This window comes from Rhizobium jaguaris (genome assembly GCF_003627755.1).
Classification (GTDB): Bacteria; Pseudomonadota; Alphaproteobacteria; order Rhizobiales; family Rhizobiaceae; genus Rhizobium; species Rhizobium jaguaris.
In genome coordinates, this window is sequence record NZ_CP032694.1 from 2,211,565 (window position 1) to 2,268,242 (window position 56,678).

General features: G+C 60.4%; 56 protein-coding genes, 1 tRNA gene, 2 pseudogenes and 1 riboswitch (2 of these 60 only partly in view). Of the genes and pseudogenes, 27 read left to right on the forward strand and 32 right to left on the reverse strand.

Going from position 1 to position 56,678, the window contains the following annotated elements:
- Positions 1–578, reverse strand: partial view of a magnesium transporter gene (mgtE, locus tag CCGE525_RS10840; protein WP_120706366.1) — the 5' portion only. 841 nt of this gene lie to the left of the window's left edge; 578 of the gene's 1,419 nt are visible here — the first part of the coding sequence; the start codon lies at positions 576–578; the stop codon falls past the left edge of the window.
- A 197-nt stretch (positions 579–775) separates the two neighbouring features.
- Here mgtE and CCGE525_RS10845 point away from each other — a divergent pair, with 197 nt between their 5' ends.
- Positions 776–1,270, forward strand: coding sequence for a peptide deformylase (locus CCGE525_RS10845; RefSeq protein WP_120704251.1), 495 nt, complete (start codon positions 776–778; stop codon positions 1,268–1,270).
- A 69-nt stretch (positions 1,271–1,339) separates the two neighbouring features.
- Here CCGE525_RS10845 and CCGE525_RS10850 read toward each other — a convergent pair whose 3' ends face one another.
- Both CCGE525_RS10850 and CCGE525_RS10855 read right to left on the reverse strand, forming a co-directional pair.
- Positions 1,340–1,873 (reverse strand): hypothetical protein, encoded by a 534-nt coding sequence (locus tag CCGE525_RS10850; RefSeq protein WP_120704252.1) that lies wholly within the window; start codon positions 1,871–1,873, stop codon positions 1,340–1,342.
- Positions 1,874–2,105: 232 nt separating this feature from the next.
- A tRNA-Leu gene (locus tag CCGE525_RS10855) sits at positions 2,106–2,190 on the reverse strand.
- A 235-nt stretch (positions 2,191–2,425) separates the two neighbouring features.
- Here CCGE525_RS10855 and lipB point away from each other — a divergent pair.
- Entirely contained in the window at positions 2,426–3,151 is a 726-nt protein-coding gene (gene lipB, locus CCGE525_RS10860; RefSeq protein WP_205587449.1) for a lipoyl(octanoyl) transferase LipB, read from the forward strand.
- Between the two features lie 3 nt (positions 3,152–3,154).
- Here the strand turns inward: lipB and CCGE525_RS10865 are convergent, their stop codons facing one another.
- On the reverse strand, positions 3,155–3,577 hold the full coding sequence (locus CCGE525_RS10865) for a helix-turn-helix domain-containing protein (RefSeq protein WP_120706367.1): 423 nt from the start codon (positions 3,575–3,577) through the stop codon (positions 3,155–3,157).
- A gap of 223 nt (positions 3,578–3,800) precedes the next feature.
- On the opposite strand from CCGE525_RS10865, the gene CCGE525_RS10870 reads away from it, so the two are divergent.
- The 7 genes from CCGE525_RS10870 to sugE all read left to right on the forward strand — a co-directional run bounded on the left by CCGE525_RS10870 (position 3,801) and on the right by sugE (position 10,600).
- Positions 3,801–4,736 carry a DMT family transporter gene (locus tag CCGE525_RS10870; RefSeq protein WP_120704254.1) on the forward strand — a complete coding sequence of 312 codons (936 nt, stop codon included), beginning with the start codon at positions 3,801–3,803 and terminating at the stop codon, positions 4,734–4,736.
- 80 nt (positions 4,737–4,816) lie between these two features.
- Positions 4,817–6,826, forward strand: a complete 2,010-nt coding sequence (locus CCGE525_RS10875) for an acetyl-CoA carboxylase biotin carboxylase subunit (RefSeq protein ID WP_120704255.1) — start codon at positions 4,817–4,819, stop codon at positions 6,824–6,826.
- A 102-nt stretch (positions 6,827–6,928) separates the two neighbouring features.
- Entirely contained in the window at positions 6,929–8,056 is a 1,128-nt protein-coding gene (locus tag CCGE525_RS10880; RefSeq protein ID WP_120704256.1) for an S-(hydroxymethyl)glutathione dehydrogenase/class III alcohol dehydrogenase, read from the forward strand.
- A 117-nt stretch (positions 8,057–8,173) separates the two neighbouring features.
- Positions 8,174–8,749, forward strand: coding sequence for an S-(hydroxymethyl)glutathione synthase (gfa, locus tag CCGE525_RS10885; protein ID WP_120706368.1), 576 nt, complete (start codon positions 8,174–8,176; stop codon positions 8,747–8,749).
- An 89-nt stretch (positions 8,750–8,838) separates the two neighbouring features.
- Complete coding sequence (locus CCGE525_RS10890; RefSeq protein ID WP_120704257.1) at positions 8,839–9,303, forward strand: YaiI/YqxD family protein; 465 nt, start codon at positions 8,839–8,841, stop codon at positions 9,301–9,303.
- Positions 9,300–10,133, forward strand: a complete 834-nt coding sequence (fghA, locus tag CCGE525_RS10895; protein ID WP_120704258.1) for an S-formylglutathione hydrolase — start codon at positions 9,300–9,302, stop codon at positions 10,131–10,133. The genes CCGE525_RS10890 and fghA overlap by 4 nt, the downstream gene beginning before the upstream one ends.
- A 152-nt stretch (positions 10,134–10,285) precedes the next feature.
- Positions 10,286–10,600: a quaternary ammonium compound efflux SMR transporter SugE gene (gene sugE / locus CCGE525_RS10900; protein WP_120704259.1), complete on the forward strand. Its 315-nt coding sequence runs from the start codon at positions 10,286–10,288 to the stop codon at positions 10,598–10,600.
- A gap of 14 nt (positions 10,601–10,614) precedes the next feature.
- Here the strand turns inward: sugE and CCGE525_RS10905 are convergent, their stop codons facing one another.
- From CCGE525_RS10905 to CCGE525_RS10940, 8 genes and pseudogenes are all read right to left on the reverse strand, one after another.
- Positions 10,615–10,998, reverse strand: a complete 384-nt coding sequence (locus tag CCGE525_RS10905; RefSeq protein ID WP_120704260.1) for a DoxX family protein — start codon at positions 10,996–10,998, stop codon at positions 10,615–10,617.
- Positions 10,999–11,139: 141 nt separating this feature from the next.
- On the reverse strand, positions 11,140–11,532 hold the full coding sequence (locus CCGE525_RS10910) for a DoxX family protein (protein ID WP_120704261.1): 393 nt from the start codon (positions 11,530–11,532) through the stop codon (positions 11,140–11,142).
- A gap of 120 nt (positions 11,533–11,652) precedes the next feature.
- Positions 11,653–13,185, reverse strand: a complete 1,533-nt coding sequence (locus CCGE525_RS10915; protein WP_120704262.1) for an acyl-CoA carboxylase subunit beta — start codon at positions 13,183–13,185, stop codon at positions 11,653–11,655.
- 62 nt (positions 13,186–13,247) lie between these two features.
- Entirely contained in the window at positions 13,248–13,724 is a 477-nt protein-coding gene (locus CCGE525_RS10920) for a hypothetical protein (protein WP_120704263.1), read from the reverse strand.
- A 69-nt stretch (positions 13,725–13,793) separates the two neighbouring features.
- A complete protein-coding gene (locus tag CCGE525_RS10925; RefSeq protein WP_120704264.1) occupies positions 13,794–14,579 on the reverse strand; it encodes an ATP12 family chaperone protein in 786 nt (261 codons plus the stop codon).
- Between the two features lie 9 nt (positions 14,580–14,588).
- Positions 14,589–15,242, reverse strand: a complete 654-nt coding sequence (locus tag CCGE525_RS10930; RefSeq protein WP_120704265.1) for an HAD-IA family hydrolase — start codon at positions 15,240–15,242, stop codon at positions 14,589–14,591.
- A pseudogene (locus CCGE525_RS10935) lies at positions 15,239–16,236 on the reverse strand (RluA family pseudouridine synthase). Before CCGE525_RS10935 ends, CCGE525_RS10930 begins: the two are co-directional and overlap by 4 nt.
- A 217-nt stretch (positions 16,237–16,453) precedes the next feature.
- Positions 16,454–16,990: a copper chaperone PCu(A)C gene (locus tag CCGE525_RS10940; RefSeq protein WP_245472123.1), complete on the reverse strand. Its 537-nt coding sequence runs from the start codon at positions 16,988–16,990 to the stop codon at positions 16,454–16,456.
- Between the two features lie 177 nt (positions 16,991–17,167).
- Positions 17,168–17,255: riboswitch (glycine riboswitch) on the forward strand.
- Positions 17,256–17,403: 148 nt separating this feature from the next.
- Here CCGE525_RS10940 and gcvT point away from each other — a divergent pair.
- The 5 genes from gcvT to CCGE525_RS10965 all read left to right on the forward strand — a co-directional run bounded on the left by gcvT (position 17,404) and on the right by CCGE525_RS10965 (position 22,866).
- Positions 17,404–18,540, forward strand: coding sequence for a glycine cleavage system aminomethyltransferase GcvT (gcvT, locus tag CCGE525_RS10945; RefSeq protein ID WP_120704267.1), 1,137 nt, complete (start codon positions 17,404–17,406; stop codon positions 18,538–18,540).
- A 26-nt stretch (positions 18,541–18,566) separates the two neighbouring features.
- The gene (gene gcvH, locus CCGE525_RS10950; RefSeq protein ID WP_120704268.1) at positions 18,567–18,929 is read left to right on the forward strand and encodes a glycine cleavage system protein GcvH; all 363 of its coding nucleotides are present in this window, start codon (positions 18,567–18,569) and stop codon (positions 18,927–18,929) included.
- Entirely contained in the window at positions 18,929–21,808 is a 2,880-nt protein-coding gene (gene gcvP / locus CCGE525_RS10955; protein ID WP_120704269.1) for an aminomethyl-transferring glycine dehydrogenase, read from the forward strand. The genes gcvH and gcvP overlap by 1 nt, the downstream gene beginning before the upstream one ends.
- A gap of 151 nt (positions 21,809–21,959) precedes the next feature.
- The gene (locus tag CCGE525_RS10960; protein WP_120704270.1) at positions 21,960–22,580 is read left to right on the forward strand and encodes an alpha/beta hydrolase; all 621 of its coding nucleotides are present in this window, start codon (positions 21,960–21,962) and stop codon (positions 22,578–22,580) included.
- 1 nt (position 22,581) lies between these two features.
- Positions 22,582–22,866 (forward strand): addiction module antidote protein, encoded by a 285-nt coding sequence (locus CCGE525_RS10965; RefSeq protein ID WP_120704271.1) that lies wholly within the window; start codon positions 22,582–22,584, stop codon positions 22,864–22,866.
- A gap of 22 nt (positions 22,867–22,888) precedes the next feature.
- Here the strand turns inward: CCGE525_RS10965 and sufA are convergent, their stop codons facing one another.
- The 7 genes from sufA to CCGE525_RS11000 all read right to left on the reverse strand — a co-directional run bounded on the left by sufA (position 22,889) and on the right by CCGE525_RS11000 (position 29,914).
- Positions 22,889–23,278 (reverse strand): Fe-S cluster assembly scaffold SufA, encoded by a 390-nt coding sequence (sufA, locus tag CCGE525_RS10970; RefSeq protein WP_104823195.1) that lies wholly within the window; start codon positions 23,276–23,278, stop codon positions 22,889–22,891.
- 76 nt (positions 23,279–23,354) lie between these two features.
- Positions 23,355–23,735, reverse strand: coding sequence for an SUF system Fe-S cluster assembly protein (locus CCGE525_RS10975; RefSeq protein ID WP_120704272.1), 381 nt, complete (start codon positions 23,733–23,735; stop codon positions 23,355–23,357).
- A gap of 11 nt (positions 23,736–23,746) precedes the next feature.
- Positions 23,747–24,988, reverse strand: coding sequence for a cysteine desulfurase (locus CCGE525_RS10980; protein ID WP_120704273.1), 1,242 nt, complete (start codon positions 24,986–24,988; stop codon positions 23,747–23,749).
- Positions 24,989–25,002: 14 nt separating this feature from the next.
- Positions 25,003–26,277, reverse strand: a complete 1,275-nt coding sequence (sufD, locus tag CCGE525_RS10985) for a Fe-S cluster assembly protein SufD (protein WP_120704274.1) — start codon at positions 26,275–26,277, stop codon at positions 25,003–25,005.
- A gap of 22 nt (positions 26,278–26,299) precedes the next feature.
- Positions 26,300–27,055 (reverse strand): Fe-S cluster assembly ATPase SufC, encoded by a 756-nt coding sequence (sufC, locus tag CCGE525_RS10990; protein WP_120704275.1) that lies wholly within the window; start codon positions 27,053–27,055, stop codon positions 26,300–26,302.
- Between the two features lie 74 nt (positions 27,056–27,129).
- Positions 27,130–28,599, reverse strand: coding sequence for a Fe-S cluster assembly protein SufB (sufB, locus tag CCGE525_RS10995; RefSeq protein WP_120704276.1), 1,470 nt, complete (start codon positions 28,597–28,599; stop codon positions 27,130–27,132).
- Positions 28,600–28,747: 148 nt separating this feature from the next.
- Positions 28,748–29,914, reverse strand: coding sequence for a cysteine desulfurase family protein (locus tag CCGE525_RS11000; RefSeq protein WP_120704277.1), 1,167 nt, complete (start codon positions 29,912–29,914; stop codon positions 28,748–28,750).
- A gap of 233 nt (positions 29,915–30,147) precedes the next feature.
- Between CCGE525_RS11000 and CCGE525_RS11005 the strand changes: the two genes are divergently transcribed.
- Positions 30,148–30,825: an alpha/beta hydrolase gene (locus tag CCGE525_RS11005; protein WP_104823201.1), complete on the forward strand. Its 678-nt coding sequence runs from the start codon at positions 30,148–30,150 to the stop codon at positions 30,823–30,825.
- 161 nt (positions 30,826–30,986) lie between these two features.
- Here the strand turns inward: CCGE525_RS11005 and CCGE525_RS11010 are convergent, their stop codons facing one another.
- Positions 30,987–31,505 (reverse strand): GNAT family N-acetyltransferase, encoded by a 519-nt coding sequence (locus tag CCGE525_RS11010; RefSeq protein ID WP_120704278.1) that lies wholly within the window; start codon positions 31,503–31,505, stop codon positions 30,987–30,989.
- 178 nt (positions 31,506–31,683) lie between these two features.
- On the reverse strand, positions 31,684–34,149 hold the full coding sequence (locus CCGE525_RS11015; RefSeq protein ID WP_120704279.1) for a caspase family protein: 2,466 nt from the start codon (positions 34,147–34,149) through the stop codon (positions 31,684–31,686).
- Between the two features lie 285 nt (positions 34,150–34,434).
- Between CCGE525_RS11015 and tyrS the strand changes: the two genes are divergently transcribed.
- Positions 34,435–35,691, forward strand: a complete 1,257-nt coding sequence (tyrS, locus tag CCGE525_RS11020; protein WP_120704280.1) for a tyrosine--tRNA ligase — start codon at positions 34,435–34,437, stop codon at positions 35,689–35,691.
- A 190-nt stretch (positions 35,692–35,881) separates the two neighbouring features.
- Positions 35,882–36,208 (forward strand): hypothetical protein, encoded by a 327-nt coding sequence (locus CCGE525_RS11025; RefSeq protein ID WP_120704281.1) that lies wholly within the window; start codon positions 35,882–35,884, stop codon positions 36,206–36,208.
- A gap of 105 nt (positions 36,209–36,313) precedes the next feature.
- Here CCGE525_RS11025 and CCGE525_RS11030 read toward each other — a convergent pair whose 3' ends face one another.
- Positions 36,314–39,730 carry a YhdP family protein gene (locus CCGE525_RS11030; RefSeq protein WP_120704282.1) on the reverse strand — a complete coding sequence of 1,139 codons (3,417 nt, stop codon included), beginning with the start codon at positions 39,728–39,730 and terminating at the stop codon, positions 36,314–36,316.
- 145 nt (positions 39,731–39,875) lie between these two features.
- On the opposite strand from CCGE525_RS11030, the gene CCGE525_RS11035 reads away from it, so the two are divergent.
- The 6 genes and pseudogenes from CCGE525_RS11035 to CCGE525_RS11055 all read left to right on the forward strand — a co-directional run bounded on the left by CCGE525_RS11035 (position 39,876) and on the right by CCGE525_RS11055 (position 44,807).
- A complete protein-coding gene (locus tag CCGE525_RS11035; RefSeq protein ID WP_120704283.1) occupies positions 39,876–40,343 on the forward strand; it encodes a peroxiredoxin in 468 nt (155 codons plus the stop codon).
- Positions 40,343–41,185 (forward strand): ferritin-like domain-containing protein, encoded by an 843-nt coding sequence (locus tag CCGE525_RS11040; protein ID WP_120704284.1) that lies wholly within the window; start codon positions 40,343–40,345, stop codon positions 41,183–41,185. Before CCGE525_RS11035 ends, CCGE525_RS11040 begins: the two co-directional genes overlap by 1 nt.
- 102 nt (positions 41,186–41,287) lie before the next feature.
- Positions 41,288–41,990: pseudogene (locus CCGE525_RS39825) on the forward strand (M23 family peptidase); the annotation flags it as partial.
- A 173-nt stretch (positions 41,991–42,163) separates the two neighbouring features.
- Positions 42,164–42,670 (forward strand): M23 family metallopeptidase, encoded by a 507-nt coding sequence (locus tag CCGE525_RS39830; RefSeq protein WP_414129251.1) that lies wholly within the window; start codon positions 42,164–42,166, stop codon positions 42,668–42,670.
- A 183-nt stretch (positions 42,671–42,853) separates the two neighbouring features.
- Positions 42,854–44,371 (forward strand): DEAD/DEAH box helicase, encoded by a 1,518-nt coding sequence (locus CCGE525_RS11050; protein WP_120704286.1) that lies wholly within the window; start codon positions 42,854–42,856, stop codon positions 44,369–44,371.
- Positions 44,372–44,384: 13 nt separating this feature from the next.
- Complete coding sequence (locus tag CCGE525_RS11055; RefSeq protein WP_120704287.1) at positions 44,385–44,807, forward strand: NUDIX domain-containing protein; 423 nt, start codon at positions 44,385–44,387, stop codon at positions 44,805–44,807.
- Between the two features lie 3 nt (positions 44,808–44,810).
- Here CCGE525_RS11055 and CCGE525_RS11060 read toward each other — a convergent pair whose 3' ends face one another.
- The 7 genes from CCGE525_RS11060 to CCGE525_RS11090 all read right to left on the reverse strand — a co-directional run bounded on the left by CCGE525_RS11060 (position 44,811) and on the right by CCGE525_RS11090 (position 50,621).
- Complete coding sequence (locus CCGE525_RS11060; RefSeq protein WP_120704288.1) at positions 44,811–45,131, reverse strand: TfoX/Sxy family protein; 321 nt, start codon at positions 45,129–45,131, stop codon at positions 44,811–44,813.
- A gap of 3 nt (positions 45,132–45,134) precedes the next feature.
- Complete coding sequence (locus tag CCGE525_RS11065) at positions 45,135–46,769, reverse strand: NTP transferase domain-containing protein (RefSeq protein ID WP_120704289.1); 1,635 nt, start codon at positions 46,767–46,769, stop codon at positions 45,135–45,137.
- A complete protein-coding gene (locus CCGE525_RS11070) occupies positions 46,766–47,473 on the reverse strand; it encodes an XdhC family protein (RefSeq protein WP_120704290.1) in 708 nt (235 codons plus the stop codon). The genes CCGE525_RS11065 and CCGE525_RS11070 overlap by 4 nt, the downstream gene beginning before the upstream one ends.
- Complete coding sequence (locus CCGE525_RS11075; RefSeq protein ID WP_120704291.1) at positions 47,473–47,802, reverse strand: XdhC family protein; 330 nt, start codon at positions 47,800–47,802, stop codon at positions 47,473–47,475. Before CCGE525_RS11075 ends, CCGE525_RS11070 begins: the two co-directional genes overlap by 1 nt.
- An 18-nt stretch (positions 47,803–47,820) precedes the next feature.
- Positions 47,821–49,068 (reverse strand): vWA domain-containing protein, encoded by a 1,248-nt coding sequence (locus CCGE525_RS11080; protein ID WP_120704292.1) that lies wholly within the window; start codon positions 49,066–49,068, stop codon positions 47,821–47,823.
- 4 nt (positions 49,069–49,072) lie between these two features.
- Entirely contained in the window at positions 49,073–50,005 is a 933-nt protein-coding gene (locus tag CCGE525_RS11085) for an AAA family ATPase (RefSeq protein WP_120704293.1), read from the reverse strand.
- 121 nt (positions 50,006–50,126) lie between these two features.
- The gene (locus CCGE525_RS11090; RefSeq protein ID WP_120706369.1) at positions 50,127–50,621 is read right to left on the reverse strand and encodes a flavin reductase; all 495 of its coding nucleotides are present in this window, start codon (positions 50,619–50,621) and stop codon (positions 50,127–50,129) included.
- 168 nt (positions 50,622–50,789) lie between these two features.
- Here CCGE525_RS11090 and CCGE525_RS11095 point away from each other — a divergent pair, with 168 nt between their 5' ends.
- The 4 genes from CCGE525_RS11095 to purB all read left to right on the forward strand — a co-directional run bounded on the left by CCGE525_RS11095 (position 50,790) and on the right by purB (position 54,563).
- Positions 50,790–51,872 (forward strand): branched-chain amino acid ABC transporter substrate-binding protein, encoded by a 1,083-nt coding sequence (locus tag CCGE525_RS11095; protein WP_120704294.1) that lies wholly within the window; start codon positions 50,790–50,792, stop codon positions 51,870–51,872.
- A 92-nt stretch (positions 51,873–51,964) separates the two neighbouring features.
- Entirely contained in the window at positions 51,965–52,651 is a 687-nt protein-coding gene (gene rpe / locus CCGE525_RS11100; RefSeq protein ID WP_120706370.1) for a ribulose-phosphate 3-epimerase, read from the forward strand.
- Positions 52,638–53,159, forward strand: a complete 522-nt coding sequence (locus tag CCGE525_RS11105; RefSeq protein ID WP_120704295.1) for a hypothetical protein — start codon at positions 52,638–52,640, stop codon at positions 53,157–53,159. Before rpe ends, CCGE525_RS11105 begins: the two co-directional genes overlap by 14 nt.
- 102 nt (positions 53,160–53,261) lie before the next feature.
- Positions 53,262–54,563, forward strand: a complete 1,302-nt coding sequence (gene purB / locus CCGE525_RS11110) for an adenylosuccinate lyase (protein ID WP_120704296.1) — start codon at positions 53,262–53,264, stop codon at positions 54,561–54,563.
- On the opposite strand, the gene CCGE525_RS11115 is transcribed toward purB, so the two are convergent.
- The 3 genes from CCGE525_RS11115 to CCGE525_RS11130 form a co-directional block, all read right to left on the reverse strand.
- Positions 54,544–55,059, reverse strand: a complete 516-nt coding sequence (locus CCGE525_RS11115; protein ID WP_120704297.1) for a low affinity iron permease family protein — start codon at positions 55,057–55,059, stop codon at positions 54,544–54,546. The genes purB and CCGE525_RS11115 overlap by 20 nt on opposite strands.
- A gap of 378 nt (positions 55,060–55,437) precedes the next feature.
- Positions 55,438–56,631 carry an IS91 family transposase gene (locus CCGE525_RS11125; RefSeq protein WP_120703951.1) on the reverse strand — a complete coding sequence of 398 codons (1,194 nt, stop codon included), beginning with the start codon at positions 56,629–56,631 and terminating at the stop codon, positions 55,438–55,440.
- 10 nt (positions 56,632–56,641) lie between these two features.
- Positions 56,642–56,678, reverse strand: the end of a protein-coding gene (locus CCGE525_RS11130) for a tyrosine-type recombinase/integrase (RefSeq protein WP_120703950.1). 851 nt of this gene lie beyond the right edge of the window; only the last 37 of its 888 coding nucleotides appear in the window; the start codon falls outside the window, past its right edge — the gene reads right to left on this strand; the stop codon is at positions 56,642–56,644.

Here is a 56,678-nt window from a genome sequence, read left to right on the forward strand (position 1 = left end):
GTGAAGGCTTCCGGCAGTTCCTCCTCTTCGCGCATATAGTCGATCGTCTGGCCGACCGTCCAGAATGGCGGCACGGCTATGAATTCCGTCTGCATGCGGCGGCCGGCTGACTGTTCGGGGTATTCGAGGGCGCGCCGCAGTCGTACCCGCTCGGTGAACGGCAGTTGCGACAGGATCTCGTCGCGGTCTTCCTGATCGAGGTCTTCAAGAATGTAGACGGCATCGTCTGAATCGAGCTCGCCGATACCGGCGGCGATCTGGTCGTTCGGCAGTTGGTCGACGATCTCCATGCGGATCGCCTCGTCCACCTGCGTCAGCGCCGTCATGTCGAAGTCGTCGCCGAGCAATTGCACTAGTGCCAGACGTTCGTCGGGAGGCAGCGATTCCAGGAGGTCGCCGAGCTCGGACTCGTGCAGTCGCACGACATTTTGCTGCAGGAATGGAATATCGTCCCGTTCGATCGCATTACTGACTTCAGTCAGGAAATCGGAGCGGACAACGCCGTCCTCGTCGTAGATATCAGGATGGGTTTCTGCGGAGGCCTTGCGAACGCGTTCGCCTTCGTCGGTCGTCGTCATTTGCCGCCTCGCTTCCTGCGTCTGCTTACGGAAATCCAAGATTTCCTCTTGGAGAATGACGGCAAAAAGCTGATTGTCAACAATTGGATAGACGGAAATGCTGATATTGTATGTCGTGTCTGTAAGACAGTGGCGCAAGCCTCGTCTTGCCCCTATCCTTAAGCCGCGAACATGTCGTCCCATCAACAGAGAGAGCCGTGCCAGTCCGTCCCATCATCCGTTTTCCCGACCCGTTGCTGAAAACAGCCTGCGCGCCCGTAACTGCTTTCGACGATCGCCTGCGCGGGCTCGCCACCGATCTCTTGGATACCATGCGCGCCGCTCCCGGCGTCGGAATCACCGCCGCTCATATCGGCGTGCTCCAGCGTGTTACCGTGATCGAGCTCAGCCGTGAGGACGGCCTACGCACCTATGTCAATCCGGAGATCATCTGGTTTTCCGCAGAGACGATGCGGCACATGGAGGGCAGCGTCTCCATGCCCGGCTTCACGGACGAGATCGTCAGGCCGAAGGCGATCCGCTTCCGCTACCAGGATATGGACGGTCAGGTGCACGAGGCTGAAGCCGAGGGTTTTCTTGCCGTCTGCATTCAGCATGAGGTCGACCAGCTCGACGGTCTGTTCTGGCTGCAGCGTCTTTCAAAATTGAAGCGCGACCGGCTTGTGAAGAAATGGGAAAAGGCGAAGGCCTGATTCGGCGTCCGCACATAAAAATGCGGGCGCCCTTGAAGCGCCCGCCTGATTTCCTGCATGAAGCGTAGATCAGCCCTTCAGCTTGGTGTTGCAGAGGCTGTAATAGCCGCCGCCCTTCTGGATCCACTTCAGGCCGGCAAGGGTGTTCTTGGCCTTGGCGTCGTTATAGGCATCGACACAGGTGTGGAAGCGGCCCTTGCCGGGCGTTTCGCTCGCATATTTGGGATCGATGGCCTTCGGGAAGGTTACGCCGGCCGGCGCTGCGGTCGTTGCCTTCGGCGGCTCCTTGGCAGGCGGGTTGGCTGCATCCGGCTCACCGGTGCTGGCCTTGGCGGCAGTTGTCGTCTTGGCTGTGGTAGTAGTGGTCTTGGCCGGTGCCGTGGTCGTCGGCGCGGTGGTGGTCGTAGCGCTTGCATCGGCGGCGCACTGGGAGGCGCGGAAATCATTCCACGACTGACCGTTCAGGGTACCCGCCGTCTTGGCGGCCTGATACTTGGCACTGCATTCCTTCATCGTCAGCGCAGAAGCCGGCGATGAGAGGGCCATCGAGCCCACAACTGCAAGAGACGCAAAAGACATCAACAGGATGGCACGACTGGTCATTGGCAAATCCTCCGCTCTATGACGAGTGTCGAAACTATTAAGCATCCCCGCCCCTTCGCTTGTCAATTGACGCACGAGTCGTGAGCGATCAACGACACCATATGGGGAAGAACATGAACGGTAACTGTACGGAAATAACGATCAAAGGGAGCATTTTGCTCTGAGATGCAACTTTTAAAGGAAATGGCGACTCCGATCGCCAGAAAGCAAAAAACCCGCCGAAGCGGGTTTTTGGTGCGGTCGAGAAGACTCGAACTTCCACGGGTTGCCCCACAGCGACCTCAACGCTGCGCGTCTACCAATTCCGCCACGACCGCATCGTGGTAGGGCCGGATTGCTCCGGCGCGGCTGCATGTAGCAAAAGCATTCGGGGGGCACAAGAGCGATATGTCAGATTTTTTAACATTCCCACACAGCTCCCTGGAGCACGCCTTCGGATTCACGGCATCTGTCTTGTAGATGTTTGAATTCTTGTCCAAATGGCTCCATATGTTGATAACCCGTCGGCGCGCCAAATTTCTGTGAGCTGTCTGCCGAACAGGCACAAAGGACTTGCTGATGCTACGCACCGATCTCCAACATCAAATGTTTCCGCTCGCCGGCTCGCCGCCTGTGCGTTGGCGTATCACCGATGGTCTGGTGCCCTATGACGAAGCTGTGGCGACTATGGAGGCGGAGGTGGCCGCGATCTCCGAAGGTCTGGCGCCGGAGCTCGTCTGGTTGGTCGAGCATCCCCCCTTATATACGGCAGGCACCAGCGCCAATGCGGCTGACCTCATCGAACCCGATCGTTTTCCGGTTTTCGCCACCGGCCGCGGCGGCGAATATACCTATCACGGCCCCGGCCAGCGGGTCGCCTATGTCATGCTGGATCTGAAGCGCCGACGCCAGGATATCCGCGCCTTCGTGGCCGCACTGGAAGAAGTCATCATCCGGACCCTCGATTCGATGAACGTCCGTGGCGAGCGGCGCGAGGATCGTGTCGGCGTCTGGGTGCGGCGTCCGGAGAAGCCGTTGCTGCCTGATGGAACCATGGCGGAAGACAAGATCGCCGCTTTCGGCATCCGCGTGCGCAAATGGGTGACGTTTCATGGTCTGTCGCTGAATGTCGACCCCGATCTTGGCCATTTCTCGGGCATCGTGCCCTGCGGCATTTCCGCTTACGGCGTCACTAGTCTCGTCGACCTGGGCCTGCCGGTGATGATGGCCGATGCGGATATCCGCCTGCGGGAGGCTTTCGAGCAGATATTCGGCGAAACCGCCAATGAGTCTCGATGAGGCTCAATGCGCGACGTCCTTGCTGACATTGCGCAGCCGGATTTGATGGTCCAGCCTCTCGATCTGGCGCGTCGTCGTCTCGATCAGACGGCCTATTTCCTGGTGGGCGGAGCGCAGCCGCGAAAGTTCGATCTTGACGGCTTCCAGTGCCCGCTCATCGCTGTCCTCGCCCGGGCCGTCGCCCGCGCCGGTCATCAGCCAAGCCGGTGAAACGCCGAACATGGCGGCCATTTTGACCAGAACGGATGGTTGCGGCTCCGCACGGTCCGATTCCCAGGCGAGCATCGTCTCCTGCCTTACCCCCAATTGGCTTGCCAGCGATTCGAGGCTGATGCCGGCGGCGTCGCGGGCCATGGAAAGGCGTCCACCCAGAGTATCGTCGCCTTCATCCGAAAAAACGGTCGTTTCTTGTTCCGTCTTCAACATCGGTGCGATCCTTGTTTTGGTCACGCCGGTGAATTTCTGTGCGGCGCGCTTATTTTTTAGCGGATTTACCATGCACACATAGGTCTAGGGGCGTCATGTCGCCACCGCGTTCTGGCCAAATTGGCAAAGTCCGGCGTTTCGCGGCAAATGGTGTGATGAATTGGCAACGGTACATCGATACCATGCCTTGATCGGGTGACGTTCCTGTGTTTGATGGCCCGTCATGTCGGATATATCAGCCTCTTCCACCCGTCAGAATCCGCTGCAAGGCATGGCGATCATGGCCAGCGCCATGATCGTTCTGCCGGTGATGGATGCGATCGCCAAATACATGGCGACCTTCGAGGCGATGTCGCCGGGACAGGTGACCTTCTACCGATTCTTCTTCCAGCTCGTCTGCACCCTGCCGCTGCTCTTCGCCGCCTTCGGCTGGGCAGCGCTTTCGGCCAAACGGCCCTGGGTGAACCTTTTGCGCGGCGCGCTGCATGGTGCTGCAAGCCTGCTGTTCTTCGTAGCGGTCAAATATATGCCGCTTGCCGATGTTTTCGCGATCTATTTCGTCGAACCGTTCATGCTGGCAGCGCTTTCGGCGCTGTTTCTTGGCGACAAGGTCGGCTGGCGGCGCTGGCTGGCAATCATCGTCGGCTTCGGCGGCGCGATGATCGTCATTCAGCCGAGTTTCGAGATTTTCGGTTGGAAGGCCCTGCTGCCGGTCGCCTGCGCCTTTCTTTATGCGCTTTATCTCTTTATGAACCGGGCGGTTGGCATGGCGGATTCGCCTTTGACCATGCAGACCATGGCCGGCATTGGCGGTACGATCTTCATGGCCGCTGCACTTTGGATAGGGGCGTCCGCTGGCGTTGGCGATTTTGCACCGTCCCTGCCCGCCTCCTGGCTCGGTCTGGTGCTGCTGCTGATTCTCGGCTCGATCTCCGGCTATGCGCATATGCTGGTCGTCCGCGCATTCCGGCTGGCACCGCTGTCGCTGCTGGCGCCCTTTCAGTATTTCGAGATCATCTCGGCAACCATTCTCGGTTATGCGCTGTTCGGGGACTTTCCCAATCTTTCCAAATGGATCGGCATACTGATCATCGTCGGATCTGGCCTTTTCATCATCTGGCGTGAGCGCGTTCAGTCGCGATCGATGAAATCGGCCTGAATACACCCATCTTCCGCATGGACCGTTGGTGCGATTTATGGCTAAAACGCTGATAGGGCTATGCATTGGGCGGAGTTTTCATGTTCAAGAAAATCCTGATCGCCAACCGGGGCGAGATCGCCTGCCGCGTGATCAAGACTGCGCGCCGGATGGGGATCCTGACTGTGGCGGTCTATTCCGACGCCGATCGTGACGCCCTGCATGTCGAAATGGCCGATGAGGCCGTGCATATCGGTGCAGCCCCCGCGGCCGAAAGTTATCTCGTTGCCGAAAAGATCATCGCCGCCTGCAAGGAAACAGGGGCCGAAGCGGTGCACCCAGGCTATGGGTTCCTCTCCGAGCGGGCCTCCTTTTGCGAGGCGCTGGAGAAGGAAGGCATCATCTTCATCGGTCCGAAGCCGAAGGCCATCAGGGCGATGGGCGACAAGATCGAATCGAAGAAGTTCGCCAACGCCGCCAAGGTCTCCACCGTGCCGGGCTATCTCGGCGTTATCGACGATGCCGATCATGCCGAAAAGATCGCCGCCGAGATCGGCTATCCCGTCATGATCAAGGCATCCGCCGGTGGCGGCGGCAAAGGCATGCGCATCGCCTGGAGCGACGCCGAAGTGCGCGACGGTTTCGAGCGCGCCCGCTCTGAGGCGAAGAGTTCCTTCGGTGACGATCGCGTCTTTATCGAGAAATTCGTGGTCGATCCGCGGCATATCGAAATCCAGGTATTGGCGGATGCCCATGGCAATGTCACCTATCTCGGCGAGCGCGAATGCTCCATCCAGCGCCGGAATCAGAAGGTCGCCGAAGAGGCGCCCTCGCCTTTCCTCGACGAAACCACACGCAAGGCCATGGGCGAACAATCCGTCGCGCTCGCCAAGGCGGTCGATTATCAGAGCGCCGGAACGGTCGAATTCATCGTCGACCGCGACCGCAATTTCTATTTCCTTGAGATGAACACGCGCCTGCAGGTCGAACATCCCGTTACGGAGCTTGTTACCGGTATCGATCTTGTCGAACAGATGATCCGCGTCGCTGCCGGCGAAACGCTGCCTTTTGCGCAGGATGATATCAAGCTGAACGGCTGGGCGATCGAAAGCCGGCTCTATGCCGAAGATCCCTATCGAAATTTCCTGCCTTCGATCGGGCGGCTCACGCGCTATCGGCCGCCGCGCGAGGGCAAGGGCGGCAACAGCATTATTCGCAATGATACCGGCGTCTTCGAGGGCGCTGAAATCTCGATGTATTATGACCCGATGATCGCCAAGCTTTGCACCTGGGCGCCGACGCGGCTTGAAGCGGTCGACGCGATGGGCGAAGCGCTGGATGGTTTCCTTGTCGACGGCATCGCACACAACATGCCGTTCCTGTCGGCGCTGATGAAGCATCCGCGCTGGCGTGAAGGCCGCCTCTCCACCGGTTTCATCGCGGAGGAATATCCGAACGGTTTTGCGCCGATGACGCCGGACGACGGCGAATCTGCTGCGCTTGCCGCCATTGCTCTTTCCTGCAGCCTTATCGATGCCAACCGCCGCGAGCGCTACGCTGACCGTTTGCGGCAGGCGACGGCGCCGCTGCGCGAGGAGTGGATGGTCAAGCTCGGTCCGCACTATATTCCCGTGACGCTGCTGGACGGGCTCGTGACCATTCCATTCGAAATGGACATGCAGATCAACGGCGCGACCCTGGCAGTCGCGACCGATTGGCGCCCGGGTAACGCCGTTTGGGCCGGAACGGTCGGCGGGCGGAAGATGACCGCCCAAATTCGTCCCTTTCTGAACGGCTTGCGCCTCGACTGGCAAGGTCTGTCTGTCCAGGCCAAGATCTTTACGCCGCGCCAGGCGGAACTCGACAAATTGATGCCGGTCAAGCTGCCACCGGATACCTCGAAGATGCTGCTCTGCCCCATGCCTGGCCTCGTCGTCGCTATTGCCGTCGCGCAAGGCCAGGAGGTTAAGGCCGGCGAGACGCTGGCAATCGTCGAGGCGATGAAGATGGAGAACGTCCTGCGGGCCGAGCGCGACCTTGTTGTTGGCAAGATCAACGCCAAGCCCGGCGAAAGCCTCGCTGTCGATGCGGTGATCATGGAATTTGCCTAATCCGTATTCGCTACTAAACCACTGATTTTTCGCTTGAGCCGTCTGGCGCGACCATGCCAATGTTCACGCTAATCAAAACATTATTTTGGAAGGGATGAGACGATGGATGTGCGCGCCGCCGTAGCCGTTGCCGCTGGAAAACCGCTCGAAGTCATGACTGTGCAGCTCGATGGCCCGAAGGCCGGCGAAGTGCTGATCGAGGTCAAGGCGACGGGCATCTGCCACACCGACGATTTCACCCTGTCGGGCGCCGATCCGGAAGGCCTGTTTCCGGCGATCCTCGGCCATGAAGGCGCCGGCATCGTCGTCGACGTCGGCTCCGGCGTCACCTCGGTCAAGAAGGGCGATCACGTCATTCCGCTTTATACGCCCGAATGCCGCGAATGCCCGTCGTGCCTGTCGCGCAAGACCAATCTGTGCACGGCGATCCGTTCGACCCAGGGCCAAGGGCTGATGCCGGATGGTACCTCGCGCTTTTCGATCGGCAAGGACAAGATCCATCACTATATGGGCTGCTCGACCTTCGCCAATTATACGGTGCTGCCGGAGATCGCCGTCGCCAAGGTCAATCCCGACGCCCCCTTCGACAAGATCTGCTATATCGGCTGCGGGGTGACGACCGGCATCGGCGCGGTCATCAACACCGCCAAGGTGGAGATGGGCGCAACGGCGATCGTCTTCGGCCTCGGCGGCATCGGTTTGAACGTCATCCAGGGGCTGAGGCTTGCCGGTGCCGACATGATCATCGGCGTCGACCTCAACAATGACAAGAAGGCCTGGGGCGAACGCTTCGGCATGACGCATTTCGTCAATCCGAAGGAGGTCGGCGACGACATCGTGCCTTATCTCGTCAACATGACGAAGCGCGGCGCCGACCAGATCGGCGGGGCCGACTACACCTTCGACTGCACCGGCAACACCAAGGTGATGCGCCAGGCACTGGAAGCCTCGCATCGCGGCTGGGGCAAGTCCGTCGTCATCGGCGTTGCCGGCGCCGGCCAGGAGATTTCCACGCGTCCCTTCCAGCTGGTCACCGGCCGCACCTGGATGGGCACGGCCTTCGGCGGTGCTCGCGGCCGCACCGACGTTCCGAAGATCGTCGACTGGTACATGGAAGGCAAAATCCAGATCGATCCGATGATTACCCACACCATGCCGCTCGAAGACATCAACAAGGGCTTCGAGCTGATGCATTCGGGGGAAAGCATCCGCAGCGTCGTGCTTTACTAAGGCGGTCACAGACTGCGACGGCGCGGGAAAACGCTGCACGACTTTGAATAGCGCACGGCCTTTTGGCAAATCGATCCTGATTTGGGGCTGTGGGCAACCAAGGAGGAGGAGCTGAACATGCCAAGTCAAGTATCGATACACCCGGCGCTCGACGGCGGAGTGAAGGCGGGACAGGCGAATTTCAGCGGTGGGACGCTGGTCTGCGCCTGCACCGATCGCCCTGTCAAAGTCGCCATCACAGGCGGAATTGCCCACAATCACGCCTGTGGCTGCACGAAATGCTGGAAGCCGCAGGGAGCGACATTCTCGGTCGTCGCCGTGACTGCTCATGAGAACGTTAAGGTTCTCGAAAACGGCGACAAGCTTGCCATTGTCGATCCGGACGCCCTGATTCGCCGCCATGCCTGCAAAGAATGCGGCGTGCACATGTACGGGCCGGTGGAACGCGACCACGCCTTCAAGGGTCTCGATTTCATTCATCCCGAGCGTTTTCAGGAAAGCGGCTGGCCTGAACCTACATTCGCCGCCTTCGTGTCCTCGATCATCGAATCCGGAACGCCGCCCTCCACCATGGCCTCCGTGCGCAGCCGGCTGAAGGAGCTTCGCCTCGAGCCCTATGATTGCCTGAACCCGCCACTTATGGATGCCATCGCAACCTGGGTGGCGAAAAAGGCGGGCACGTTAAGAGAATAGGTCTGGCCCCTGATGGCGGACTTCGCTAAACCACGGCTGCGCGTTCAGTCGAATGCGCAGCGCCCTGTAATGAAACAGCTTTTGTTCCGATGATTTACGTCGATGCCGATGCCTGTCCGGTCAAGCCGGAAATTTTGAAAGTGGCCGAGCGCCACGGCATCGAGGTGACGCTTGTCGCCAATTCCGGCCTTCGCCCGTCGCGCGATCCGATGGTGAAGAACGTCATCGTCTCCAACGCTTTTGACGCTGCCGACAACTGGATCGCGGAGCATGCCGGTCCTGGCGATATCGTCGTCACCGCCGATGTACCGTTGGCCGGGCGCTGCGTAGCTGCCGGCGCGCTGGTGACCGGGCCTACCGGCCGCGTCTTCGACGTCGCCAATATCGGCATGGTCACCGCCATGCGCGATCTCGGCGCGCATCTGCGTGAGACCGGTGAGAGCAAGGGCTATAACGCCGCTTTCTCGCCACGCGACCGCTCCGCCTTCCTCGAAACCTTTGACCGGCTCTGCCGGCGAGCTAAAGCTCATAATTCGCCTGGAGGTCAGCCTTGAACATCATTTCCCAGAACACCGCTTTCGGCGGCATGCAAGGCGTCTTTTCGCATGCGTCCGAGGCTTGCCAATGCGAAATGACCTTCGCGGTTTTCGTGCCGCCGCAGGCGATCAAACAGCCCTGCCCGGTCCTCTGGTATCTCTCCGGCCTCACCTGCACCCATGCCAACGTGATGGAAAAAGGCGAATATCGCCGCATGGCGGCAGAGCTCGGCCTGATCATTGTCTGCCCCGACACCAGCCCGCGCGGTAACGATGTTCCTGACGAACTGACCAATTGGCAAATGGGCAAAGGCGCCGGCTTCTATCTCGACGCCACCGAGAAGCCGTGGGCTGAAAACTACCAGATGTACACCTACGTCACCGAGGAGTTGCCCGCCTTCGTCAGCCAGCATTTCCGCATGGACATGGCGCGGCAAGGCATTTTCGGTCATTCCATGGGCGGCCATGGTGCGATGACGATTGCGCTGAAAAATCCGGATCGCTTCAAGAGCTGCTCCGCCTTCGCGCCGATCGTGCGGCCCTCGACGGCGGACTGGTCGGCACCGGCCCTTGAGAAATATCTTGGGGCCGACAAGGCTGCCTGGCGGAAATACGACGCTTGCGCGCTGGTCGATGACGGAGCGCGTTTCCCGGAATTCCTGATCGACCAGGGCAAAGCCGACGGTTTCCTCGAAAACGGCCTGCGTCCATGGTTGTTCGAAGAGGCGATCAAGGGCACCGGCATCGGCCTGACGCTACGCATGCACGAGCGCTACGATCACTCCTACTACTTCATCTCCAGCTTCATGGACGATCATCTGAAGTGGCATGCCGAACGGCTGGCATGAAACGGGTGGCATAGCAGCCATGCGGCCCCCAGCTTGAAAAGCCAATTCAGCTGAGGCATATGTTCCCTCGCGCAGACGACTGCGGCGGCCGGTACCCAACGCCGGCTGTAAGACACTGCGGGGACGGCCTCGCTCTCAAAAAGGAGCGTAACATGGCTTGGTTCCTGCTTTTCCTCGCAGGTTTGTTCGAAATCGGTTGGGCCGTCGGGCTGAAATATACCGATGGCTTTACTCGGCCGATCCCCACAGGCCTCACTCTCATCTCCATGGTGGCCAGCGTCCTGCTGCTCGGCCTGGCGGTGAAGACCTTGCCGATGGGCACGGCTTACGCGGTCTGGACCGGCATCGGCACGGTCGGCACCGTTCTACTCGGCATCTGGCTGCTCGGCGATCCCGCCACCCTCGTTCGCCTGTTCTGTATCGGCCTGATCGTCGCAGGCATCGCCGGGCTCAAGCTCGTCGCCTGAGCCTGCCTTGCCTATCAGCGCAGGCGATTGTCCAGTGCCCAGCGGCCCGGCCCGGCAAAAACCAGGTACAAGAAGATGAAGCAGAAGAGAATCGGGCCGTCACCCTGATTGTTGGCGGGGAAAAAGTCGATCTGCATATGCACCATGAAGTAGGCGAAAGCCATTTCACCGCTGAGGATGAAGGCGACCGGCCGGGTAAAGAGCCCGAGCAAAATCAGGATGCTGCCGATAAGCTCAATCACGCCGGCAACGAAAAACAGCGGTGTGACTTCAAAAGGTGCTGCGGGAAAATTGAAGAGCTTTTGAGTGGCGTGCTCGAAAAACAGCACTGCCGTCACGATTCTGAGGACCGCAAGGGCGGCGGGCTGATACTGCGACAGGCGCTCGAAAGCCGACATGAAATTCTCCGTTTGAACTGAGAAAGCGGCCGGTATCTCTAAGGGATTATGGTCGCTTTCCGTTGGCACCGGAGTCAACACGCCAACGGCAAATTTATTCGCCGGGCTCGGATGTCAATCCAAGCCCGGCAAGATCGCATATTAGCTCTTGCGATTGTCGATAGCCAATACACCCGGGCCCGAGAAGATCAGGAGCAGGAAGACGAAGCAGAACAGGATGGCTGCGTCGCCGCCATTGTTGGCAGGGAAGAAGTTCTTCGGCATATGCGCCATGAAATAAGCGACTGCCATGTTGCCGCACAGGATGAAGGCGACTGGACGGGTGAACAGGCCGAGGAAAATCGCCAGCCCGCCAAAGGCTTCCAGAATGCCTTGAACCAAAAGCAGTGTCGGCAGAGGGCCGTCGGCGTGAGCGCCGGCCGGGAAGCCGAGAAGCTTCTGTGTGCCATGCTCCATAAACTGCAGGCCGGTCATGAGGCGCAGCAGAGTCAAGGCGTAAGGCTGATATTGATTCAGACGTTCGGAAAGCGTCATTTTCTACTCCAGTTTCGTTTCCTGGAGCAACAATTAGGTCGCGATGGTGAGAAGGTGAAGACACGCCTTCTGACACCCAATCAAATCTTCGTGTAAAATCCGTGACTTGTTGTCACATCCTTAAAGCGGAATATTGTCATGCTTTTTCCAGGGATTGGTCAGATCCTTGTTGCGCAGCATTCTCAGCCCGTGCGCCAGCCGTCGCCGGGTTGAGTGCGGCATGATCACTTCGTCGATATAGCCGCGCTCGGCGGCAACGAAGGGTGACAGAAAACGGTCCTCATACATCTTTGTATGCGCCGCGATCTTGTCGGGATGGGCGATATCCTTGCGGAAGATGATCTCGACCGCACCCTTTGCGCCCATGACGGCGATCTGCGCCGTCGGCCAGGCATAATTGAGATCACCACGCAGATGCTTCGACGCCATGACGTCATAGGCGCCACCGAAGGCCTTGCGGGTGATGACGGTCAGTTTCGGCACGGTGGCTTCGGCATAGGCGAAAAGCAGCTTGGCACCATGCTTGATCAGCCCGCCATATTCCTGCGCGGTCCCCGGCAGAAATCCGGGTACGTCGACAAAGGTGACGATCGGGATGTTGAAGCAATCGCAGAAGCGCACGAAACGCGCCGCCTTGCGCGAGGCGTCGCTGTCGAGCACGCCCGCCAGCACCATCGGCTGATTGGCGACGAAGCCGACCGTCGCGCCCTCGATACGGCCGAAACCACAAACGATGTTCTTGGCGAAGCTTGCCTGGATCTCGAAGAAATCGCCCTCGTCCGCCACCTTCAGGATCAGCTCCTTGATGTCATAGGGCTTGTTGGCATTGGCCGGGATCAGCGTATCGAGCGATGTATCGGGATCGGTGACGGATTGATAGCACTCGATCTCCGGAAGATCAGCGGTATTCGACTGCGGCAGAAAATCGATGAGCCGGCGAACCTGCAGCAACGTGTCGATGTCGTTGTCGTAGGCGGCATCGGCGATCGAAGATTTCGTCGTATGCACCGAGGCGCCGCCAAGCTGCTCCGATGTCACCGTTTCGTTGGTGACGGTCTTCACCACATCCGGGCCGGTGACGAACATGTAGGACGTATCGCGCACCATGAAGATGAAATCGGTCATAGCCGGCGAATAGACATCGCCGCCGGCGCAAGGACCCATGATGATCGAGATCTGCGGTATGACGCCGGAAGAGAGAACGTTGCGCTGAAACACCTCGGCATAGCCGCCGAGCGCCGCCACGCCCTCCTGGATGCGTGCGCCGCCGGCATCATAGATGCCGACAATCGGCGCCCGGTTCTTCAGCGCCATGTCCTGAACCTTCATGATCTTCTCGGCATGCGCTTCCGAAAGCGAGCCACCGAAAACCGTGAAATCCTTGGCAAAGAGAAAGACCGTGCGGCCGTTGACGGTGCCCCAGCCGGTGACCACGCCGTCGCCAGCGATCTTGCTTTTGTCCATGCCGAAATCAATCGAGCGATGCTCGACGAACATGTCGAACTCTTCGAAGGAGCCTTCGTCGAGGAAGATTTCGATGCGCTCGCGCGCCGTCAGCTTGCCGCGTGCATGCTGCGCATCGATACGCGCCTGCCCGCCTCCGAGCCTTGCGATCTCTCGGCGACGTTCCAATTCCTGCAGGATCTCTTTCATGATGGTCCTCTTCTCCGCTTATCCGGCTTAGCATGGCGCGGCAGCACTTTGAAGCTGCCGGCTCAGTTCACCAGCGGCGGCGCCTTCAGCACGAAGATGGAGCGGATGCGGGCCGCAATATCCTCAGCCATCAGATCGTCGGCCGCGGTCGGATCCGGAGTGAAGTTCGACGTCTCGAAGGAGGCCATGGCAACCACTGCACCAGTATCGAGCGCAGCGGCGTCGACATTGATCTTCGCTGCATTGCGATCCTTGTTGAAGCTGCGCCCCTTGCGGACATCCGTCAGGCGGATGGTGAGCGCCACCTTCGGCAATGGTGTATCGCGGGTCGTCACGGCGATGGCAGCGTTGACGCGCTCGCTGATGGCAGAAAGCAGCTTCGGCGAAACAGGCGGCACCGACTGATCGGCGACGACAGTGGCACTGCGCACATCATAGGCCGGAGTTGACGGCTTCGGCGTGAGCGACCAACTCGAACATGCAGCCAGCGCTAAACATCCCGCGAGCGCCAATACGGCGCCCGACCTCAACAACATCATGATTCGCGTCCCGATATCCCGATCCTTGAGATAGAGACTTCGATATAACGGACTGCAAATCAACAACAATTAACTGTGAAACGCGGAAAAAACATCCGTGGCAGCCTGGAATTCTTCGAAGCGCTGGGCGCGGCGCCGTTCGGCCTCCTCGTCGCGGCCCCAATGTTCGATCGTCCAATCCTCGTCGAGATGAGCGAGCGACCAAACCTCGGCGAGCGGTAGTTGGCCCTCGGCGAAAGCCAGCGCCAGGATTGCCGAGCCCGTCAGTGTCGTGATCGTGTGCAGACTGGCGAGCTCCAGTGGCGTGTCGTATTTGCGCAGCGTCACGGCGAAGGCGGCGATCGCCTCCCGCGGCTGTTCCTGATGCATGACGCCCTCGGCGAGGATGAAGCGGGCGCCGAGTTCGTTTGCGGCCCAGTCGATCAACGGGTTCCACTGCTCCGACTGCCGCCCCACCAGGCGCTCCGGCTCATCGGCGCGATAGCAAAGCAGGTCGCTTGAGGAAAAGCGTAGAATGTCCTCGAATACCGCCTGGCTATCGGTCGCCACACCGTCGAGCGCCGTATTGACCAATCGCGTCACCGGCATGGTCGCGGGGTCGATAATCTCGACCTGCCGGCTCCATTCGGCCGCCACCAACTTCGCCAGCGCCTCTGTCGGCACTGCGAGCGATTGGCGCGCAGGCGTCTTCACCACCTTGCCGTCGAGTTCGATAAGGTGGCCGTCCTCACTCTCGCGGACGCTCACATCCTTGTAGAAGCGCTTCGGCAGCGGCTTCTTCATTTGGATTTGTGCCCGGCGGACAGGATCCGGGTGGCTCAGGCCTTCGGAAAGATCGTTAAACAGGTCGCGCATGGCGTCACCTCAGAGAATATGGCTCAACAGGTCGTTCGGGTGATGGGCGATCGTGTCGGCACCAGCGGCCAGCAGTTCTTCCACCGAAGCGTAGCCCCAAGCAACGCCGATCGCGGTCGCCCCGGCCGCTTTCGCCATCTGCATGTCGTAGACGGCATCGCCGATGACAATTGTATCATGCGGATCCATACCGGTCTCGCTGCAGCATTCCGTCACCATGGCGGGATGCGGCTTCGAGGGGCAGTCATCCGCGGTGCGCGAGACGACGAAATAGGGCGCAAAACCATTCGCTTCAAGTATATGCGTCAGGCCGCGGCGGGACTTGCCGGTCACAGCGCCGATCAGCAATTCATCGTGGGCGGCCAGCGTCTCGATCAACGGTTTGATGCCGTCGAAAAGCGGCGTCTGCATATCCCCTTCGTCGCGCACGCCGGGGAAGATCGACTTATAGTGCGCCGTCATCGCGATTGCCTCCTCATCGACATGCGGCTTGCCCTGCATGCGGGCAATTGCGATGTCCAGTGTCAGGCCGATGATCGACTTGGTGGAGGCGACATCAGGGCGCTTGTAGCCGAAATCGACGAAGGTGCGCGCCATGACCTCGTGGATCAGCCGGACGCTGTCGACCAGTGTCCCGTCGCAATCGAAAAGCACCAGCTTCATTCGTCGTCCGGCTCCCCTGCCGATGCCTCGTCAAAGCCGAGGAGGTTCCATGTCTGCACCATATGCGGCGGCAGCGGCGCCGTGACGCGCAGGCGGCCGCCATTCGGATGCGGGATATCGATATGGCGCGCATGCAGATGCAGGCGCTTCTGAACGCCGCCTGGGAAATCCCAGTTCGGATCGTCCTCGAAATATTGGGGTCGCCGATGATCGGATGGCCGATGTGCAGTGCATGGACGCGGAGCTGGTGGGTGCGGCCGGTATAGGGTTCCATCTCCAGCCATGCGAGACGCTGGGCGGCGGTTTCCACGACGCGGTAATAGGAGACAGCATGATCTGCGCCCTCCTCGCCATGCTTGGCGATGCGCATACGGTCGCCGTCCGGTGTCGTTTCCTTCACTAGCCAGGTGGAAATCTTGTCCTCGTGCTTGCGCGGTACACCCTTCACCAGCGACCAATAGGTCTTCTTGGTATCGCGTTCGCGGAAGGCGGCCGTCAGCTTCTGCGCCGCACCGCGGGTGCGGGCGACGACGAGGACGCCGGACGTGTCGCGGTCGAGGCGATGCACCAGGCGCGGCTTCTCGCCCTTCTGGCTCGTCCAGGCCTCCAGCATCTTATCAATATGGCGGCTGACGCCGGAGCCGCCCTGTACGGCAAGGCCGGCCGGCTTGTTTAGCACATAGACCTTGTCGTCTTCATGCAGCAGCATGCGTGCCAGAAGCTCGGCATCGCCGGAATGCTTCAATTCCTTGCCGGCAATGGGGCCGTTCTTCGTGCCCTTAGCGTCGACATCCAGCGGCGGCACGCGCACCATCTGCCCGGCCTCTACGCGCGCATCCGTTTTGACGCGTCCGCCGTCGACACGCACCTGGCCGGAGCGCATCAGCTTTTGCAATTGTCCAAAGCCAAGTCCAGGGAAATGCACCTTGAACCAGCGGTCGAGGCGCATGCCGGCCTCATCAGGCTCGACCTTTATATGCTCAATCCCGGCCATTCTTCTTCTTTCAAGCGCCGCGACATGATCCCGAAAAGCGTGAAGCTCTTTCGGACAAGATCATACCAAATCAGGGAACTGGGGCGATCTGGCCCCAGGGCCGGGTCATCCCGGCCTTTTGAGGTGGCTTTAGAGCATTTCGAGGAAAAGTGGAAACCGGAATTATCTGTGGGCGGGAATTTTGTGAGAGCAATGCCTGTTGGTGGCTCCGCAGACCTCAGCTTGCATTCGGCGCCACGACCGGCAAACTGATATCAACCATTCCAGCCTTATCGAACATCAGCATTACCGGCACTGTGCTGCCCTGTTTGAACGGCGTCTTCACCTGCTTGAACATCATGTGCAGGCTGTTCGGCGAAAGCGTCACGGTGGCGCCGGCGGGAATGGCGATACCTTCCTTGACTTCGCGCATCTTCATGACCTCACCTTCCATCTTCATCTCATGCAGCTCGACCTTGCCGGCCGCCGAAGATGTGACCGAGGTCAGTCTGTCGTCGCCGCTGCCGCCATTGTGGATGGTGATGTAGCCGCCACCAACCGGCTGGCCGGGCAACATGGCGCGGACATAGCCGCCGCTGATGTCGAGGTCTCCGAGCTTCACTGTCGCCGAACCCGCCGGCGCCTTGCCCGCATCCATATGCATCCCGGGCATCTTGTTCATGTCGTTACCCTGCTGGGCCATGACGGCTGCAGCGGAAAAGGAAAGCGCGATCGCCGAAATCAGCAATGCGGCGGCATAGTTGCGGTTCATCATTGTCTCCTGCCCGGCTCCTCTGTTCACGCATGGGATAGCCTCTCGCAGCATCATTGCAAAGTCCCCTGCATCCATTGGTCGCGCGCATGACATATGCTCGAGACGCGACACGACAAAAATTTGTTTCAGCGCGACATTTGCCCCTTGCCATCCTCCGCGACTACCAGATAATGGCACTCAACCTTGTTGGGAGAATCCGGCGCGAGCCGGTGCCGAAGGAGCAACCGCCCCGGAAACTCTCAGGCCAAAGGACCAGCAAGGGGCAGACGGAACTCTGGAGAGAAGCGCGCAAGCGTTCGCCGAAGGGATAACAATCTCAGGCAAACAGACAGAGGGGGCTCATCGCAAGGCGCAGTCGCGCCCGAATTTTGAGCCCGCGCTTTTGGCTGAGCGCAAACCCCGGAGGCGTCATTTTGGACGAGACCGCTGCCCTCAAGAAGACACCCCTTCACGCCCTGCATCTGTCGCTCGGTGCCCGCATGGTGCCGTTTGCCGGCTATGACATGCCGGTGCAATATCCTCAGGGCGTGCTCAAGGAGCATCTCTGGACTCGTGCATCGGCTGGTGTGTTCGACGTCTCGCATATGGGGCAAGTCACGATCCGTGCCCGCTCCGGCAAATATGAAGATGCAGCATTGGCACTCGAGAGCCTCGTGCCGGTCGATATTTTCGGGCTCGCCGAGGGCCGTCAACGCTACGGTTTCTTCACCGATGACAATGGCGGCATTCTCGACGATCTGATGATCACGCACATGGACGACTACCTCTTCGTCGTCGTCAATGCAGCCTGCAAGGATGCCGATTTCAAGCATCTTCAAGACCATATCGGCGATATCTGCGAAGTTACTTTACTTGATCGCGCCCTGATCGCGCTGCAGGGACCGCGCGCCGTTTCGGTCCTCGCCGAGCTCTGGGCGGATCTCGCCCATATGAAGTTCATGGACGTTCGCCATTGCCGCCTGCATGACGTTTCCTGTCTTGTCTCCCGCTCCGGCTATAGCGGCGAAGACGGTTTTGAGATTTCCGTACCGGCCGACAAGGCTGAAGACATTGCCAAGCGGCTGCTGGAGCACCCCGACGTTCAGCCGATCGGCCTCGGCGCCCGCGATTCCCTGCGTCTCGAAGCCGGGCTTTGCCTTTATGGCAACGACATCGACCAGACGACGACGCCGGTGGAAGCCGCACTCGAATGGGCAATGCAGAAAGCCCGCAAAACCAGCGGCGCCCGCGCTGGCGGATTTCCCGGTGCGAGCCGCATCCTTGCTGAACTTGACAACGGCGCCTTGCGCCGCCGTGTCGGCCTGAAGCCGGAAGGCAAGGCGCCGGTCCGCGGCCACGCCAAGCTTTATGCGGACGCTGAAGGCAAGACCGAGATCGGTGAAGTCACCTCCGGTGGCTTTGGCCCGAGTGTCGAAGGTCCCGTTGCTATGGGCTACGTGCCAGTCAGCTTCGCCGCGCCTGGCACGCCGGTCTATGCCGAGGTGCGCGGCAAATACCTGCCGGTCGCCGTTTCTACCCTGCCCTTCATCACCCCGACCTACAAACGCTGAACATCATATTCCAGAGAGGATCGTCCATGCTGAAATTCACCGAAGAACATGAGTGGCTGAACATTGAAGGCGATGTTGCGATCGTCGGGATCACGGCGCATGCCGCAGAACAGCTCGGCGATCTCGTTTTCGTCGAACTGCCCGAAGTCGGCGCCAGCTTCTCCAAAGGCGACGATGCGGCAACCGTCGAATCCGTCAAGGCGGCGTCAGAGGTCTATTGTCCGCTCGATGGCGAGATCACCGAGATCAACGAAGCCATTACCGCGGATCCGGCACTCGTCAATTCCGACCCGATGGGCGCTGGCTGGTTCTTCAAGTTGAAGCTTAAGAATGCCGCCGATGCCAGTGGTTTGCTGGATGAAGCCGGCTATAAGGAGCTCATCGCGTAATGAATACGCCTACGGAATTCACGTTTACGGACTACCAGCCCTACGATTTCGCCAATCGCCGCCATATCGGCCCGTCTCCGTCTGAAATGGCCGACATGCTGAAGGTGATCGGCTATGGCAGCCTCGACGGACTGATCGATGCGACGCTGCCGCCCTCCATCCGCCAGAAGGCGCCGCTCATCTGGGGCGCGCCGATGACGGAGCGCGAGGCGCTCGACAAGCTGCGCGAGACCGCCAACAAGAACAAGGTTCTCGTCTCGCTGATTGGCCAGGGCTATTACGGCACGATCACGCCACCGGTCATCCAGCGCAATATCCTGGAAAATCCGGCCTGGTACACGGCCTATACACCGTATCAGCCGGAAATCAGCCAGGGTCGCCTCGAGGCATTGCTGAACTACCAGACGATGATCTGCGACCTGACGGGTCTCGACGTTGCCAACGCCTCGCTTCTCGATGAAGCGACTGCTGCCGCCGAAGGCATGGCGATGGCCGAACGCGTGGCGAAATCGAAGGCCAAGGCTTTCTTCGTCGACGCGGATTGCCACCCGCAGACCATCGCATTGATCAAGACCCGTGCGGAACCGCTGGGCTGGACTGTCATCGTCGGTAATCCTTTCACCGAACTCGATCCGGTCGATGTCTTCGGCGCCATCTTCCAGTATCCAGGCACGCATGGTCACATCAACGACTTCACCGGCCTGATCTCAAGACTGCATCAGACCGGCGCCATCGCCGTTGTCGCGGCCGACCCGCTGGCGTTGACGCTGCTGAAGTCGCCCGGTGAAATGGGTGCCGACATTGCCGTCGGCTCGTCGCAGCGCTTCGGCGTGCCGGTTGGCTACGGCGGTCCGCATGCCGCCTACATGGCCGTCAAGGATGCCTATAAGCGTTCCATGCCCGGTCGCCTTGTCGGCGTCTCGGTCGACGCTCGCGGCAACCGCGCCTATCGCCTGTCGCTGCAGACCCGCGAACAGCACATCCGTCGTGAAAAAGCGACGTCGAATATCTGCACCGCGCAGGTGCTGCTCGCCGTCATGGCCTCCATGTATGCCGTCTTCCACGGGCCGCAGGGCATCAAGGCCATTGCCCAACAGGTGCATCAGAAGGCCGTATTGATGGCCAAGGGGTTGGAAAAGCTCGGCTATAAGATCGAACCGGAGACCTTCTTCGACACGATCACCGTCGAGGTCGGCCATATGCAGGGCCTGATCCTGGGCGCGGCCGTCGCCGAAGGTGTCAATCTGCGCAAGGTCGGAGAAACCAAGATCGGCATGAGCCTCGACGAGCGCACACGTCCAGCGACGCTGGAAGCCGTCTGGCGCGCGTTCGGCGGTAACTTCGCTCTGGCCGACTTCGAGCCCGGCTATCGCCTTCCGAAGAACCTGTTGCGCACCAGCGAATATCTGACGCATCCGATCTTCCACATGAACCGCGCCGAAAGCGAGATGACCCGCTACATCCGCCGGCTCTCCGACCGCGACCTGGCGCTTGACCGCGCCATGATCCCGCTCGGCTCCTGCACGATGAAGCTGAACGCGACGGCGGAAATGTTGCCGATCACCTGGCCGGAGTTTTCCGACATCCATCCGTTCGTTCCGGCCGACCAGGCGCTCGGCTATCGCGAGATGATCGACGACCTGACGGAAAAGCTCTGCGCGGTCACGGGCTACGATGCTTTCTCTATGCAACCGAACTCAGGCGCGCAGGGCGAATATGCGGGCCTTCTGACCATCCGCAACTACCACATCGCCAACGGTCACGGCCATCGTGACGTCTGCCTGATCCCGACCTCTGCGCACGGTACCAACCCGGCCTCGGCCCAGATGGCCGGCATGAAGGTGGTCGTCGTCAAGGTTAGCGATGACGGCGACATCGATATGGCCGATTTCCGCGCCAAGGCGGAGCAATATGCGGATACCCTCTCCTGCTGCATGATCACCTATCCGTCGACGCACGGCGTCTTCGAAGAGACGGTCAAGGAGATTTGCGATATCGTGCATATGCACGGCGGCCAGGTCTACCTTGATGGCGCCAACATGAACGCCATGGTCGGCCTTTCCCGCCCAGGCGATATCGGTTCCGACGTCAGCCACCTGAACCTACACAAGACCTTCTGCATTCCGCATGGCGGCGGCGGTCCCGGCATGGGTCCCATCGGCGTCAAGGCGCACCTGGCGGCGCATCTGCCCGGCCACCCGGAAACAGACGGCCCCACCTATCACGACAAAGGGGGCGCGGTGTCTGCGGCAGCCTTTGGCTCGGCTTCGATTCTGCCGATCTCCTGGAGCTATTGCCTGATGATGGGCGGCGAAGGACTGACGCAGGCGACGAAGGTCGCGATCCTCAACGCCAACTATATCGCAGCCCGGCTGAAGGGCGCTTACGATGTGCTCTACAAGTCGAAGGCCGGCCGCGTGGCGCACGAATGCATCATCGACACGCGTCCGCTGGTCGACAGCGCCGGCGTCACCGTCGATGACGTCGCCAAGCGCCTGATCGATTGCGGCTTCCATGCGCCGACCATGAGCTGGCCGGTTGCCGGCACGCTGATGATCGAGCCGACCGAATCGGAAACCAAAGCGGAGCTTGATCGCTTCTGCGAAGCGATGCTGGCGATCCGCGAGGAAGCCCGCGCCATCGAAGAAGGCCGGATGGACAAGACCAACAATCCGTTGAAAAACGCGCCGCATACGGTTGAAGACCTGGTTGGAGAGTGGAACCGGCCTTATTCCCGCGAACAGGCCTGCTTCCCGCCAGGCGCTTTCCGGGTCGACAAATATTGGTCGCCTGTCAATCGCGTCGACAACGTCTATGGCGACCGGAATCTCATCTGCACCTGCCCGCCGGTTGAGGCTTACGCCGAAGCTGCGGAATAAGTGCTTTTCAAAAAAAGTGAAGCGGTTCAGCCGCTTCACTCTCTCCCGACATAAATCTATCGCGAAAAAACTCTATGACTGCGCCGCGCGTCCGATGGGATACGCTGCATTTTTATAGCGCGGCGAAACACGGCGCTGGAAGTCATACATCATGCCAAATTTATCAGGATTTTACTTCGTTGCGGGGCGGGAATGTTTCTCCTCTCCGCCGCTCCTTCTGTTGCATGGCAGCGGAAGAAGCGAAGCGGAACTTATTCCGCTTGCAGATGAGGTTGCGCCACAACGGCCCTATATGTCTTTGCGCGGCGGCGTGGAATGGGACGATGGCTTTGCCTTTTTCCGTCGCAATCCCGACCGGAGCCTCGACTATGACGATCTCCGCGAGCAGACGGCTCTGCTCTGCCGGTTCCTGGACAGTACTATCGAACAGCGCCTGTTAAGACAGTCTCCCATTTTGCTCGGCTTTTCCAACGGTGCGATCATGGCCGCATCGATTATGCACACCCGGCCTGACTTGGCATCGGGCGCTATCCTGTTACGGCCGTTGTCGCCCGCGCCGGGAGAAGCTTTCCCGTCGATTCCAGATCTGCCTGTCCTGATCACCGCAGGTGAAAATGATGAACGGCGGCATCCGGACGATTCGGCTCTTGTAAAAACTCAATTCGAAAACTGTCACGCGGACGTCAGCGGCTACGTGCTGCCGACGGGCCACTGCTTGCACGAGAGCGAAGCAGGCCTCATCCGCGATTGGCTCATACAGAAAGGCATATAATATGGCCCGGGAAACGCCCGTCAGCGTGGACGCCGTCGACGGCTATATCGCGGCGGCCTTCGAAACCGACGATCCGTCCTCCATTGCCAAGGCGCTCGGCGAAGTGGCGCGGACGCGCAACATGAGCAAGCTTGCCAAGGATGTCGGCATGAACCGTTCGGCTCTTTATCGGGCGCTGAGTGGTGACGGAAATCCGGAATTTGCGACCATCTTGAAGGTCGTCAAGGCGCTCGGCCTGAAACTGACCCCCGTACTGGCGGTCGAGCACGAATCCGACGCCGCCTGATCTCAGCGGCCATCGGCATCCGTCAGACGGCGGGAGCGGCCTGACGTTGCGCTGCCAAAGCAGCGAGGTCGGCAGGCTTCAGTTCTACGGATTCGCCGCAGCCGCAAGCCGACGTCTGGTTCGGATTGGTGAAGGTGAAGCCAGAGCGCAGCGTCGTGGTCTCGAAACCCATCTCGGTGCCAAGCAGATAAAGCACTGCCGACGGCTCGACCCATACCTTGGCGCCATTGCGCTCGATGAGGTCGTCCTTGGCATTCGGCTCGGTCACCAGGTCGATGGTATATTCCATCCCGGCGCAGCCGCCCTTCTTGATGCCGACGCGAACGCCCTTGGCATCAGGGCCGGAATTCTCGACGATCGCCTTGACGCGCGCTGCCGCGTCATCCGTCATGCTCATCACTGCAAAGCCCATGGGCTTATTCTCCTTCCACAACCGGGTTCAAGATCCGGTGCTTCGAGTCATAATGTAAAGCGGGCGGCTTAAACCTTCAATACCAGCCTACCGCTACCTGCGCCTCTTCCGACATGCGATCCGGTGTCCACGGCGGGTCGAAGGTCATGGCAACCTCGACGCCGGAGACGCCTTCGACGGCGCCGACCGCATTTTCGACCCATCCGGGCATTTCGCCGGCGACCGGGCAACCCGGCGCGGTCAGCGTCATGACGATCTTCACCATGCGATCATCTTCGATATCGATCTTGTAGACCAGACCGAGTTCGAAGATATCGGCGGGAATTTCAGGGTCATAGACCGTTTTCAGCGCGGAGATGACGTCATCGCTGAGGCGAGCCAGCTCGGCCTCGGGAATGCTGGAATGCACGATGCCCTCGCGCACGTCGATCTTCTGTTCGCTTTCATCGAGTGACATCGCTTGCCTCCTCAGGCAAAGAATTTACGCGCATATTCCAGCGCATCGGCCAGGGCATCCACCTCGGCACGGGTATTATACATGCCGAATGATGCACGGCATGTGGAGGTGACGCCGAAGCGTTTCAAGAGCGGCTGGGCACAATGGGTGCCCGCGCGCACGGCGACGCCCTGACGGTCGATCACCATCGAGACGTCGTGGGAATGAATACCCGCAAGTTCGAAGGAGAAGATACCGCCTTTGCCAGGTGCCGTGCCGAAAATGCGTAAGGAATTGATCTCCCGCAGCCGTTCCGCTGCGTAGACCGCGAGATCGGCCTCGTGCCGGGCGATTGCCTCGCGGCCGACGCTCTCCATGTAATCGAGCGCGACGCCAAGCCCGATCGCCTGCACGATGGGCGGTGTACCCGCCTCGAAACGGTGCGGCGGATCGTTATAGGTGACCTTATCTTCGGTGACGTCGAAGATCATCTCACCGCCGCCCTGGAAGGGCCGCATCTCGCGAAGCCTGTCCTTCTTGCCGTAAAGCATACCGATCCCCGAAGGGCCGTAGAGCTTGTGGCCGGTCATGACGTACCAGTCGCAATCGATGTCCTGTACATCGAGGGGCAGGTGCACGGCGCCCTGCGATCCATCGATCAACACGGGAATACCGCGCTCATGGGCGATCCGGCAGATTTCCTTGACCGGAACGACGGTGCCGAGCGCATTCGACATATGGGTGATGGCGACGAGCTTGGTGCGTTCCGTCAGGCTCTTTTCGAAGTCCTCAATGTGGAAAGCGCCGTCATCGTCGACCGGCACCCAGACCAGTTTGGCGCCCTGCCGCTCGCGGATGAAATGCCAGGGCACGACGTTGGAATGATGCTCCATGATCGAAAGCACGATCTCGTCGCCTTCGCTGAGCTTGGGCATGCCCCAGCCATAGGCGACGGTATTGATCGCCTCGGTCGAGTTCTTGGTGAAGACGATATCATCCACTGACGGCGCATTCAGAAAGCGGCGCACCTTTTCGCGCGCAGCCTCATAAGCCTCGGTGGCGGCATTGGAGAGAAAGTGCAGCCCGCGGTGCACGTTGGCATATTCGCGGGAATAGGCGTGCGACACCGCGTCGATCACGACCTGCGGCTTCTGTGCTGATGCACCATTGTCGAGATAGACCAGCGGTTTGCCATGGACGGTCGTCGACAGGATCGGAAAATCCCGGCGGATCGCTTCGACGTCATAGGCGGTGGCTGGTACGATCTTGTCCACGAGCGTTGCTCCAATCAGGCATGCTTTTCGAGCCAGGCCGAGATGACGCCTTCCAGCGCCTCGACCAGGGTTTCGTCTTCCAGCTCTTCGACGATCTCGGCCACGAAGGCGTTGACCAGCATGGCACGAGCCTTGTTCTTCGGAACGCCGCGCGCCATCATGTAGTACAGATGGTTGGCGTCGATATCGGCGACAGTGGCGCCATGGCCGCACTGCACGTCGTCGGCAAAGATTTCGAGCTCCGGCTTGACGGAGAACTCGGCGTCATCGGACATCAGCAGCGTATTGCAGGCCATGCGGGCATCGGTCTTCTGCGCATCCGGTGCCACGCGGATCATGCCCTGGAAGACGCCGCGGGCGCGGTCGAACACCACATTGCGCACGATCTCCGTCGATCCCGTGTGCGGCACGTTGTGGCCAAGCGCCAGCGTCACATCCGTATGCGTGTCCCCGCCGAGCAGATTGATGCCACGCAGCACGAGGTCGGAGCCCTCGCCCGTGACCTTCACATGCAGCTCCTGACGAACCAGCTTGCCGCCGGCGTTGATGACGAACAACTTCAGCTTGGCATCCGCGCCAAGATCGACGCGGATCTGGCCGAGATGCGTATCCTCAGTTCCCTGCTCTTGCAGGATGATCCAGGTCACTTCGGCACCTTTGCCGATCTTGACGTCGCTGACCGAGGAGACCAGTGCCGCGGCACCGGGCACGGCCTCGTGGCGCTCGATTACGGTCGCCTTGACATTGGCGCCGAACGAGACTGGCAGGCGGCTGTGAATTTGGCCGCCCGCGTGGACGAACTGAATCTCCAGCGGCGCATCGAGTTCGGTGCCATCGGGAAATTCGATGACATAGCCGTCCCGTACGAAGCTGCCGTTGATACGGCCGATGGCGTCGTCCCTGCCAAGCGCGGTCAGGCCGGCGGCTGCGGTACCATCCGCCAAACTATCGGCATAGCGGCTGACAACCAGGCCATCGACGGAAGTCTTGCCGGTCACGCTGCCCTGCAGAACCGGCAGCACAGCCGAACCGGGGACGGTCGGCGACAAGGGTTCGACATTGCCGGAGCCGAGGTCGGTCGGAACCGATCGCAGCAGGCTCTTGAAATCGGTATAGTGCCAGGACTCGAAACGACGCGTCGGCAGGCCGGCGGTCTTGAGATCGTCCAGCAGGCGGTCGCGGACGGCGAGCACGTCGCCATCTCCCGGCAAATCGCCCAATTGGTCGTTATACGCCTCGATCAGCGCCGTCTCCGCGGCGGTCAGGCGGCTCGTCGTCTGAATGTTCATCGACGTCTCCTTTCCGCCCCGATCAGGCCGCAGCCCCGATGATGTCGGCATAGCCGTTGGCTTCAAGCTCATGCGCCAGCGTCTTGTCGCCCGACTTGATCACCTGTCCCTTGTAGAGCACGTGAACGGTGTCGGGGATGATATAGTCAAGCAGGCGCTGGTAGTGGGTGATGACGATCACGGCGCGGTCAGGCGAACGCAGCGAGTTGACGCCGTCGGCGACGATCTTCAGCGCATCGATATCGAGACCGGAGTCGGTTTCGTCCAGCACGCAAAGCTGCGGCTCCAGGAGCGCCATCTGCAGGATTTCGGCGCGCTTCTTCTCGCCGCCGGAGAAGCCGACGTTCAGCGGGCGCTTCAGCATCTCGGTGTTGATGTGCAGCTTGCCGGCGGCGTCCTTGACGCGGCGCATGAAATCCGGTGTCGTCAGTTCGGCTTCGCCGCGCGCCTTGCGCTGCTCGTTCATCGCCACCTTCAGGAATTGCATGGTGGCAACGCCGGGGATCTCGACCGGATACTGGAAGGCCAGGAAGATGCCCTTGGCGGCGCGCTCGGCAGCGTCGAGTTCCAGAATGCTTTCGCCGTTGTAGAGGATGTCACCCTCGGTGACTTCGTAATCTTCGCGGCCGGAAAGAATATAGGAGAGCGTCGACTTGCCGGAGCCGTTCGGCCCCATGATGGCAGCCACTTCGCCTGCCTTCACCGTAAGGTCCAGGCCGCGGATGATCTCGGTGCCGTCTTCGGCGATACGGGCGTGCAGGTTCTTGATTTCAAGCATAGTAGAATCCTATCGAAGGAATGAAGGTGCGGCGCGCCGCTTGCGCGCCTGAAGCATGTCTCTTATCGAAGGCTTTAGCCGACGCTGCCTTCCAGCGAGATGCCGATCAGCTTCTGTGCCTCGACGGCGAACTCCATCGGCAGTTCCTGCAGGACTTCCTTGACGAAGCCGTTGACGATCAACGCGATCGCCGCTTCTTCGGGAATGCCACGCTGCAGGCAGTAGAACAACTGATCTTCGGAGATCTTCGACGTGGTGGCTTCGTGCTCGAACTGCGCGGTCGAGTTCTTCGCCTCGATATAGGGCACCGTATGTGCACCACACTTGTCGCCGATTAGCAGCGAATCGCACTGTGTGAAGTTGCGGGCATTCGAAGCGCGGCGGTGGGCCGAGACCTGGCCGCGATAGGTGTTCTGCGAGACGCCGGCGGCGATGCCCTTGGAGATGATGCGGCTCGATGTGTTCTTGCCGAGATGGAGCATCTTGGTGCCGCTGTCGACCTGCTGATGGCCGTTGGATACTGCGATCGAGTAGAACTCGCCGCGGCTGTCGTCGCCGCGCAGGATGCAGGACGGGTATTTCCAGGTGATTGCCGAACCGGTCTCGACCTGCGTCCAGGAGATCTTCGAACGATCGCCGCGGCAATCGCCGCGCTTGGTGACGAAGTTGTAGATGCCGCCCTTGCCGTGCTTGTCGCCCGGATACCAGTTCTGGACGGTCGAATACTTGATTTCGGCGTCGTCCAGGGCAATCAGCTCGACCACAGCCGCATGCAGCTGGTTTTCATCACGCTGCGGCGCGGTGCAGCCTTCGAGATAAGAGACATAGGCTCCCTCTTCGGCGATGATCAGCGTGCGCTCGAACTGGCCGGTGTTCTTTTCGTTGATGCGGAAATAGGTGGAGAGCTCCATCGGGCACCGCACGCCCTTCGGCACGAAGACGAAGGAGCCGTCGGTGAAGACAGCCGAATTCAGCGTCGCATAGAAATTATCGGTCGTCGGCACGACGGAGCCGAGATATTTGCGCACGAGTTCAGGGTGTTCGCGGATGGCTTCCGATATCGACATGAAGATCACGCCGACCTTCTTCAGCTCTTCCTTGAAGGTCGTAACCACCGAGACCGAATCGAACACAGCGTCGACGGCGATCTTCGACTGCTTGACGCCGGCGAGGATCTCCTGCTCACGCAAGGGGATGCCGAGCTTCTCATAGACCTTCAGCAGTTCCGGATCGACCTCGTCGAGCGACGTCGGGCCGGAGGTGCTCTTCGGCGCAGCGTAATAGTGGATGTCGTTGAAGTCGATCTTCGGATACTCGACGCGGGCCCAAGTCGGCTCTTCCAGCGTCAGCCAGCGGCGGTAAGCCCCGAGACGCCATTCCAGCATCCATTCCGGCTCCCGCTTCTTGGCCGAAATCAAGCGGATGATATCCTCGGACAAGCCCTTGGGAGCCTTGTCCATTTCGATCGTGGTTTCAAAACCGTATTTATACTGGTCCACGTCGATCTGGCGAACCTGATCGACTGTTTCCTGGACTGCAGGCATGTCGTTCTCCAATCTCGCCGGATCCAAGGTCCGGCAGCTTGTCAACGTTGCGGCAGACTGAAATGTCTACCATGTATGTAGTCGGCCAAAAGGGACTTTTCAGCCCGCTTGGCAAGCGGAAATTTGTGTTTCCGCAAATTTGTGGCCATTAGGCCGCAGCGCCGGCAGCTTTACGCCGTCCCGCAATTCTGGCAAAGGCGGCAATTGCCCGATCGACATCCTCTTCGGTCGTCGTAAAACCGAGCGAAATACGCAGCGCCCCGAGCTTGGGATCGCAGCCCATTGCCACGAGCACATGGCTTTCACCCACCTTGCCGGAGGAGCAGGCCGAGCCTGCCGAAATCGCCAGCCCTTCGAGATCGAAGGCGATCTGTCCGGTTTCGGACTTCAGCCCCGGCAGGGTGAAGAAACTGGTATTGGGCACGCGTGGACCGTCCTTGCCATGAATGATGACATCGGGTGCGGCAAGCAGCATGCCCTCTTCCAGCCGGTCACGGAGTTTTTCAACTGCCGCATTGCGACCGTCGAACTCGGCGACGGCGGCGGCAGCGGCGGCGCCAAAGCCCATGACAGCCAGCGCATTCTCCGTGCCGGAGCGATGTCCCTTTTCCTGCCCGCCGCCATGAATCAGCGGCTTCGGCATCAACATTTCGCCGCGCGACACGAGCGCGCCCGCCCCTTTCGGTCCGCCGATCTTGTGCGACGAGACGATGAGGAAATCCGCGCCGATCGCTTTGATGTCGAGCAGAACCCGGCCGGCTGCCTGCACGGCATCGACGACAAACACGCCGCCGAATGCCTGAACGATCTTTGCCGCTTCGTATACGGGCTGGAGAATACCGGTTTCATTGTTGGCGAGCATGATCGCCACCATCGGCAGCCCGCTTGCCTTGTCGTGCGTCGAAAGCATCGCTTCCAGCGCAGCAAGATCGACGACGCCGTTCGAAGTAACTGGAATTTCGCTGATCTTTTCCTTTGGAAACCGGCCGCCTTCCAGCACGGCGGGATGCTCGATGGCCGATATATAGAGATGGTCGATTACAAGCGGCGTACGGCCCATGCGGAATTCCGGCGTCAGCACCATGTTGGCAGCTTCCGTCGCGCCGCTGGTGAAGACGACATGGGCCGGCTCGGCGCCCGTCAGACTTGCGACTTGCCGGCGCGCGGCCTCGATCGCCGCCCGTGTGGCGCGGCCTTCGCCATGAACGGAATTGGGGTTTCCATAGAGGTCCAAGGCATGCAACATTGCATCGCGCGCCGCCGGATGAAGCGGTGCGGTGGCATTCCAGTCGAGATAAAGGCGCGTTGCCGCCATAATCTTCTTCCTGCCTGACGAAGCATTATTCCGCCCGGCTCATTTTCCTTGAAATTTCAGCCGGGCATGCCTTATGACACGTTCCACAAACCGTCGAACAAACAACACGTGGAAGTTCGCGCCAAGTTTCGAACTGTTCTAAACTGCGTTCTAGAAAAGATGAGCGCAATAGTCAAGTCAACTTACTGCTTCCCACATGGTTTGAACGCAGAAAAAGAAGAGCCGGAGTATCGATGCCCGAAGTTATTTTCAACGGCCCCGCAGGCCGCCTTGAAGGCCGCTATCAGCCCTCCAAGGAAAAGAGCGCCCCGATCGCGATCATCCTGCACCCGCATCCGCAGTTTGGCGGCACGATGAACAATCAGGTCGTCTACCAACTCTTCTACATGTTCCAGAAGCGCGGCTTTACGACGCTGCGCTTCAATTTCCGCGGCATTGGCCGCAGCCAGGGCGAATTCGACCACGGCGCTGGTGAGTTGTCGGACGCTGCCTCGGCACTTGACTGGGTGCAGAGCCTGCATCCGGATTCGAAAAGCTGCTGGGTCGCCGGCTATTCCTTCGGCGCCTGGATCGGCATGCAGCTTCTGATGCGCCGTCCGGAAATCGAAGGCTTCATGTCGATCGCGCCGCAGCCGAACATCTACGATTTCTCGTTTCTGGCGCCCTGCCCGTCGTCCGGCCTGATCATCAACGGTGATTCCGACAAGGTCGCCCCGGAAAAGGACGTCAACGGCCTTGTCGAAAAACTGAAGACGCAAAAGGGCATCCTCATCACCCACAGGATCGTCCCCGGCGCCAACCACTTCTTCAACGGCCAGGTCGACACATTGCTCGGCGAATGCGAAGACTACCTCGATCGTCGTCTGAACGGCGAATTGGTGCCGGAACCGGCAGCCAAGCGGATCAGGTGATTTATCTTCTCGCCTCGGGGAGAAGGTGCCCGAAGGGCGGATGAGGGCTTGTCGCATCGCGGCACGCGGTTTGAGATACCATCAAGAGAGCCCTCACCTCCCAATACACCCCCTCAACCCGAGCTTCGCTCGACCTTCTCCCCGTTGGGTGAAGGTATGAGTTACCGCGACATCTTAAAACAAAGACCTGAAACGCCATCGATGACGATCGGCGAACGGTATTGCATACCGATTTTGCGGAGAACACGCTGCGACGCGGCGTTTTCCGGATGCGTGAAGGCGATGAACTGGCTGGCGAAACCGCGTTGGAAAAACCAATCCGCCAGCGCGCCCGCAATCTCGGTCGCATAGCCGTTTCCCCAGGCATCCTGGCGGATGGAATAGCCGAGCTCGAATTCGCCTCGGTCGCGTTCCTCCTGAAACCGGGAGAAGCCGGCCCGGCCGATGAAACGGCCGTCATCCCGTCTAAGCATTTTGTATTTGGTCACGCCATCGCGCGCCTGTTCGCCGAACCAGGTCTTCAGACGGTCCTCGGCCTTCCCCAGGGTCCATGGGGCGGCACCCGAAAGATAGCGGGTCGTTTCGATCGTCGAATGCAACTGCCGAATCATTTCGGCATCGCTCTTGTTCCACATCGTCAGAACGAGGCGCGGGGTTTCGAGTATGATGGTGTCACTCATTGCCTGCCTGCTTTCGTGATAGATCTGAAGCCTGCGGTACGCATACGACCGTGCCGATTATGGACCGGTCGACAAGTGCTAAACGCACGGCAGGATTTCAACAAGCGCGATCAGGCGGCAATCTTGATAGCGAAGGCCCGCTGGAGCGGGCCTTCAGATTATCGCGAGATATTATCGGTCATTGGCATGCAGGCAGGCCCGGAGCACCGCACTTCTTCTTTTCCGGAGGCTTCTGCGGCGCGGGCGGTGCTTTCTGCGGCGCCGGTGGAGGTCTCTGCTGCATGACCTTTGGCTGGGGCTGAGGCTGCGGCTTTGGTTGAGCCTGCGGCTGTGGCCTTGGCTGGGCCTGTATGCGGGGTTGCGGTCTAGGCTGAGCCTGTATCTGAGGCTGCGGCCTGGGTTGAGCCTGCGGCTTCGGAGCGGGCGCCTTCGGCTGTGCGGCCACGCGAGGCGCAGGCTTTGGTTGAGCGGCCGGCGGCGGATTGACATGTCGTGGCGGCGCTGCTGCGACAGGAGGCTGGCTGCTGACCTGCGGCTGAACCGCCTTGGGTTTCGGGGGAACCTTGGCGACAACGGGAGGTGTCGCTGGCTTCACGGTCTGGTTACGAACGTTGGGTTTCGGCGCTGCGGCAGCGGCATTCGGCTGGACGCCTGGAGCCGCCTGAGGTGCCGGGGTCTTTGCAATCTGATTTTGACCTTTCACGGCCGGCGTGTTGCCAGCAGGTGGCAGCGGCCGCCCCTTCGAACCGGGAAGCGCATGCGCAGCGGGATTTGCGCCCGGTTGGGCAGGTTGAGCAGCGACAGCCGGTTTCTGCACGGCATTGGGTGCAGCCTGAGGCGGCTGAGCCTGCTTCGCCTGAGGCGCTGCCTGATTGGTCGGCAACTTGCCGGCCGGCAGCAGGGGCTGTCCGCTGGCGCCGGGAAGCGCGTGAGCGGCGTTTCCGCCCTGTGGCTGAACCGCAGGCGCTGCGGCCGGACCGGTTGCGGGCGCTGCTTTGGCCGCTGGGGCCGGATTCTGTTTCTGCAGAACAGCAGCCTTCTTCTGCACCGAGGGTGGCAAGGCAACGTGCATTGCCGCTGCGCCTGCGCCGGCAATGACGGCCGCGGCGCCGAGCTTCTGTCCGGTCGTCAGACCCGGCGCGGCAGGTGCAGCCCCGTTCTGGTTGACGGTCGTGTTGTTGACCGTCGTGTTGTTCACGACCGTATTGTGGATGTTGTTGAAGTAGATGTTGTTTTCGGGCGGTGCTACATCGCGTGGTGGGTCGACCCAATCCGGAACCGGAACGAAGACCGGCGCCGGCAATACGTAGAGATCGACCGAAGGCTCCGGCGGCTCAAGCACGACGAAATCCGATGGCGGGGGTGCCAGGAAGACGACGGGCGGCGGCGGCGGATAGCCAAAGTCGGTATCATCGAAAAACAGCAGAGGCCGGTCGATGTAGACGATTTCCGGCGGTGGCGGCGGCGGCACGTCATATTCAATCACAGCAAACGACGGCGGCGGCTCGAGTGCCGCCTCGAAATGTTCCAGACGGCGGCGGGCATCCCAGACATGGGGACCACGCGGATAGCGTCTCAGATAGGACCAGTAGGCCTCTGGCGTGTCCGCATTCCAGGTTTCGCGCCAGGTGATCGCTTCGCGACGGGCGGCAATGATGGCGCGCACCCGCCTGGCCATAGCGTCGTGCGGATAGGCCGCTAGGAAATCCTCATAGCCCTGCATCGTGTCGCGATCGAGCGCGGCGAAATAGGCATCCCGCTCGTTGAAATCGCGGATCGCCTTCGTCCGGATTGCAGCATTGTCGTAGCTGGACACCTGGGCGGCTGGCGCATTGGGGCCGCGATCGAAGAAGGTGAAGTCGTTGTTGAATTTGGAGGCATCCCACGAGATCTGCGCGCCCTTGGTCAGATCGCTGACCCGCAGCCGTGTCCGATCGAACACGTCGCCGAGCGACAGACCGCCGACTCGGATCATCTCCGCCAGCGCATGCGCATAGGAACCATAAGGGCCGGCCTCCTGCGGCGCGACCGTACCGGGCGCGGCATTAAAGGCGATCAGTTGATTGGCGTCTGGATCGACTAGCGCCAGGCCGCCGGCCAGCGGTTGATTGGACTGCACGAATGGATTGGCCCTCGCCGCATCGAGCACGACGATGCTGCCACGATTGTTGATGGCGGCCAGCGATTTGGTGAAATCGGAAGTCCGTAGAGCCTGGACCGGAACATCCGTGGCATTGGCGATTTGAGCGTCCACAGGCACGAAATAATTATCGCCCTGATACTGCACCCCGTAGCCCGCTAGATAGACGAAAACGACGGTATTGGGACCTGACGCATTCGCTTTTGTCAGGAAGTCCCTCATCGCATCGCGCAATCCGTTCTGGTCGAGGTCGCGTGCGCCGATCACATCGAAGCCGGCGGCCTGCAGCGTTTGCGCAATCAGACCGGCATCATTGGCCGTCGTCGGCAAGGCGCCGGCTTGGTAGGCAGCGTTGCCCACAACAAGCGCTATTCTCTTTTCGGGGGAACCTTGGGCTTGGGCCGCGCTTGCGACAGCGATACCAGCCAAAACCAACATCATGGCAAAGAATGCCCGGATCGTCTTTCTGAATAACGATCCCATCATCGACAGCAGAGGTGACATACCTGTTTCTCTCACGCAATACTTGGCACACACGACCCCAGAATAAAATATTAGGATTCGATTTAGGCGAATGCGCGGCACGTCCCCGGCGGCTTCGGGGCAATGTTACGGTCTATTCACGATCACAAGCGCCTGTTTGCAGATCCCGCCCCTGCCGAAACTTGCTATCCGTCCCACCAAAATGATGACGCGCTGGAAAATCAGTGCTAAACGCGCCCGGCGACATCCAACAACAGCGACTTCGCCGCGTCCTTCACCGATGCGGTGCCCCGAGAGACCAAGATCATGGCTGAGTTCAAATCCGATTTCCTGCGCACCCTGCAAGAGCGCGGCTTCATCCACCAGATTTCCGATGAAGCTGGCCTCGACGCTCTCTTCGCCAAGGAAACCGTGACGGCCTATATCGGTTTCGATCCGACGGCGCCGAGCCTGCATGCCGGCTCGCTGATCCAGATCATGATGCTGCATTGGCTGCAGGCGACCGGCCATCGCGCCGTGTCGCTGATGGGCGGCGGTACCGGCATGGTCGGCGATCCCTCCTTCAAGGAGGAATCGCGCCAGTTGATGACGATCGACATGATCGAAAGCAACATCGCTTCGATCAAGCGCGTCTTCTCCAACTACCTGACATATGGCGAAGGCTCCAAAGACGCGATGATGATCAACAACGCAGAGTGGCTGCGTTCGCTCAACTACCTCGAATTCCTGCGCGATGTCGGTCGGCACTTCTCCGTCAACCGCATGCTATCCTTCGATAGCGTCAAGATGCGCCTGGACCGCGAGCAGTCGCTGTCCTTCCTCGAATTCAACTACATGATCCTGCAGGCCTATGACTTCGTCGAACTGGCCAAGCGCTACGACTGCCGCCTGCAGATGGGCGGTTCGGATCAATGGGGCAATATCGTCAACGGCATCGATCTCGGCCACCGCATGGGTACGCCGCAGCTCTTCGCCCTGACCTCGCCGCTGTTGACCACTTCCTCCGGCGCCAAGATGGGCAAGTCGGCCTCCGGTGCCGTCTGGCTAAACGCCGACCTGCTCTCGGCCTATGATTTCTGGCAATACTGGCGAAACACCGAGGACGCGGACGTCTCTCGCTTCCTGAAGCTCTACACCACACTGTCGATGGATGAGATCGCCCGCCTTTCCGCGCTTGCGGGTTCGGAAATCAACGAGGTCAAGAAGATCCTCGCGACGGAAGTCACGGCCATCCTGCACGGTCGTCAGGCTGCCGAACTCGCGGCCGAAACGGCGCGCAAGACCTTTGAGGAAGGTGGCCTTTCCGAAAACCTGCCGTCCGTCGATGTTCCCGCTTCCGAGCTCGACGCCGGTATCGGGTTGCTGTCGCTGATCGTCCGCGCCGGCCTGGCCGCCTCGAACGGCGAAGCTCGCCGCCATGTCCAGGGCGGCGCCGTGCGCATCAATGACCAGGCGATCAGCGACGAACGCAAGGTGATCGGCAGCGGCGAAGTTACCTCTGACGGCGTCATCAAGCTATCGCTCGGCAAGAAAAAGCACATCCTGATCCGCCCTGAGGCTTGAGCGGACACACCGGACCAAGACGCAAGAAGCCGGCGCACCCCGCCGGCTTCTTGCATTTTCAGCGATCTCAGCGGCCATCTGGTGGGCCACATTGACGAAGTGACGACGCCGCAAGCAATTTGATGTGCGGTCATGTCGGGCCGCGACCTTCTCGTTCGTCTTCTGTGAGGATCAATTCTGGAGGTGAGTTATGGACGAACTGCCGGTGATCAAAACGAGGCGCAAAGGCAGAAGCCTTACGCAAAGCATGCTGATTCCAAGCGAGAAAATGGTCGCTGAGGCGCTAAGGGCGGCACCTCCAGGTGAATTGTCCGATGTTGCGGAAATAAGACGCGCGCTGGCCAGGGAATACGGGGCAGATGCCTGCTGTCCTGTCACCGTCCAGCGACACTTGGTGCAGATCAGTCAAGACGGAACAGCGCCGTTTTGGCGAGTGGTGGATCCTGATCGGCCATTCGCCCGACGCATGATCGGTGGGCCAGAACGCATACGCGAGCGGTTGGCGGGTGAAAAATGATCCGCTCTCCGCAGTGACTATAAGATGGCGGCATATTGGTGGAAATTGAACCGAGAGCGGCGCGGCCGCGATCAAGCAGATCGCGACCAATACTCCGGCGCTAACTCAAAATTCGAAGATCTGGCGGAACACACCCGGCGCGATGATCGATAGCGGGTTGATCTGCAGGTTCGGTTTATCGAAATTGCCGGTAAGTCTGAACGTGATGCCGATCAGGCCGCGGTCGCTGCCGTTGCCGAGGATGAAGCCGACGATTGGCACTTCCGCGAACAGCCGGTTGAGGCCGTAGGCGGGCATGAAGGTACCGGTCAGGTCCATATTGCCGTTCGCGTCTTTGACTGTACCCTGGAAAGTCGCGCCCACCTGCACACCGCGGACCACGCCGTTTTCCACCGCAAGCGCCCCCTTGCGCAGCACCAGTCGCGCAAAGCCCCGCTCGAAACTCTGCGAGCGCGTGTCGATATTTTGTTTGACAGCGGAATTCAGGCTCTGGCCGTTCCTGCCGCTCGGCGTTGAGACGATGGTCGAGAGCTTCTTTTCGTCGATGATGGCAAAGTTGCGGATATCGAGCGATCCGTCCCAGGCATCCGGCCCGGTGGAACGCAGCGACAGGTTCAGCAAGCCGCCCTTCAGATGCTTGTAGAGGTCGGCAAAACGCGCCACCGCGCCGGCATCGCCGCTTGTGATGCGGATAGTGCCACTGTTTCCGCCCTTGCTCATCTGGCTGACAACAGCCTCGCCGCTGCGCGTGAGGCCGGAGAAATCCGCAGCTATGGTACGGCCGCCAACGATAGAATAAACGCCTTTGAGATTGCTGATCGATTCATCGTTGAAGCCGATAACCCTGTCGAGATTGGCGTGGATTATTGCGCCGGACGAATCGTCTTTGCCGTCGCCATTGCCACCAGACGATGTCTTCAGCCGCGCCAGCACCGGCCGTAGATCGGCAGAATTGCCAGCAACGGATATGTCGTAGCCGCCGCTTTTGCCGCGTTTGATCGACAGTGCGAAATCGTCGAGAGCGGAGAGCTTGACGCTATCGAAACTTGCCGACGACAGGCCGCCCTTGCTGACGACAAGATCGCCGCTGACCCCGAAACCATCGCCTTTGAGGACGAAATTTTTCAGCGCCGTCTGACTGTCCGGCCCGGAAGCCTCGAACTGGGCGCTGGCGGGGATACCGCTGCCCTTCGACCAACCGACCCACGGCACCGTCAGAGCCGCCTTCCCGAGGTCGACCTTGACACCCTGGCGATCGTCATCGATGCGCGTGAGCTCTATCTTGACGGGACCGTCGACAATATCGTTGAGGCCCGGCAGGACCGCGTTGCGCTGGGCGTCCGTCAGCGTGGCGGTGATCACACGGCTGCGTTTCGTCGACGATTTATCGTCCGTCGGTTCGACCATATCAATCTGCGCGGGAATGCCATCGATCTGTGCCTGGGCATTCAGATGCACGGACTGAGGATCGGCGTCGATCTCACCGGTAAGATTGGAAATCTTACGATTGTTCATAGGCTTCAGCAGATCGACATCGTTGAGCTGCAAGTTCGCCGTCCAGACTGGCGGCGGCGGCTTCTGGTCGCTGATCAGGCCGATCGTCGCATCGACCTTGGCGACGATCTTGCCGTTGAAATTCTCCGGCTTGAACTCGGTTCGCTGCAGTACCTGCAAGGGCTTGTAAGTCAATAACTCGCCGATGGAATCGCCGCTGCCTGATATTTCCAGCTTTAGTGCGGCCATCAACGGCTTGTCATAAGTCGAGGGGATCGAGAAATTGCTATCGCTCAGCGTTACCGAACGACCTGTCGGGAAATAGGAGGTGCCATGCGCGATATCGATGCTCATCGTCGGGCCGGTCAGATCGAAATGCGCCTTCATGTCCCGGATCGGCGGGATCTCACCGGGCACGTTGAGGCGCGCGTCGTCGATATCGAAAGCGATGTGCAGCTCGTTCTTTCCGAGTTGCAGCTTGCCGGTCTGCGCTGCCACCGCCAGGCGTCCGGCCGGGATGAAGACCGAGATGGCCGCATTGGTCGCGGTACCACCGAACAGATTGTTCTCCACCCAGGCCCTAGGTTTCGAAGCCATCCAGAACGGCCAGAGCTGCTTGATCGCGGTCGTATCGAGCTTTTCGGCACGGCCGCCGAAGCTGATCTCCGGGGAGCTATCGCCAAGTTTCATATGTAGCGAGCCGAACAGCGCACCAAGCGGCGTCGAGATAGCGAGATTCTCGAATTGCAGTTCCTTGGTCGCGGCCAGGAAACGTCCGGTCGCCTGCCCGTCGAAGCTGACCGGCTGTTCGCTGGAAATGGAGGATGCCGCTCTGGCTCCCCGGATCAGGAAGTCGATCCCAAAACCTTTGCCAGCATTGGCGTCGATGCGGTCCAGATCGATCAGCGCGCCGGAGAACGGTACCATAGTGCCGACGAATTGGGCTTTCGACGGAGCGACCTCCAGCGTTTGACGATCGAAGTTGTAGGTGAAATTGATGTTGGCCTGCGTCAGCTCTTGCTGGTCGCGGTCCATGTAAAGCGTGCCGGGCTGAACATCGATGGAGGCGTTGACCTTCGGATCGATGCCGGCACCGCCGCGAACGGCAGTCACCGTCATGCCGGCGAAACTCATGATGCCCTGGCGTGGCGTGCCGTTCTGATCGTAGGCCATCGTCAGCGGCTTCAGGTCGAGATTGGTGAGCTTGGCGGTCAGCGATGAGCTGCGGCCCGCCTCCTGCTGATCGGCGCGCACATCCAGTGTCGCGACGGAGCCGTTAACCGCCACCTGCCCATAAAGACGCAGCGACGTCGGCCCGCTGCGTTCGAAGGTAAGACTGTCGACCACGAGCGAGATAGGATCGCCCTCCCGGCGCGCCAGCTTGACGGTAAAACCGGAAATACGCACCGAGTTTGTGCCGCCGCGTTCGACGAAGCGTTGCAGGAAATCGAGATTGTCGAAAGCTGAATCCAACGCCTGCGGCAGTGAATCGACGCGCAGCGCGGTCAGGTCGACGGGATCGCCCTGGGGCAATAACGATGTATCGAGCGCAATGCCTTCCGCCGCCACGGAGGCTACTTCGACACGGCCTTCGACAAGAGCCAGCGGATCGAGCACCATGCTCACCGCCGACATAGTCGACAAATGCTTGCCGCTTTCCTGGTCCACCACATTGACGTCGCGGGCTTCTAGCGCGAGCCGTAGCGTCGGCGTGAAACGCACCACGGTCGAACCGACTTCCGCCTTGTAGCGCGGGCCGATCGCCCGATCGAGCGCAAGCTGCGCCTTCTGCGACAGGGGTTGGTCGAAAACGCCGCCCTCAATCGTGGCGATGACGACGCCCAGGATCACGGCAAGAAAGGCTATGAAGACCAGGGTAATGCGGCAGACATGCCAAACATGCGAGCGACTGCGACGGGCAGGCTCGGGGACATGGACGATCAAAGGGTCGTCGACCTGAGCCGAAGGCAGGTGGTCGAGCGAGACGAGATCCTTTTTGCGGAATGTAACCTTTTCGCCTCGGATCACTCCCGTGCGTCCCTTTCGTTTTTTGCAATTTTGTTGGTGACGCTGCGTCCGATGTGGACGGCATACCTGTGCAGTATATATGGCTGCAACTTAGTGTCATCCAAAATCCCGGCAAAAGAAAGGTTTTCCCGTGACCGAAATCCGCATGGTTGAGTTGGGCATTGGCGACGAAGCCCCCTATTTCGATCTTCCGCGTGACGGCGGCGGCCGTGTGAGCCTTACTGATTTTGCTGGCAAACCATTGGTGCTGTTCTTCTATCCGAAGGATGATACGACCGCCTGCACCGCCGAATCGGTGTCCTTCACCGCGCTCGCGGCTGACTTCGAAAAAGCCGGCGCCGCCGTCCTCGGCATGTCGCCGGATTCGGTCAAGAGCCATGACAAGTTCGTGAAGAAGCACGCCCTGTCCGTCTCCCTCGCCTCCGATGAGGAGAAGACTGCGGCCGAATCCTATGGCGTCTGGCGGGAAAAGAGCATGTATGGCAGGACTTTCATGGGCGTCGTGCGCTCGACCTTCCTGATTGGAGCGGACGGCAAGATCGTAAGGATCTGGGACAAGGTCAAAGTGGCAGGCCATGCGGAAGCCGTCCTGGCCGCTGTCAAGGAGCTTTAATGCCTGTGAGCATGCCGATGGAAATCGAGGCCATCACCTCGCTGCGGGGCGGCGCGATTGCCGCCATCCGCTCGGCCAATCTCGACCGCAAGACGGCGCTTGCTCAGGAATCGGCAAACCGCTGGTTTGCGCGCACCCTATCGCTGCGCTCGCCACTCGACCCGGCATTGCCCGTTCGACCCGGTCGGCCGGAAAAACCAGAACTGGTTCCGCCGAAGCATATGGAGAAGCGCTCTCTGCATACGGTCAAAGGCCGTATCGCGCTGCTGCATGCCATCGCCCATATCGAACTCAACGCTGTCGATCTGGCGCTCGATATCGTTGCGCGCTTCGCCACCGAGCCGGTGCCGAATTCCTTTTTTGATGGCTGGATGCAGGTTGCTTTCGAGGAAGCCAAGCATTTTCGTATGGTGCGCACACGTCTACGCGATCTTGGCGCCGACTATGGCGATCTCCCTGCCCATGACGGCCTGTGGCAGGCAGCGCACGCAACCCGCAACGATCTCACCGCTCGCCTGGCTGTCGTGCCGCTGATTCTCGAGGCCCGCGGTCTCGATGTGACGCCGGCGCTGCAGGCAAAAATGCGTGAGACGGGCGACATGGAGAGCGCTGCCGTCCTCGATGTTATCTACAATGATGAGAAGGGTCATGTCGCCGTCGGAGCCAAATGGTTCCGCTTTCTCTGTGCTCGCGAGCGACGCGATCCGGCACGTACGTTCCAGGACCTGGTGCGCGCCAATTTCCGTGGTTCGTTGAAGGCCCCGTTCAACGACATCGCCCGCGCCGAAGCCGGCCTAACCCCCTCCTTCTACCGCGCGCTTACGTCCACAAGCAATGCCTAACATACTAAACTATAAGAGTTTTTTTGTTTTCTAGGGGTGGAGCGGAAAGCAATCGTTAACCATAATTCCGTGTAGTTCCTTAATAGATGCCAAGAGGTATCGATGGGGAGATTCTCGGTGACAGCCAAGCCTCAGAACCGGGTTTTCGGCAAACAGAAACGGCAACACACCATCATTGTGGCGAGCGGTGACACTGTGCGTCACATGACCGTGCGCCCGTGGATGACGGCGCTTGCCGTATGCATCGTCGGTGTCTTTTCGATCGGCTATCTGCTTGCCACCTCCTATCTCGTGCTGCGCGACGATCTGATTGGCGCCACCATGGCCCGGCAGGCGCGCATGCAATATGATTACGAGGACCGCATTGCCGCTTTGCGCGCGCAGGTCGATCGCGTCACGTCGCGGCAGCTTCTTGATCAGCAGGTGGTCGAAGAAAAAGTCGATAAGCTGATGGAGCAGCAGCAGGCCTTGTCCTCGCGCCACGGTAAGCTCGATGCACTGCTCGACCGCGCCGAAAATTCCGGCCTGATGAACAAGGATGCACCTCCTGGCGCAAGTGCGGCGGCAGCCAAGGGCGATCACGCAGATAAGGGCGATCATGCGGAACTGACGGGAGGGCTAAAATCGATCGAGAAGCTTCTGTCGAGCGGCAGGCCTGCCGATGCGACACCCGACAATTCCACCCTCGCCTATGTTCCAGCCCCCGAAACCGTTGCCGATCGCGCCGACCGGGTGTTCTCCCGGGTGACGTTGTCGCTGAAACACATCGAACAGGATCAACTGACCCGTGTGCAGCATCTGACCACCGGCGCCTCCGAGACCGCCGATGATATTCAGTCGATCATGCAGAATGTCGGCGTCAAGGTTCCGACGGTGATGGCTAGCGCTGACATCAAGGGCAATGATCCGGCGAGCGACGATGGAGGCGTTGGCGGTCCTTATGTCGCTCCGGAGAATGTCGATCAATTTGATCAGTCCATGGCTGATCTCGACACGGCTTTGACGCGCCTTGAGACCGTACGCGGTGCCGCCGAAAGCCTGCCCTTCCGTAATCCCGCCCCGGGTAAGCTGATCACCAGCCCCTTCGGCAATCGCAAGGATCCTTTCTTCGGCAAGCTGGCGCTGCATACCGGCACCGATTTCCATTTCGGCCCCGGTGAGAAGGTGAAGGCTACAGCCCCCGGCAGAGTCGTCTCCGCGGGCTGGGCCGGCGGTTATGGCAACATGGTCGAGATAGACCATGGCGATGGCATCTCCACGCGTTACGGCCATATGGCGGAAATTCTGGTCAAAGTCGGCGATACGGTCAAAACCGGCGACTCCATCGGCCTTGCTGGCAGCACGGGACGCTCGACCGGGACGCATCTTCACTACGAAGTCCGCGAGAACGGCCGCCCGATCGACCCGATGTATTTCATCAATGCAGGCTCGAAGCTCGCAAGTTACATCAACGGTCTGAGTACAATTTCGCCGCGAGAATTGTGACAAACGAGCAACAAATCTGGCGCTAATCTAAAAATTGCGTTATCTATTGCTCTGAAGCTTTCTGAAGCGCCCGCTTTCCTTGACTTGGCGGGTATTTGGTTTTATGTCGCGCTGCATCGCGGCATGCTTGAGCGTGTCGACTCACGAGTGTTCGACCGAACCGGAACGGAAATAGTTTTCCCTTTGACAACATTTGCTGACCTTGGCTTGAGCCAAAAAGTCCTATCCGCGGTTACTGACGCGGGCTACACCACACCGACTCCGATCCAGGCCGGCGCAATTCCTTTTGCGCTGCAGCGCCGCGATATCTGCGGCATCGCCCAGACGGGTACCGGCAAGACCGCCTCCTTCGTTTTGCCGATGCTGACGCTACTCGAAAAGGGGCGCGCCCGAGCGCGCATGCCACGCACTCTGATCCTCGAGCCGACGCGCGAACTCGCGGCACAGGTTGCCGAGAATTTTGAGAAATACGGCAAGAACCATCGCCTGAACATCGCTTTGCTGATCGGCGGCGTCTCCTTCGAAGATCAGGACCGCAAGCTGGAGCGCGGCGCCGACGTGCTGATCTGCACGCCCGGCCGGCTGCTCGACCATTTCGAACGCGGCAAGCTGTTGATGAGCGCTGTCGAAATCTTCGTCATCGACGAAGCCGACCGCATGCTCGACATGGGCTTCATCCCGGATATCGAGCGCATCGCAAAGCTTATCCCCTTCACCCGTCAGACGCTGTTCTTCTCGGCCACGATGCCGGGCGAAATCCAGAAGCTGGCGGATCGCTTCCTGCAAAATCCGGAGCGTGTCGAAGTCGCCAAGCCTGCTTCGACGGCAAAGACCGTCACGCAGCGTTTCGTCGCCTCGCATGGCAAGGATTACGAGAAGCGCGCCACGTTGCGCGATCTCATCCGCGCGCAGACCGATCTGAAGAACGCCATCATCTTCTGCAATCGCAAGAAGGATGTTGCAGACCTTTTCCGTTCGCTGGAACGCCACGGTTTCTCTGTCGGCGCGCTGCACGGCGATATGGATCAGCGTTCGCGCACGACGATGCTGCAGAATTTCCGAGACGGCAATATCCAGCTTCTCGTCGCTTCCGACGTTGCGGCACGCGGCCTCGATCTTCCCGATGTCGGCCACGTCTTCAATTTCGATGTTCCGATCCACTCGGAAGATTATGTCCACCGCATCGGCCGCACTGGCCGCGCTGGTCGCTCGGGCGCTGCCTTCACCATCGTGACGAAGCGCGACGTCAAGCACGCCGATGCGATCGAAAAGCTGATCGGCGAAGATGTCGAGTGGCTGAATGGCGACCTGTCGTCGCTGCCGCCGGCTGAAGAAAGCCGGGACGATGACCGTTCTTCGCGTCGGCGCGACTCCAAAAACAAAGGCCGCGACCGAGATCGCAGCCGCGGAGGCCGGAACGCCTCGAGTCATAAATCTGATATCGACGTCGAGGATAATGATGTCGACGTGATCGAAGCAGCACCAGCAAAGGCCGAAAGCGTGAGAAACGAGCGCAAGTCTGAGAACAACAGCAAGTCCCACAACGGTTCTCGTAACAACCACCGGCCATTCCCCGCTGCCAACGACGACAATCGCGAGCGCCGCAATCGCTACCGCGATCAGGACGACGGCCCGACCCCGGTCGGCTTTGGTGACGATATTCCTGCTTTCATGCTGATCGTCGCCAACTCCAAGGGCTGATGGGGCCAAGGGCGTGGGGAAACCCGGCATCGACTTCCCAGGACTAGGAACCGGTCTCGCAATTTTGCGGGATGGGAAGTTGTTGCTCTACAGGCGCCTCAAGGCACCTGAAGCCGGCTTCTGGAGCATCGTCGGCGGCAAGGTCGATCATATGGAGCCGGCCGAGGATGCAGCTATCCGCGAGGCGGAAGAAGAAAGCGGCCTCTCCATCGGCCGTGTCGACCTTCTTTGCACGACCGAAGTTATCGTTGAAGCCGATCGCCAGCACTGGATTTCTTTGATCTACGTCACCCAGGACTTTGCCGGGGACGCTCGCCTGGTCGAACCTGACAAGCTCTCCGATTTCGGCTGGTTCGGCCGCAATGAGTTGCCACAGCCGCTCTCAGCTTTTGCCGAAGCGGCGATCGCGCACCTAAGCGAAAACGATTTCCGCTGAAACCTATTTCTCTGCCCTGACCGCCGCCTCGTAAGCAAGCCTCGCCCAGCGCGCCATGATATCCGGGTCGTCGAAGGCATCGTCGGGAATAGACCAATAGGGCATGCTGACGGGCTTGTCCTTCCTGCCTTCGTAGGCCCAGCGCCTGGCGCCTGCCGCCTCGAATTCGGGAGCGCTGACGTCGTCGGCCTTCAGCAGTATCTCGCCGCTCACTTCGACGGCGACGATACGGCCCATGTGATAAACGCCCTTGCCGCCGAACATGCGCCTGATCGTTACCGGCCCGAGGGCCTGGAACATCTCTTCGATCTCGATATTGTCCATGCCCTACCCCTTCAAAATGCCGCCGGCGGCCAGTACGGCCTCGGGCGTGTCGACATCAAGATGCGCGGCGTCGCCGATATTGACGTCGACGACCGAGAGTCCGGCGGTTTCGATGATGTGCCGGGCGCCGACATCACCTTCGAGCCGCATCACGGCGTCGAACACACTGCGCGGCAGGATGACGGGATTCCCGCGCTTGCCGCGCGACACAGCACGTGCGATCGCCTGACCATTTGCTTTGCGGAACGCCGCAATCAGCGTCCTCAGATCGTCGCTGGTAACACCCGGCATATCGGCCAGCATGACCAATACGCCGTCGGCGCGCTGCGTGACCGGCGCGCTGACGCCAGCGACCAGCGAGCTTGCCATGCCGGATGCATAGTCCGGATTGTGCACCCGCTCGACCGGCAGACCGGCAAGTGCCTGCTCGATCTCCTCGTGGCGATGGCCAGTGACCGCGACGACGGCGGCGGCTGCGCTTGCCAAGGCCGTGGCAGCGGAGCGGCGCACCAGGGGAACCCCATCGAATTCCGCCAAGAGCTTATGTGGTCCACCCTCGCCCATGCGGCGTGCTTTGCCGGCCGCAAGAAGCACGACCACAACGGAAATTTGGGCTTCCGGCTTGCCGGCGATATCGCGCGGTCTTGGCCGCGACTGTATTTCCATGAGAAGCCCCCCGACGCCCATGCCGCTGATCTCCTGCGGCGTCGGCTTCTCGCCGGCGAGGATTCGATCCAGCACCCAGTCGAAACCATTTTCCTTCGGACTGCGGGCGCAGCCGGGCGCGCCGACGACATAGACATCGCCGACCTTGCCGAGCACCAGCAGATTGCCGGGATCGACCGGCATGCCGACCTGGATGACGTCGCCGCCCGCAAGCCGGATGGCTTCGGGGATGACGTCACCGGCGTCGATGACAGCGGACGCACCAAAGACGATGACGAGCTTTGGCAATTGATCGGCCGCCCGCAATGCGTTGCCGATCGCTTCGGCGACCGGAGGCGCGCGATGCGCCACCCGCTCTTCCCGTTCCAGGATGCTGCCGGCAAGCTGCAGCCGTTGCGAAAGGATGCGGGCAGTCTTGTCCATCACGGAGGTTTTCAGCGGCGGCAATTCGGTGGCGATCAGCGACGCCGCATGCGGCTGAAACGGCTTGACCTCAAAGACAGTCGTCTGCCGCAGGATGTCGACGCCAGCGGCCACCTTTTCACCCGAAACTGCCAGTGGAATGATCTTGAAGGTCGCCACCATATCGCCGCGACGCACCGGCACATGATCGGCAAGACAGGCAAGTGTGATAGCCGGATCGACGCCATTCAGCCGGTCGACGGCAACGCGATTTGCGACGAACAGGCCGTCGACAGCGCTATGAACATTGACGCGCCCGGTGGCCGATTCTGAGAAGGTCAGATGATCCGCCGCGATTGCCCGGGCCAGCCGCTCCGCGGCTTCGTTTTCCATAAGGTCATCAGGTTCGATTCTTGCGGCTGTAACGCGGCCGATATTGGCGGCCGCGAGGCGATCGAGATCACTGCGGTCAAGCACATGTCCCTTGGGAAGGTTGCCATCGGACAATCGGATGGAATGCGCGAGCACCGCACCTTCCGCCTCCGCCGTCGTGAAATCACCGAAGATCATCGCTTGTCACCCTTCGGTGATGATACGTCACGACCGCGCAGCGCCGCGATGATCTCGGCCAGAATGGCGACGGCGATTTCCGCCGGGCTCGATGCGCCGATGGGAAGGCCTATTGGGGCGTGAATCCGCGCGAGATCGGCGTCTGTCAGGCCCTCGTGCTTCAATCGCTCCAGCCGGCTCGCATGCGTCTTGCGACTGCCGAGCGCCCCGACATAAAAACACCCGACCTTCAGCGCTTCGGCAATCGGGAAATCATCGATCTTCGGATCGTGGGTGACGGCGACCAGCGCCGTATAGGCATCGAGCGGCCGTTCCTTCAGGACATCCACTGGCCAGTCGGCAATCAGGTCGACACCATCGAAACGCTCCGGTGTCGCAAAAGCGGTGCGCGGATCGATGATGCGGATGTCGAAACCGGCAAGCCCCGCCATCTGCGCCAAAACCTGGCTGATATGCACGGCGCCGATAATGACGATATGCGGCGGCGGCAGATGAACATTGAGGAAGAGGCTTTGCCCGCCGATCTCCACCGCCGAGGATTTTCCCGAGCGGAAGACGGAAGCGACGGCATCAGCAAGCGGGCTCTCGACCGCGTCACCCTCGATGATCAGCCGGTCCGGTCCTCCGGAGAGGTCGGTGGCCAGGATCGCCGCCTGCCGCGCGCGCCGCAGCGCATTCAGTTTCGTCAGAATCTGACGGTCCATCAGTTAAGCCTCTCGACATAGACACGAATACGGCCGCCGCAGGACAGGCCGACGCGCCAAGCGGTTTCATCCGCCACGCCGAACTCCAGCATGCGGGCCTTGCCGCTTTCGATAACGTCTAGCGCCTCGGTGATCACGGCGCCTTCCACACAGCCACCCGAGACCGAGCCGTGGAAATTGCCCTCACCGTCGATGACGAGGTGGCTGCCGGTGGGTCGCGGCGCGGAACCCCAGGTGTCGACGACGGTCGCCAGCGCCACGGTGCGGCCGGCCGACGACCATTCCTCCGCGATGACAAGCGGATCCAGGCTTTCAGGTATATTTGTCATGGTGCCTCCGGAGGTGCCTCACAGCTTGGCGAGAAAACGGCGTGGATCATAGGCGCCGGCGCGGCCGGCACTAAGGGCCGATACGAGGTCGGCTAGAGATAATAGATTGTGAACCGGACGGAATTCGTCAACATGCGGCAGCATGGCGCGAACGCCGCGAGCACGTGGTTCAAAGCCCTCGAAGCGCAAGAGCGGATTGAGCCAGATCAATCGCCGACAGGAGCGATGCAGCCTGTCCATCTCGATTTTGAGAAGTTCTACCCCCTCCCGTTCAAGTCCATCGGTGATGAAGAGCACGATCGCGCCCTGCCCGAGAACGCGGCGCGCCCAGAGCCGGTTGAATTCCTTCAGCGTTTCGCCGATGCGCGTGCCGCCTGACCAGTCGTGGACGGCAGTGGCGCATTCGTCGAGCGCCTCGTCCGGGTCCTTGTGGCGCATTTGCCTGCTAACATTGGTCAGCCGCGTGCCGAACAGAAATGTGTGGACGCGCCTGCGCTTCTCGGTCAGCACATGCAGGAAATGCAGAAAGATGCGGGTGTATTGGCTCATCGAGCCGGAAATGTCGGCGAGCACGACCAAAGGCGGCTGCACCTCCTTGGCCTCGCGATGGCGCGGCAGGATCAGTGTGCCTCCAGTGCGAAGCGCCACCCGCATCGTCGCACGCGGGTCGATCTTGGCGGACACGTGCGACGCCATAAAACGGCGCGTGCGGACCCGGTCGAGCGGCAATTCCAGCCTAGCCAACTCCTTCTTCGCAACGGCGATCTCCGCGGCCGACATCTGCGCGAAATCCATGCGGCGCAGCAGTTCGCTTCCCGATGCCGTAAAGCGGGCGTCGATCTCGACATCCAGGGCCTCGCGCTGCGGCCGGCGGTCGTCGCGCTCACCAAGCAGGGCGTCGCTGGCGCGAGTTTCACCGGGCCTCGGCTTTTCCTTTTCACGATTATCGGTCGCGACCGGCGACATCATCGCGATCATCTTCTGCACGAGATCGCGTGAGCGCCAGAACAGCCGGAAAGCTTCGTCGAAAACTGCGAGGTCCTCATGCCGCTTGACGAAGATGGAAGACAGGGCCGCATGAAACTCGTCGCGCGAGCCGATGCCGATCATCTCGACGGCCTCGATAGCGGCGGCAATGGCTGCCGGCCCGATCTTCAAGCCGGCCTTGCGAAGCGCGCGGGCGAAGAAAACGATATTGTCGGCCAACCGGCCGTCACCAGGCGATGACCGCATCTCCGTGACGCCGTCTTGCATTGCTGGTTCCATGGCCTCATCCCGTCGCCAGCAGTTCCGATTTCACCTCATCCAGCACGCGGCTGCCCTCGCCACCTTGGATGCGGGCGATATCGTCCTGGTATTTCAACAGAGTGCCCAGCGTATCGGAAATCGTCTCGGGATCGAGCGCCAGCCGGTCGAGTTCGGTGAGCGCCATCGCCCAGTCGATGGTTTCGGCGACGCCGGGATTCTTGAAAAGGTCGAGCGTGCGCAGCTTCTGCACATAGGCGACAATCTGGCGCGACAGCGCCTCGTTGCAGCCGGGCACCTTGCGGCGGATGATCTCAAGCTCCTGTGCCGCTTCGGGGTAATCGACCCAATGGTAAAGACAGCGCCGCTTCAGAGCGTCGTGCACCTCGCGGGTGCGGTTGGTGGTGATGATGACGATAGGCGGTTCCGCAGCGCGGATTGTACCGAGTTCGGGGACGGTCACCTGAAAATCGGAGAGGACTTCAAGCAGAAACGCTTCGAACGCTTCATCGGTGCGGTCCAGTTCGTCGATCAGGAATACCGGCGCACGGCCTCCCGCGCTCGACAGCGCCTGCAGCACGGGCCGCCGGATGAGATAGCGCTCCGAAAAGATATCGGCCTCGATGCGGTCGCGGTCGGTCAATCCTGACGCTTCCGCAAGGCGAATTTCCAGCATCTGCGCCGGATAGTTCCACTCATAGACGGCGGAGGAAACGTCGAGACCTTCGTAGCATTGCAGGCGGATCAGCGGCCTGTCGAGCGCCTTCGACAGCACCTTGGCGATCTCCGTCTTGCCGACGCCTGCCTCGCCCTCGAGAAAGAGCGGCCGTTTCATTTTCAGCGCCAGAAACAACACCGTTCCGAGTGCACGCCCGGCGAGATAATCGTGAGTGCCGAGCAAGGCAATCGTTTCGTCGATCGAGCCCGGTAGCGAAGGTGCGTGATGTTGATGAGGCATAATCTCTCCCATTACTGCGCCGCGTCCCATCGGACGCGCTAAGAAGGCAGTAACACTTCAGACTGGCGCTTAGTCCTTTCCTTAGATCGATCCCGATCTAAGCGGTTGTGCGCTAGGGAGGTTATAGCGTGTGATAGTCCCGGTTCATATAGAGCAGCGCCTGCTTTGTTTCACTGAAATGCACCGCCACGACTTCGCCGAAGATGATGTTATGCGTCGAGGCCCGTTTGATCTCGGTGACGCGGCAATCGAATGCGGCCAGCGCATCGGTGAGCACAGGCGCGCCGGTCACCAGCGTATCGAATGTGCCGGTGGCGAAGCGCTCCTCATTGGTCAAATTCGTTTTGCCGGAAAAGGCGTCGGCGAGCGCTTGGTGGTGGGCACCAAGCGCGTTCAGCGCGAAGATGCCGCTGTTGAAGAAGATTGCATTCCTCGCATTGCTGTTGTTGAGGCAGATCAGGATCGTAGCGGGGTCATCCGAGACCGAACAAGCCGCCGTGATGGTCACGCCGCGCCGTTCGTTGCCGAGCACCGTGGTCACTAGCTGGACATGCCCCGCATAGCGGCTCATGGCCTCGCGATAGTGCGCCGGATCCATACGCTGCTTGTCTAGCACGGTTGCTTTCCTCGTTTTTGTCATTTCTCATTTTCGCTCAATATGGCGGGCAGACGTTAGCTTTTCTACAATAGGACTATTGAAATCGGAGCGATTTCGCCGCTTTTTCTTTGACGGTAACTTCCAGGTGGATAAAAGAGCAGAAGAATTGTCCGGGATACCTAATCTATGAACGTTCTACGTCGCACATCGCTCCTGATTTCGCTGCTTCTGGCAGCCGGCAGCAGCCATGCCGCAGGCGTCAATATTGGCATCGTCGCGCCCCAGGATGGAAATTTTGCAGCGCTCGGCGCACAAATTACCACAGGCGCCAATTTCCAGTTGCAGGCGCAGAGGGACTCCGCCACCGTCGTAGACGAACCCTGCACGGAGGATGGTGGCCACGCGGTGGCCGAGGCGCTGATCAGTGCCAAGGCGCAGGTCGCCATCGGCTTTCTCTGCAGCGAGACCTTGGCAGGCGCGCTGCCGCGGCTGAAGGATGCGGGCATTCCCGTCATCACCGTTTCCGTCCGTTCCCATATCGCGATGGAGGATGCGCTGAAGAACGGTTGGCCGTTTTTCCGTCTCGCTCCGGTTGACAACGCCGAGGCAGCCATGGTGGTCGACGCCATTCTGAAGCATTGGGCCGCTGAACCGATGGCTCTCATCGAAGACGGGACGATCCATGGTCGCGAACTGGTAGAAGCGGTGCGTAATGCTCTGGAAGAGAAAGGTTTGAAACCGGTCTTTACCGACACCTATCGCCCCGGCCAGGAACAGCAGATCGCCCTTGTCCGCCGGTTGAAGAAGGCCGGCGCCACCCACGTATTCATCGGCGGCGACCGCAGCGACGTTGCGGTCATCGCCCGTGATGCTCGCAGCGAGAACATCCCGTTGACGCTGATGGGCGGTGACGCGATGCGCGCCGCCAACCAGCCGGTGCCCCTGACGGACGGCGTACTCGCTGTTGCTCTCCCCGATTACGCCAGCTTGCCCACTGCCCAGGCGACAGCCCAGGCGATGCGTACGAATGGTACCGAGCCTGACGGTTATATTCTGCCGGCCGCGGCTGCCGCGCTGATTGCCAGCCAGGCAGCGGAAAGCGCCAAAGCGGCGAACAAGCCGATTGCCGATAAACTGATCGGCACGGCTTTTCAAACGCCGATTGGCCCCATTACCTTCGATCATAACCATGAATTGACGGAGAATCCCTTCCGGCTGTTGGAATGGCGTGGCAATGCTTTTGTGCCGCTGACATCCGCGTCGAACTGATAGGTTTCGTGCAAGCCCAGTAGATTAGGTTGTTTGCCTGCCGAACCGGTGATAAGCCAAGCGCGAAAAATCAGACGGAGTTCAGCTATCTCATGACCTTGCCGATTCGCATTGCTCCCTCCATCCTCGCGGCCGATTTCGCCAAGCTTGGGCAGGAAGTACGGGATGTGACCGACGCCGGAGCTGACTGGATTCATCTCGACGTCATGGACGGACATTTCGTGCCGAATATTTCCTTCGGCCCCGATGTCATCAAGTCGTTGCGCTCCTATACCGATGCGACCTTCGACTGCCACCTGATGATCTCGCCCGCCGATCCCTATCTTGAAGCGTTCGCCAAGGCCGGCTGCGATCGGATCACCATCCATGCCGAATCCGGCCCGCATCTGCATCGCTCGCTGCAGACCATCCGCCATCTCGGCAAGAAAGTCGGCGTAACTCTCAATCCGGCAACGCCGCTTTCCGTTCTGGAAAATGTGCTGGATGATATCGATCTGATCCTCATCATGTCGGTCAATCCTGGCTTCGGCGGCCAGAAATTCATTCCCGCCATGGCCGACAAGATCCGGAATGCGCGGTTGCTGATCGGCGACCGCCCGATCGAACTCGAGGTCGATGGCGGCGTCACCGTCGATACGGCGCCGATCGTCACAGCCGCCGGCGCCAATGTCCTCGTCGCCGGCTCGGCGATCTTCAAGGGCGAATCCGTCGAAGCCTACCGGCAGACGATTTCCGATCTGCGCGCCGCGGCAGAACGAGGCCGCGTTGGATCAAATTAATCCGGCCAGCGCTGTAGCGACGACCGGGCGGCTGAGGGCGGCCGTCCCGTCATCTCGACAGCTGCTGTTCGGGGCGCTCTGTTGGGGCGCAGCGATGGCAACCTCCGCGCTATCGGCACTCTATCTGCGCAACGGTCTTCTGACGAGCCACCTGTCCGCTCTTGTGATGGTCTATGCCCTCGGCGGCGCGCTTGCCTGGCCGCTCATGCTGCCGCTGGCACGGCTGCTTGCGCATCGCCGGCCAATCGAAGCGCGTTTTGCAGCTTTCTTCCTGACGCTGTCGCTGGGCACCGTTGCCATGACCGCCTTTCTCTTCGCGATGGACTATCGCTGGTTCTATGCGCGCTGGCATGACCCCTTCGGCACGCTCGTCTGGGCATTTCAGTTTGTCTTCACCAGCGCCAGCGCTGTCTACCAGTTTGCCATCCTCGGTCTTGGTCTGTTTCTGCCGTTCGGCTTCATCTTTCTGGCGGCGGTTAGTCTTTATCTCGCCAGACATATGCGTTGAATCGAACGAAAGATTGAGCCAAGAAACATTGAGATTGCCTCCCGTCTTTGTTATGGGGGCGCCGAGGATACGTTTCCCGCTACCCAAGAAAGCTTTGAGCCCATGATCCCGCGCTACTCCCGACCGGAAATGGTCGCCATCTGGTCGCCCGAAACCAAGTTCCGTATCTGGTTCGAGATCGAGGCCCATGCTTGCGACGCGCTGGCTGAACTTGGCGTCATTCCGAAATCCGCGGCGGAAACCATCTGGGAAAAGGGCGGCAAGGCAACTTTCGACGTTGCCCGCATCGATGAGATCGAAGCCGTCACCAAACATGACGTCATCGCCTTCCTGACGCATCTTGCCGAAATTGTCGGTCCCGACGCTCGTTTCGTGCACCAAGGCATGACCTCCTCCGACGTGTTAGACACCTGCTTCAACATCCAGCTGGTGCGTGCCACCGATATCCTGCTCGCTGATGTCGACAAGTTGCTGGAAGCGCTGAAGCGCCGCGCATTCGAGCACAAGGATACCATCACCATCGGCCGCTCGCACGGCATCCATGCCGAGCCGACCACTTTCGGCGTCAAGCTGGCGCTCGCCTATGCCGAATTCGAGCGCTGCAAGCAGCGCCTGATCGCCGCGCGCGAGGAAGTCGCTACCTGCGCCATATCCGGCGCCGTCGGCACCTTCGCCAATATCGACCCACGTGTCGAAGAACACGTCGCGGCAGCGCTGGGTCTGAAGCCCGAGCCGGTGTCGACTCAGGTCATTCCGCGCGACCGTCATGCCATGTTCTTCGCCACGCTCGGCGTCGTCGCCTCTTCGATCGAACGTCTCTCCGTCGAAATCCGCCATCTGCAGCGCACCGAAGTGCTGGAGGCCGAGGAATATTTCTCCCCCGGCCAGAAGGGCTCCTCGGCCATGCCGCATAAGCGCAATCCGGTGTTGACCGAAAACCTGACTGGCCTTGCCCGCATGGTCCGCTCCTATGCCATGCCGGCGATGGAGAACGTGGCACTGTGGCATGAGCGCGATATTTCCCACTCGTCTGTCGAGCGCATGATTGGCCCGGATGCGACGGTAACGCTCGATTTCGCACTCGCTCGGCTCACCAGCGTCGTCGACAAGCTCTTGGTGTATCCGGAAAATATGATGAAGAATCTGAACAAGTTCCGCGGACTTGTTCATTCGCAGCGCGTATTGCTGGCACTGACCCAAGCCGGCGTTTCCCGCGAAGACGCCTATCGTCTCGTCCAGCGTAATGCCATGAAGGTTTGGGAACAGGGCAAGGATTTCCTCGAGGAACTGCTCGCCGACCAGGAAGTCCGCGCAGCACTGTCCGAGGAGGATATCCGCGAAAAGTTCGATTTGGGCTATCACACCAAACACGTCGACACGATCTTCAAGCGCGTGTTTGGCTAGAGCCAGCCGTCTTAGATCGATTGCGACTGGAGGCGGTGCGGCGGACGCGCCGCCTTTTCTTTTTAGCCGCGGACTTGCCATTGACTGGAGGATTATCCGCGGCGACTTCATTCACTTCGTCCTCAAGCCGATTTTGATGGCGCTTTGCCGCCTTCTCGACAAGCCGGTCCAGGTGCTTGAGATCCTCTTCATCGAGGTTTTCTATACCGACGAAGCGGTTCTCGGCCGCACTGGTCAGGATCAGCTCGTTGAGCTTCGCCTGAATAGCCCGCGTGTCGCGCGTCTGCGCGTTCTGGAGCAGGAAAACCATAAGGAAGGTGACGATCGTTGTGCTGGTATTGATAACGAGTTGCCATGTGTCCGAATAGTTGAAGATCGGTCCGGTGCCGCCCCAGACGACGACGGACAACAGGGCAAGGACGAAGATGGTCGGCTTGCCGGTCCACTCCGAAACCACGACTGCGAAACGGGTGAAGATATGCGTGAGCCTTGCCATAATCCGCATCTCCGGCTGAGCCGCATGTCCGGAATGGTGAAGGTTTTTCGATGCGGGCCGCGGTGTGACGGTGGCGGCTGGGCGTGTGTCGGCCCGCGTTGAAAAACCTTCCAAGGAGGAGGCCTGCGGGGGCTGGGTGGAGCGCCTATGGGGAAAGCGTGCGGCTGCGGTTTTCTGAGGTGGCTATCGGTGGGAGCGTCGGGTGCAAGCGGGTTGCCCCGAAGGCTTGCAATGACGCGATCGGGGTTGGGGTGCTCCTCTTTCGTAGGCCTCGCATCGGCGGTTTTGCAGTGTGCGGCGTTGCCTGGCGCAAATCGGCGCCACCCCGGAATGCATCGCAGATCCGGGCCGGCCTTGGCTGATGTGACAGGCGTTTCGTCATGCGGCGTCCTTTCGGGGTGGCGCACGGGATTTGGGTCGCTGGCCACGGCGGAATATCTCGACGATGCGCATCGGGCCGCCGCAATCTGGGCATGGCTGCCTCAGGGTGAGCGGGATGCTCTCGGCGCTTGGCGTGTCGTCCTGTGATGGCGCTTCCGTCCCGAGCAGTTTCCTTATCTTTGCGACATTGGCCTTGCGGCCTGCTCCGGCCAGCAGGCCGTAGTGGCGGATGCGGTGGAATCCGTCGGGCAGCACGTGGATTAGGAAGCGGCGGATGAACTCGTCGGTGGCCAGCCGCATGACCTTGTGACGGTCACCGGTCTTGATGCGGTAGTCCTTCCAGCGGAAGGTGACCGCCTCGGCATTCGCGCTGATCAGGCGGCTGTTCGAGATCGCCACGCGGTGCGTGTAGCGGCTGAGATAGGCCAGCACGGCCTCGGGGCCGCCGAATGGGGGCTTGGTGTAGACGACCCAGTCGGATTTGCGGAAGGGGGCAAGCCAGGCAGCGAAGGCATCCGCCTCTGCAAGCCGGGCTAGATCGCCGAAGAAGCAGAGCACCCCGGATTGACTGAGTGCCATCAGTCCTTCGAGAAACAGCCGCCGAAACAGACGAGACAGAACCTTTATGGGCAGAAGGAACCCCGGGCGACAGCCAATCCAGCGCGTGCCATCCGGCGACAGTCCACCGCCGGGCACGACGATGTGCACATGCGGGTGATGGGTCAGCGCCGACCCCCAGGTGTGCAGCACGCTGGTCATGCCGATGTTTGCGCCAAGGTGCCGGGGATCGGCGGCGATGGTGGTCAACGTCTCCGCCGATGCCCGGAATAGAAGATCATAGACCGTCTTCTTATTCCAATAGGCGATCTGCGCGATCTCGGCGGGGATGGTGAAGACAACATGGAAATACTCGACCGGCAGCAGGTCTTCGGCACGGGCGGCCATCCAGTCCCGCGCCGCGGGTCCCTGGCACTTCGGGCAGTGCCGATTCTTGCAGGAATTGTAGGCGATGTGATGGTGGCCGCATTTGGCACAGGCTGCCACATGCCCGCCGAGCGCCTCGGTTCGGCAGGCCTCGATCGCCGCCATGACCTTGAGCTGGGTCAGGCTAACATGCCCGGCATTGGCCCGCCGCCACGCCGGGCCATAGGCACGGAAGATGTCGGCGATCTCCAGTTTTGGCCGGATCACCGGACGGGCGCTACTCCAGTTCGCGTCGGAGCGTTTGGTCCTGCAGC

Coding starts and splice junctions, on each gene's coding strand:
- CCGE525_RS10850 (WP_120704252.1), bottom strand. CDS start 1,873: ATGACCAGTCGTGCCATCCTGTTGATGTCTTTTGCGTCTCTTGCAGTT.
- CCGE525_RS10865 (WP_120706367.1), bottom strand. CDS start 3,577: ATGTTGAAGACGGAACAAGAAACGACCGTTTTTTCGGATGAAGGCGAC.
- CCGE525_RS10870 (WP_120704254.1), top strand. CDS start 3,801: ATGTCGGATATATCAGCCTCTTCCACCCGTCAGAATCCGCTGCAAGGC.
- CCGE525_RS10875 (WP_120704255.1), top strand. CDS start 4,817: ATGTTCAAGAAAATCCTGATCGCCAACCGGGGCGAGATCGCCTGCCGC.
- CCGE525_RS10880 (WP_120704256.1), top strand. CDS start 6,929: ATGGATGTGCGCGCCGCCGTAGCCGTTGCCGCTGGAAAACCGCTCGAA.
- gfa (WP_120706368.1), top strand. CDS start 8,174: ATGCCAAGTCAAGTATCGATACACCCGGCGCTCGACGGCGGAGTGAAG.
- CCGE525_RS10890 (WP_120704257.1), top strand. CDS start 8,839: ATGATTTACGTCGATGCCGATGCCTGTCCGGTCAAGCCGGAAATTTTG.
- sugE (WP_120704259.1), top strand. CDS start 10,286: ATGGCTTGGTTCCTGCTTTTCCTCGCAGGTTTGTTCGAAATCGGTTGG.
- CCGE525_RS10905 (WP_120704260.1), bottom strand. CDS start 10,998: ATGTCGGCTTTCGAGCGCCTGTCGCAGTATCAGCCCGCCGCCCTTGCG.
- CCGE525_RS10910 (WP_120704261.1), bottom strand. CDS start 11,532: ATGACGCTTTCCGAACGTCTGAATCAATATCAGCCTTACGCCTTGACT.
- CCGE525_RS10915 (WP_120704262.1), bottom strand. CDS start 13,185: ATGAAAGAGATCCTGCAGGAATTGGAACGTCGCCGAGAGATCGCAAGG.
- CCGE525_RS10920 (WP_120704263.1), bottom strand. CDS start 13,724: ATGATGTTGTTGAGGTCGGGCGCCGTATTGGCGCTCGCGGGATGTTTA.
- CCGE525_RS10925 (WP_120704264.1), bottom strand. CDS start 14,579: ATGCGCGACCTGTTTAACGATCTTTCCGAAGGCCTGAGCCACCCGGAT.
- CCGE525_RS10930 (WP_120704265.1), bottom strand. CDS start 15,242: ATGAAGCTGGTGCTTTTCGATTGCGACGGGACACTGGTCGACAGCGTC.
- CCGE525_RS10940 (WP_245472123.1), bottom strand. CDS start 16,990: ATGATGAACCGCAACTATGCCGCCGCATTGCTGATTTCGGCGATCGCG.
- gcvH (WP_120704268.1), top strand. CDS start 18,567: ATGCTGAAATTCACCGAAGAACATGAGTGGCTGAACATTGAAGGCGAT.
- gcvP (WP_120704269.1), top strand. CDS start 18,929: ATGAATACGCCTACGGAATTCACGTTTACGGACTACCAGCCCTACGAT.
- CCGE525_RS10960 (WP_120704270.1), top strand. CDS start 21,960: ATGCCAAATTTATCAGGATTTTACTTCGTTGCGGGGCGGGAATGTTTC.
- CCGE525_RS10965 (WP_120704271.1), top strand. CDS start 22,582: ATGGCCCGGGAAACGCCCGTCAGCGTGGACGCCGTCGACGGCTATATC.
- sufA (WP_104823195.1), bottom strand. CDS start 23,278: ATGGGCTTTGCAGTGATGAGCATGACGGATGACGCGGCAGCGCGCGTC.
- CCGE525_RS10975 (WP_120704272.1), bottom strand. CDS start 23,735: ATGTCACTCGATGAAAGCGAACAGAAGATCGACGTGCGCGAGGGCATC.
- sufD (WP_120704274.1), bottom strand. CDS start 26,277: ATGAACATTCAGACGACGAGCCGCCTGACCGCCGCGGAGACGGCGCTG.
- sufC (WP_120704275.1), bottom strand. CDS start 27,055: ATGCTTGAAATCAAGAACCTGCACGCCCGTATCGCCGAAGACGGCACC.
- sufB (WP_120704276.1), bottom strand. CDS start 28,599: ATGCCTGCAGTCCAGGAAACAGTCGATCAGGTTCGCCAGATCGACGTG.
- CCGE525_RS11000 (WP_120704277.1), bottom strand. CDS start 29,914: ATGGCGGCAACGCGCCTTTATCTCGACTGGAATGCCACCGCACCGCTT.
- CCGE525_RS11005 (WP_104823201.1), top strand. CDS start 30,148: ATGCCCGAAGTTATTTTCAACGGCCCCGCAGGCCGCCTTGAAGGCCGC.
- CCGE525_RS11010 (WP_120704278.1), bottom strand. CDS start 31,505: ATGAGTGACACCATCATACTCGAAACCCCGCGCCTCGTTCTGACGATG.
- CCGE525_RS11015 (WP_120704279.1), bottom strand. CDS start 34,149: ATGTCACCTCTGCTGTCGATGATGGGATCGTTATTCAGAAAGACGATC.
- tyrS (WP_120704280.1), top strand. CDS start 34,435: ATGGCTGAGTTCAAATCCGATTTCCTGCGCACCCTGCAAGAGCGCGGC.
- CCGE525_RS11025 (WP_120704281.1), top strand. CDS start 35,882: ATGGACGAACTGCCGGTGATCAAAACGAGGCGCAAAGGCAGAAGCCTT.
- CCGE525_RS11035 (WP_120704283.1), top strand. CDS start 39,876: ATGGTTGAGTTGGGCATTGGCGACGAAGCCCCCTATTTCGATCTTCCG.
- CCGE525_RS11040 (WP_120704284.1), top strand. CDS start 40,343: ATGCCTGTGAGCATGCCGATGGAAATCGAGGCCATCACCTCGCTGCGG.
- CCGE525_RS39830 (WP_414129251.1), top strand. CDS start 42,164: ATGGCTGATCTCGACACGGCTTTGACGCGCCTTGAGACCGTACGCGGT.
- CCGE525_RS11060 (WP_120704288.1), bottom strand. CDS start 45,131: ATGGACAATATCGAGATCGAAGAGATGTTCCAGGCCCTCGGGCCGGTA.
- CCGE525_RS11065 (WP_120704289.1), bottom strand. CDS start 46,769: ATGATCTTCGGTGATTTCACGACGGCGGAGGCGGAAGGTGCGGTGCTC.
- CCGE525_RS11070 (WP_120704290.1), bottom strand. CDS start 47,473: ATGGACCGTCAGATTCTGACGAAACTGAATGCGCTGCGGCGCGCGCGG.
- CCGE525_RS11075 (WP_120704291.1), bottom strand. CDS start 47,802: ATGACAAATATACCTGAAAGCCTGGATCCGCTTGTCATCGCGGAGGAA.
- CCGE525_RS11080 (WP_120704292.1), bottom strand. CDS start 49,068: ATGGAACCAGCAATGCAAGACGGCGTCACGGAGATGCGGTCATCGCCT.
- CCGE525_RS11085 (WP_120704293.1), bottom strand. CDS start 50,005: ATGCCTCATCAACATCACGCACCTTCGCTACCGGGCTCGATCGACGAA.
- CCGE525_RS11095 (WP_120704294.1), top strand. CDS start 50,790: ATGAACGTTCTACGTCGCACATCGCTCCTGATTTCGCTGCTTCTGGCA.
- rpe (WP_120706370.1), top strand. CDS start 51,965: ATGACCTTGCCGATTCGCATTGCTCCCTCCATCCTCGCGGCCGATTTC.
- purB (WP_120704296.1), top strand. CDS start 53,262: ATGATCCCGCGCTACTCCCGACCGGAAATGGTCGCCATCTGGTCGCCC.
- CCGE525_RS11115 (WP_120704297.1), bottom strand. CDS start 55,059: ATGGCAAGGCTCACGCATATCTTCACCCGTTTCGCAGTCGTGGTTTCG.